49 protein-coding genes, 2 tRNA genes and 1 pseudogene (1 of these 52 running past the window's edge) are annotated in these 57,671 nt (G+C 66.2%); 22 read left to right on the top strand and 30 right to left on the bottom strand.

Features of this window, described 5'->3' with window-relative positions:
- The 8 genes from J9611_RS02005 to J9611_RS01970 form a co-directional block, all read right to left on the bottom strand.
- On the bottom strand, window positions 1–1,439 hold the 5' portion of the coding sequence (locus tag J9611_RS02005; protein WP_211877271.1) for a bifunctional phosphatase PAP2/diacylglycerol kinase family protein. Its footprint begins 64 nt before the window's first position; only the first 1,439 of its 1,503 coding nucleotides appear in the window; it begins with the start codon at window positions 1,437–1,439; its stop codon lies off the left edge, out of view.
- Between the two features lie 65 nt (window positions 1,440–1,504).
- Window positions 1,505–2,701, bottom strand: a complete 1,197-nt coding sequence (locus J9611_RS02000; protein WP_211877262.1) for an MFS transporter — start codon at window positions 2,699–2,701, stop codon at window positions 1,505–1,507.
- A gap of 810 nt (window positions 2,702–3,511) precedes the next feature.
- Window positions 3,512–5,194, bottom strand: a complete 1,683-nt coding sequence (locus J9611_RS01995) for an ABC-F family ATP-binding cassette domain-containing protein (RefSeq protein WP_211877260.1) — start codon at window positions 5,192–5,194, stop codon at window positions 3,512–3,514.
- Window positions 5,195–5,246: 52 nt separating this feature from the next.
- Window positions 5,247–7,262 carry a penicillin-binding transpeptidase domain-containing protein gene (locus tag J9611_RS01990; protein ID WP_211877258.1) on the bottom strand — a complete coding sequence of 672 codons (2,016 nt, stop codon included), beginning with the start codon at window positions 7,260–7,262 and terminating at the stop codon, window positions 5,247–5,249.
- A 55-nt stretch (window positions 7,263–7,317) separates the two neighbouring features.
- Window positions 7,318–8,757: a phytoene desaturase family protein gene (locus J9611_RS01985; protein WP_211877256.1), complete on the bottom strand. Its 1,440-nt coding sequence runs from the start codon at window positions 8,755–8,757 to the stop codon at window positions 7,318–7,320.
- The gene (locus tag J9611_RS01980) at window positions 8,750–10,219 is read right to left on the bottom strand and encodes a glycosyltransferase family 87 protein (protein WP_211877254.1); all 1,470 of its coding nucleotides are present in this window, start codon (window positions 10,217–10,219) and stop codon (window positions 8,750–8,752) included. The genes J9611_RS01985 and J9611_RS01980 overlap by 8 nt, the downstream gene beginning before the upstream one ends.
- 66 nt (window positions 10,220–10,285) lie before the next feature.
- Window positions 10,286–10,870, bottom strand: a complete 585-nt coding sequence (locus J9611_RS01975) for a histidine phosphatase family protein (protein ID WP_211877247.1) — start codon at window positions 10,868–10,870, stop codon at window positions 10,286–10,288.
- On the bottom strand, window positions 10,871–12,400 hold the full coding sequence (locus tag J9611_RS01970; protein WP_211877245.1) for a CCA tRNA nucleotidyltransferase: 1,530 nt from the start codon (window positions 12,398–12,400) through the stop codon (window positions 10,871–10,873).
- A 181-nt stretch (window positions 12,401–12,581) separates the two neighbouring features.
- Between J9611_RS01970 and J9611_RS01965 the strand changes: the two genes are divergently transcribed.
- The 5 genes from J9611_RS01965 to trxA all read left to right on the top strand — a co-directional run bounded on the left by J9611_RS01965 (window position 12,582) and on the right by trxA (window position 18,584).
- Window positions 12,582–13,130, top strand: coding sequence for an NUDIX hydrolase (locus J9611_RS01965; RefSeq protein ID WP_246527249.1), 549 nt, complete (start codon window positions 12,582–12,584; stop codon window positions 13,128–13,130).
- A 73-nt stretch (window positions 13,131–13,203) separates the two neighbouring features.
- The gene (murJ, locus tag J9611_RS01960) at window positions 13,204–15,291 is read left to right on the top strand and encodes a murein biosynthesis integral membrane protein MurJ (RefSeq protein ID WP_211877243.1); all 2,088 of its coding nucleotides are present in this window, start codon (window positions 13,204–13,206) and stop codon (window positions 15,289–15,291) included.
- A 172-nt stretch (window positions 15,292–15,463) separates the two neighbouring features.
- Entirely contained in the window at window positions 15,464–17,086 is a 1,623-nt protein-coding gene (locus J9611_RS01955; protein WP_211877236.1) for an ABC transporter substrate-binding protein, read from the top strand.
- A 177-nt stretch (window positions 17,087–17,263) separates the two neighbouring features.
- Complete coding sequence (gene trxB, locus J9611_RS01950) at window positions 17,264–18,220, top strand: thioredoxin-disulfide reductase (RefSeq protein WP_211877235.1); 957 nt, start codon at window positions 17,264–17,266, stop codon at window positions 18,218–18,220.
- A gap of 37 nt (window positions 18,221–18,257) precedes the next feature.
- Window positions 18,258–18,584: a thioredoxin gene (gene trxA, locus J9611_RS01945; RefSeq protein ID WP_211877234.1), complete on the top strand. Its 327-nt coding sequence runs from the start codon at window positions 18,258–18,260 to the stop codon at window positions 18,582–18,584.
- 2,101 nt (window positions 18,585–20,685) lie between these two features.
- On the opposite strand, the gene J9611_RS01940 is transcribed toward trxA, so the two are convergent.
- Entirely contained in the window at window positions 20,686–20,856 is a 171-nt protein-coding gene (locus tag J9611_RS01940) for a hypothetical protein (RefSeq protein ID WP_211877233.1), read from the bottom strand.
- A 262-nt stretch (window positions 20,857–21,118) separates the two neighbouring features.
- Window positions 21,119–21,676: a GNAT family N-acetyltransferase gene (locus J9611_RS01935; RefSeq protein ID WP_211877232.1), complete on the bottom strand. Its 558-nt coding sequence runs from the start codon at window positions 21,674–21,676 to the stop codon at window positions 21,119–21,121.
- Window positions 21,677–21,849: 173 nt separating this feature from the next.
- Here J9611_RS01935 and J9611_RS01930 point away from each other — a divergent pair, with 173 nt between their 5' ends.
- Complete coding sequence (locus J9611_RS01930) at window positions 21,850–22,863, top strand: alpha/beta hydrolase (protein ID WP_211877231.1); 1,014 nt, start codon at window positions 21,850–21,852, stop codon at window positions 22,861–22,863.
- 1 nt (window position 22,864) lies between these two features.
- Here the strand turns inward: J9611_RS01930 and J9611_RS22670 are convergent.
- From J9611_RS22670 to J9611_RS01890, 8 genes and pseudogenes are all read right to left on the bottom strand, one after another.
- Window positions 22,865–23,368: pseudogene (locus J9611_RS22670) on the bottom strand (MFS transporter); the annotation flags it as partial.
- A gap of 165 nt (window positions 23,369–23,533) precedes the next feature.
- The gene (locus J9611_RS01920) at window positions 23,534–24,430 is read right to left on the bottom strand and encodes a dihydrodipicolinate synthase family protein (protein ID WP_211877424.1); all 897 of its coding nucleotides are present in this window, start codon (window positions 24,428–24,430) and stop codon (window positions 23,534–23,536) included.
- A gap of 192 nt (window positions 24,431–24,622) precedes the next feature.
- Window positions 24,623–25,528 (bottom strand): EamA family transporter, encoded by a 906-nt coding sequence (locus J9611_RS01915; RefSeq protein ID WP_246527247.1) that lies wholly within the window; start codon window positions 25,526–25,528, stop codon window positions 24,623–24,625.
- A gap of 54 nt (window positions 25,529–25,582) precedes the next feature.
- A complete protein-coding gene (locus J9611_RS01910; protein WP_246527246.1) occupies window positions 25,583–26,308 on the bottom strand; it encodes a B3/B4 domain-containing protein in 726 nt (241 codons plus the stop codon).
- Window positions 26,309–26,315: 7 nt separating this feature from the next.
- Window positions 26,316–26,921, bottom strand: a complete 606-nt coding sequence (locus J9611_RS01905) for a helix-turn-helix domain-containing protein (protein WP_211877220.1) — start codon at window positions 26,919–26,921, stop codon at window positions 26,316–26,318.
- A 185-nt stretch (window positions 26,922–27,106) separates the two neighbouring features.
- Window positions 27,107–28,039: an alpha/beta fold hydrolase gene (locus tag J9611_RS01900; protein WP_211877219.1), complete on the bottom strand. Its 933-nt coding sequence runs from the start codon at window positions 28,037–28,039 to the stop codon at window positions 27,107–27,109.
- A gap of 490 nt (window positions 28,040–28,529) precedes the next feature.
- Window positions 28,530–29,180, bottom strand: a complete 651-nt coding sequence (locus J9611_RS01895) for an FMN-binding negative transcriptional regulator (RefSeq protein ID WP_211877217.1) — start codon at window positions 29,178–29,180, stop codon at window positions 28,530–28,532.
- 42 nt (window positions 29,181–29,222) lie between these two features.
- Window positions 29,223–30,164 (bottom strand): DMT family transporter, encoded by a 942-nt coding sequence (locus tag J9611_RS01890; RefSeq protein ID WP_211877216.1) that lies wholly within the window; start codon window positions 30,162–30,164, stop codon window positions 29,223–29,225.
- On the opposite strand from J9611_RS01890, the gene J9611_RS01885 reads away from it, so the two are divergent.
- Window positions 30,163–31,575, top strand: a complete 1,413-nt coding sequence (locus J9611_RS01885; protein WP_211877215.1) for an aminotransferase-like domain-containing protein — start codon at window positions 30,163–30,165, stop codon at window positions 31,573–31,575. The genes J9611_RS01890 and J9611_RS01885 overlap by 2 nt on opposite strands.
- A gap of 198 nt (window positions 31,576–31,773) precedes the next feature.
- Here the strand turns inward: J9611_RS01885 and J9611_RS01880 are convergent, their stop codons facing one another.
- The 8 genes from J9611_RS01880 to rpmH form a co-directional block, all read right to left on the bottom strand.
- Window positions 31,774–33,030 carry a ParB/RepB/Spo0J family partition protein gene (locus tag J9611_RS01880; protein ID WP_211877213.1) on the bottom strand — a complete coding sequence of 419 codons (1,257 nt, stop codon included), beginning with the start codon at window positions 33,028–33,030 and terminating at the stop codon, window positions 31,774–31,776.
- Window positions 33,031–33,099: 69 nt separating this feature from the next.
- A complete protein-coding gene (locus J9611_RS01875; protein ID WP_307856997.1) occupies window positions 33,100–34,167 on the bottom strand; it encodes a ParA family protein in 1,068 nt (355 codons plus the stop codon).
- A gap of 86 nt (window positions 34,168–34,253) precedes the next feature.
- Window positions 34,254–34,904, bottom strand: a complete 651-nt coding sequence (gene rsmG, locus J9611_RS01870) for a 16S rRNA (guanine(527)-N(7))-methyltransferase RsmG (RefSeq protein ID WP_211877211.1) — start codon at window positions 34,902–34,904, stop codon at window positions 34,254–34,256.
- Between the two features lie 17 nt (window positions 34,905–34,921).
- A complete protein-coding gene (locus tag J9611_RS01865) occupies window positions 34,922–35,536 on the bottom strand; it encodes a Jag family protein (RefSeq protein WP_211877209.1) in 615 nt (204 codons plus the stop codon).
- Window positions 35,536–36,522: a membrane protein insertase YidC gene (yidC, locus tag J9611_RS01860; RefSeq protein ID WP_211877208.1), complete on the bottom strand. Its 987-nt coding sequence runs from the start codon at window positions 36,520–36,522 to the stop codon at window positions 35,536–35,538. Before yidC ends, J9611_RS01865 begins: the two co-directional genes overlap by 1 nt.
- A gap of 16 nt (window positions 36,523–36,538) precedes the next feature.
- Complete coding sequence (gene yidD / locus J9611_RS01855; protein ID WP_211877206.1) at window positions 36,539–36,949, bottom strand: membrane protein insertion efficiency factor YidD; 411 nt, start codon at window positions 36,947–36,949, stop codon at window positions 36,539–36,541.
- Window positions 36,942–37,352, bottom strand: a complete 411-nt coding sequence (rnpA, locus tag J9611_RS01850) for a ribonuclease P protein component (RefSeq protein ID WP_211877204.1) — start codon at window positions 37,350–37,352, stop codon at window positions 36,942–36,944. Before rnpA ends, yidD begins: the two co-directional genes overlap by 8 nt.
- Before the next feature lie 40 nt (window positions 37,353–37,392).
- Window positions 37,393–37,530, bottom strand: a complete 138-nt coding sequence (rpmH, locus tag J9611_RS01845; RefSeq protein WP_062008104.1) for a 50S ribosomal protein L34 — start codon at window positions 37,528–37,530, stop codon at window positions 37,393–37,395.
- Window positions 37,531–37,995: 465 nt separating this feature from the next.
- Between rpmH and dnaA the strand changes: the two genes are divergently transcribed.
- From dnaA to J9611_RS01790, 11 genes are all read left to right on the top strand, one after another.
- The gene (dnaA, locus tag J9611_RS01840) at window positions 37,996–39,417 is read left to right on the top strand and encodes a chromosomal replication initiator protein DnaA (protein ID WP_211877202.1); all 1,422 of its coding nucleotides are present in this window, start codon (window positions 37,996–37,998) and stop codon (window positions 39,415–39,417) included.
- Window positions 39,418–40,000: 583 nt separating this feature from the next.
- Entirely contained in the window at window positions 40,001–41,125 is a 1,125-nt protein-coding gene (dnaN, locus tag J9611_RS01835) for a DNA polymerase III subunit beta (RefSeq protein ID WP_211877200.1), read from the top strand.
- A 103-nt stretch (window positions 41,126–41,228) separates the two neighbouring features.
- A complete protein-coding gene (gene gnd / locus J9611_RS01830) occupies window positions 41,229–42,113 on the top strand; it encodes a phosphogluconate dehydrogenase (NAD(+)-dependent, decarboxylating) (RefSeq protein ID WP_211877178.1) in 885 nt (294 codons plus the stop codon).
- Window positions 42,114–42,139: 26 nt separating this feature from the next.
- The gene (gene recF, locus J9611_RS01825) at window positions 42,140–43,360 is read left to right on the top strand and encodes a DNA replication/repair protein RecF (RefSeq protein WP_211877176.1); all 1,221 of its coding nucleotides are present in this window, start codon (window positions 42,140–42,142) and stop codon (window positions 43,358–43,360) included.
- Window positions 43,357–43,920 carry a DciA family protein gene (locus J9611_RS01820; protein ID WP_211877175.1) on the top strand — a complete coding sequence of 188 codons (564 nt, stop codon included), beginning with the start codon at window positions 43,357–43,359 and terminating at the stop codon, window positions 43,918–43,920. Before recF ends, J9611_RS01820 begins: the two co-directional genes overlap by 4 nt.
- A 411-nt stretch (window positions 43,921–44,331) precedes the next feature.
- Window positions 44,332–46,422, top strand: a complete 2,091-nt coding sequence (gene gyrB, locus J9611_RS01815) for a DNA topoisomerase (ATP-hydrolyzing) subunit B (protein ID WP_211877173.1) — start codon at window positions 44,332–44,334, stop codon at window positions 46,420–46,422.
- 61 nt (window positions 46,423–46,483) lie between these two features.
- The gene (gene gyrA / locus J9611_RS01810) at window positions 46,484–49,147 is read left to right on the top strand and encodes a DNA gyrase subunit A (protein WP_211877171.1); all 2,664 of its coding nucleotides are present in this window, start codon (window positions 46,484–46,486) and stop codon (window positions 49,145–49,147) included.
- Window positions 49,144–49,782, top strand: a complete 639-nt coding sequence (locus J9611_RS01805) for a DUF3566 domain-containing protein (RefSeq protein WP_211877170.1) — start codon at window positions 49,144–49,146, stop codon at window positions 49,780–49,782. Before gyrA ends, J9611_RS01805 begins: the two co-directional genes overlap by 4 nt.
- Before the next feature lie 97 nt (window positions 49,783–49,879).
- A tRNA-Ile gene (locus J9611_RS01800) sits at window positions 49,880–49,953 on the top strand.
- A gap of 33 nt (window positions 49,954–49,986) precedes the next feature.
- Window positions 49,987–50,139: a DLW-39 family protein gene (locus J9611_RS01795; protein ID WP_246527244.1), complete on the top strand. Its 153-nt coding sequence runs from the start codon at window positions 49,987–49,989 to the stop codon at window positions 50,137–50,139.
- 71 nt (window positions 50,140–50,210) lie between these two features.
- A tRNA-Ala gene (locus J9611_RS01790) sits at window positions 50,211–50,283 on the top strand.
- Between the two features lie 109 nt (window positions 50,284–50,392).
- Here J9611_RS01790 and J9611_RS01785 read toward each other — a convergent pair.
- A complete protein-coding gene (locus J9611_RS01785) occupies window positions 50,393–50,761 on the bottom strand; it encodes a cupin domain-containing protein (RefSeq protein WP_211877167.1) in 369 nt (122 codons plus the stop codon).
- A gap of 116 nt (window positions 50,762–50,877) precedes the next feature.
- On the opposite strand from J9611_RS01785, the gene J9611_RS01780 reads away from it, so the two are divergent.
- Window positions 50,878–51,792, top strand: coding sequence for a DMT family transporter (locus J9611_RS01780; protein WP_211877165.1), 915 nt, complete (start codon window positions 50,878–50,880; stop codon window positions 51,790–51,792).
- 46 nt (window positions 51,793–51,838) lie between these two features.
- Here the strand turns inward: J9611_RS01780 and J9611_RS01775 are convergent, their stop codons facing one another.
- Both J9611_RS01775 and J9611_RS01770 read right to left on the bottom strand, forming a co-directional pair.
- The gene (locus tag J9611_RS01775) at window positions 51,839–52,714 is read right to left on the bottom strand and encodes a glycosyltransferase family 2 protein (RefSeq protein WP_211877163.1); all 876 of its coding nucleotides are present in this window, start codon (window positions 52,712–52,714) and stop codon (window positions 51,839–51,841) included.
- 193 nt (window positions 52,715–52,907) lie between these two features.
- Entirely contained in the window at window positions 52,908–53,930 is a 1,023-nt protein-coding gene (locus J9611_RS01770) for a hypothetical protein (protein WP_307856996.1), read from the bottom strand.
- 154 nt (window positions 53,931–54,084) lie between these two features.
- On the opposite strand from J9611_RS01770, the gene J9611_RS01765 reads away from it, so the two are divergent.
- Together J9611_RS01765 and J9611_RS01760 are read left to right on the top strand one after the other, a co-directional pair.
- Entirely contained in the window at window positions 54,085–54,630 is a 546-nt protein-coding gene (locus J9611_RS01765; protein WP_211877161.1) for a peptidylprolyl isomerase, read from the top strand.
- A gap of 8 nt (window positions 54,631–54,638) precedes the next feature.
- Window positions 54,639–55,502: a rhomboid family intramembrane serine protease gene (locus tag J9611_RS01760; RefSeq protein WP_211877159.1), complete on the top strand. Its 864-nt coding sequence runs from the start codon at window positions 54,639–54,641 to the stop codon at window positions 55,500–55,502.
- 912 nt (window positions 55,503–56,414) lie between these two features.
- Here J9611_RS01760 and J9611_RS01755 read toward each other — a convergent pair.
- The gene (locus J9611_RS01755; RefSeq protein ID WP_211877419.1) at window positions 56,415–57,020 is read right to left on the bottom strand and encodes a DNA-3-methyladenine glycosylase I; all 606 of its coding nucleotides are present in this window, start codon (window positions 57,018–57,020) and stop codon (window positions 56,415–56,417) included.
- Window positions 57,021–57,144: 124 nt separating this feature from the next.
- Here J9611_RS01755 and J9611_RS01750 point away from each other — a divergent pair, with 124 nt between their 5' ends.
- Window positions 57,145–57,570 carry a cupin domain-containing protein gene (locus tag J9611_RS01750; protein ID WP_211877157.1) on the top strand — a complete coding sequence of 142 codons (426 nt, stop codon included), beginning with the start codon at window positions 57,145–57,147 and terminating at the stop codon, window positions 57,568–57,570.
- The last annotated feature ends 101 nt before the right edge of the window (window positions 57,571–57,671 follow it).

Below are 57,671 nucleotides of genomic sequence, written 5' to 3'. Positions count from 1 at the left end.
CGGACCCCGGGCATGGCTTCGCCATCCACGGCCAGCACCATGGGCGATCCGGCGGTTTCCACCCGGATCCGGCTGGTTTCGCTGAGATGCGTGATTCCGGAGGTGGCGATCGTGCCTGTCAGCACTGACCAGAGCAGCCGCAGCCGGGCAAACGGTTCGTCGGCGGTGATCATCCGCAGGTCCAGGACACCGTCGTCCAGCACCGGACGCATCAGGGGGGCGTGGTCGCGGGGGTAGTAGCGGCCGCGGCCCACATACATGATCCAGAGCTTATGCCGGACGCCGTCCACGATCAGCGTGGTCGGGGTCCCGGCGGCGAAGGTCCGGAACATGGCCACGACCCCGGCCAGCGGCTTGCCCAGCGCAGGCTGGAGCCGTTCCCGCCGTCGTACCAGGTTCGGGTAGAGGCCGATGCCGGCCGTGTTGAGCATGGTCAGCTCCAGTGTTTCGGGACTGTCCGGCCGGCCGCGTTCCACTGCCACGTGACCGACGTCGGCCAGGGCGGCCTGGCCCCGGGAGGCCGCTTCGGCGGCCGCCGTCAAGGTGGGCGTCCCGGCGTCGCGGGCGAAGTGGTTGAGGGTCCCGCCGGGCAGCACGAGCAGCGGGAGCGAGTGTTCGACGGCGGTGGCGGCGGCGGTGCCGACGGTCCCGTCGCCGCCCCAGACGCCCAGGGCCACGATGCCGGGGCGGGCAGCGACGGCGGCGATCCCGGCGGCGACGTCCTCCGCCGGGCCGATTTTCTTTATGTACGCCCTTGGGAATACTTTTTGGAGGGCGGCCGCGGTCTCGTCGGCATAAGAGCCACCGAGGGTGTTAATCGCGATGCCCAACCCCTCCCCCTCGGGAAGTTCCGGGGCACGCGCGCGGGTGCAGCTGCTTGCCGGGAACGGCGGCCGGACGGGCCACCACTTCCGCGTCACCAAGGCTGCGCCGGCCCCGATGGCGGAGCCGAACACTACATCGGAGGGCCAGTGGGCGCCGGTGTGGACCCGGGAATAGGCGACGCCTGCCGCCACGGGAGCCAGCGCTGCACCCAGCCAGGGGCGGATTATTCCGACCCCCAGCGTGAAGGCGACCGCCGAGGCGGAATGGCCGGAGGGCATGGACGAACTCGTGGGCTGCGGATGGACGAAGCGGAAAACGGGCAGATGCTCGGGACGGGGACGCGCCCGGGGCAGGAGGGTCTTGAACCCCAGGTTGGTGACCCCGGAGGCCACCCCCTGGGCCAGGAGGCCATGCAGGGCCGCGCGCCGGGTCTTGCCCGGAAAGAGTGCCAACACACCCGCGATCCCCAGCCACAGCCTGCCGTTGTTGGCCGCCGCCGACAGTCGGCGGAAGAAGTCGTCGTGCCTTCCCGCGGGGAGTGCCGACACCGCCCGCACCAGTTTCCGGTCCAACCGGGACAGGCGCCCCGGCGCCTTTCTCAGCATGCTTCGCATCCGATCACCTTACTGCCGGGGCCGCAGCGCCGGTGCCGGTACCGCCGCTGCGGTGCTGTTGGGCCTCAGCCGGCGCGCAAGGGTTTCGCGGCGCCGGCCAGCAGCAGTGCACCCAGAATCGGAACCCCGATAACCAGCAGCGCCGGCCTGATTCCGGTCACGTCGCCGAGGTAGCCGAGCAGCGGCGGTCCTGCGAGGAACGCGACGTACCCGATCGTGGACACGACGGACACGCGGGCGGCAGCGCGCCTGGGATCGTCCGCGGCGGCGGACATGCCCACCGGGAATGCGAGGGCAGCCCCCAGGCCCCAGAGGGCGGCACCGGCCGTGGCCAGCCAGATGTTCCCCGCCAGCACAAAGAGCCCCAGCCCGGCAGCGGCCGCGGCCATGCTGGCACGAAGCACCGCCACCCGGCCGTAGGCGTCGATGGCCCGGCCGCCGAAAAAGCGCATGGCAGTCATCGCCAGGACGAACGCCGCGAACAGCAGGGCACCGGATGATTGGGAGGCCCCGAGGCCGTCGACGGCGGCCTTCGCAATCCAGTCATTCCCGGCGCCCTCTGTGAGCGTGGCGCCGAGGACAACGGCACCGATCAGCAGGGTGCGTCCGTCAGTCCACGCCGCACCGCCCTTGGCCTCTTTCCCGTCCCCGGCCAGCGGGGCGGCCGCCGGGAGGTGTGGAAGGAAATACCGCGGGGCCAGCATGGTCAGCACGGCCACGACGGCGGCGATGACGAGCAGGTGCGCAGGAAGTCCGACGCCGAGGTTGGACAGGCCCGCGCCGATCAGGGCCCCCAGGAAGGCGCCGCCGCTGAAGGCTGCGTGGAACTGCGGCATGATGGTGCGCCCGAGCCGGTGCTCGACGTCGGCCCCTTCAATGTTCTGCGAGACGTCCCACAAACCGATGCCGATGCCGAAGACAAACAGCGCGATTGCCGTGCCCGGAACGGATTCCGCCAGCAGCGCCAACGCCACCGCGACGCCGGCGGCAGCGGCGGTGAGGCCTGCAGCGCGCACGGTGTTGGCCGTCCCGATCCGGCCGACCACGAGCCCGGCGGTGGGCAGCGCAATAAGGGAGCCGAGGGCCAAGCAGAGCAGAAGGGTGCCCAGCTGCCCGGACGTGACATGCAGCAGGTCGGCGACCGCCGGAATGCGTGCCGCCCAGCTGGCGAACACGAGGCCATTGATGCCGAAAACAAGGAACGTGGCCGCGGCCGCGGCGTTGAGCTGTGCCGTGCGGGCCGCCGGGGGGAGCGCTGTCATGCCCCCAACTCTAGCGGCGTCCCGGAGAGCCTTCTGCGGAGTACGTCCGCCGCGACCGGTCACGCTTGCCCCACGGCTGAAGAGCTGTTCAAGGGCGGCTTGGTCATGGGCGTCAGCTGCGCCCCCGACGGAACCGGGGCGAAGCGCAGGACCTCCAAACAGGCGCCCCTCCCTCATATCCTGCAGGGAAACCCCCAACCCTCCCTCACGTCCTGCAGAAACTCCGCGGTGTCATGTCTCAGGGCGTGTGGTGGAGGGTTTGTCTTTTGGTTCGTCTGCGGGTGGTGGAGTGGCGCAGGTTTTCCGCAGGTGGTGTGTTTGTTTTTTGCGGGTCACGTCCATTTGCGGTCTCCGGCGGGGCTGGCGACTTTCCATCGCCGACGCAGGGTAATCCTTGCGTGGGCCGGTGCGGCTGATGACGCGCAAACCGCCCCACGACGCGCAAATGACCTGTGTCTACCAGAATCCCCTCTCTGTCAGCGGCAGGGCATTTGCGCATCGCCAGGCACGAGGCGCCGCGCGGAAGGCCCGGGCCAGATGGCCACGGCATGACGGATCCTGATATCCGGGTTGGGATTGCTCCTGCGCAGCAGCAAACACTGCCCCCAGGTGTCCACCTGAGACAGGGTGTCTACGAGGCCAGGAGACAGAAGTGTCCATGAAGTCATGAGACTCCACAGCAGGAACCCCGCGGGACGTGAGGGAGCGTGCCCCGGAACCCCGCGGGACGTGAGGGAGCGTGCCCCGAAACCCCGCGGGACGTGAGGGAGCGTGCCCCGAAACCCCGCGGGACGTGAGGGAGCGTCGCTGCTACCGGGCGCGCTCCACCCGCTTCTCGTCCCACACGGGCTCTTCCGACTCGTAGACCTTGCCGTCGGAGCCGAAGACCAGGAACCGGTCGAAGGTGCGCGCGAACCAGCGGTCGTGGGTCACGGCCAGGACGGTACCCTCGAAGTGGTCGATGGCGCGTTCCAGCGCCTCGGCCGAGTGCAGGTCCAGGTTGTCGGTGGGCTCGTCCAGCAGCAGGAGCGTGGCGCCGGAGAGCTGGAGGAGGAGGATCTGGAAGCGTGCCTGCTGCCCGCCGGAGAGCGACTCGTATTTCTGTTCCGACTGTCCGGCCAGGCCGTAGCCGTCCAGGGCGCCGGCCGCGGCTTCGCGGCCCAGGCCGGACCGGTGTTCGTCGCCCCGGTGCAGGATCTCGAGCAGGGTCTTGTCCAGCAGGTCGGGCCGGGCATGTGTCTGGGCGAAGAACCCGGGACGGATGCGGGCGCCGAGTTTCACGGTGCCCTCATGCGGGACCTCGGCGATGTCGACGTCGGACACCGGCAGGTGCTCGCGCTCCGGATCGGTGCCGCCGGTGGCGAGGAGCCGCAGGAAGTGGCTCTTGCCGGAGCCGTTGGACCCCAGGACGCCGACCCTGTCCCCGAACCAGACCTCGGTGGAGAACGGCTTCATCAGCCCGGTCAGTTCCAGCCTCTCGGCCACGATGGCCCGTTTGGCGGTGCGGCCGCCCTTGAGCCGCATCTTCACGTTCTGCTCGATGGGCAGGGCCTCGGGCGGACCCGCCTCCAGGAACTTCGCCAGCCGGGTCTGCGCGGCGTGGTACCGGTTGGCCATGTCGGAGCGGAACGCCGCCTTGTTCTTGTACATGTTGACGAGTTCCTTGAGCTTCACGTGCTCCTCGTCCCAGCGCTTGCGCAGCTCCTCGAAGCGGGCGTTCCGGTCCGCGCGGGCCTCCACATAGGAGCCGAAGCCGCCGCCGTGGACCCACGCCCCGGCGCCGTTGATGCCTGGTTCCAGCGTGACGATCCGGCCCGCGGCGTTGTCGAGCAGCTCGCGGTCGTGGCTGATGAAGAACACGGTCTTCTTCGACTGGTTGAGTTTGGCCTCCAGCCAGCGCTTGCCCGGGACGTCAAGGTAGTTGTCCGGCTCGTCCAGGAGCAACAGCTCGTCCGGGCCGGCGAAAAGCGCCTCGAGCACCAGGCGCTTCTGCTCGCCGCCGGAGAGGCTCGACGCCGGGCGGTGCTGGGCGCGGTCGAAGGGCAGGCCCAGCGCGGCCATGCAGACCTCGTCCCAGACGGTCTCGACGTCGTAACCGCCGGCATCCCCCCAGTCGACGATCGCCTGGGCGTACTGCATCTGGGTGGGTTCATCGTCGAACTCCATCATGGCCAGTTCGGCCTCGTCGACGGCCCGGGCGGCGGCGGCCAGCGCGGGCGGGGCGGCGGAGACCAGGAGGTCGCGGACGGTCGAATCGTCCCTGACCTGGCCGACGAACTGCCGCATGATGCCCATGCTGCCGGAGCGCCCGATCACGCCTTCGTCCGGGACGAGATCCCCGGAGATGATCCGGAACAGCGTCGTCTTGCCGGTTCCGTTGGGACCGATCAGCGCCGTCTTGGTGCCGTCCGGGACCTTGAAGGTCACCTGGTTGAGGAGCTGGGTGCCGTCGGAGAGGAAATAGTCGATGCCGGAAACGTCAATATGAGCCACACAGCAATCTTCCCACGGACGTGCGCCGCGCCCGTGAGAGAAGCCGGTCCACTCAGCCGGCGGCGGTGAGGAACTCCTTGAGCAGCGGCCCGGACACGGTGGCGCCGAGCCCGCCCTCCTCGACGAACACTGCCACGGCGAGGTCGCCATGGACGGCCACGATCCAGGCGTGGGTTTTGGGCGGGTTGTCCTTGCCGAATTCCGCCGTGCCGGTTTTGGCACCCACGGGCGCCCCCGGGACGGAGGCGAGGAAGCCGGCGTGCCCGGAGGTCACCACGGCGCGCATCATGTCGGCCAGCGAGGCGGCTTCCGCCGCGGTCACCGGCGTGCCGGCGGTCTTCGCCGGGGCGGGGGCGGATGACGCCGGCGCGTCGCCCGGCGGCGTGGAGCCCGCCGTTGTGGAGGCCGCCGTCGTCGGAGCTGCGGAAGGGGTGCCGGGCGTCGTGCCGGCGTTCGGATTCAGCACGAGCTGGGCCGAGACCGGGGCTCCCTTCGCGACCGAACCGGCCATGACGGCGGCCGACAGCGGGGACAACAGCACCTTGCCCTGGCCGATCATGGAGGCGGCGTGCTCGGTGCCCTCGGCCGCGCCGGGGACGGAGCCCAGGAACGCCGCGGCCCCCAGCGAAGGCGCTTCGACGGCGACGCCCAGCGAGGTGGCGGCGCTCTCCAACTGGGCCTGGCTGACCTTGTCCCGGGCGTTGATGAAGGCCGTGTTGCAGGAATGGGCGAAGGCGTCGCGCAGGGTCACGGAGCCCAGCGAGGAGGCGGGGTAGCCTTCGGCGTTCTTGAAGGTCCGGCCGTCCACCGTCAGGGTGGCCGGGCAATCGACCGTCGAGTCCGGCGTCATCCCGTTGCGGAACATGGCCAGCGAATCGACCATCTTGAAGATGGAGCCGGGGGCGTACTGGCCCAGCATGGCGGTGTCGTAGCCGTTGCTGCCGGGCCCTGAGGCGGCCGCGAGGACAGCACCGCTTGAGGGGCGCAGTGCCACGATGGCCGACGCCGGGCCGACCTTGCCCAGCACGTCCTCGGCCAACTGCTGGAGCTTCGGATCAAGGGTGGTTTTCAGCGGGGTCCCGGCCTTGATCTCAACCCGGAACAGGACCCGGCGGGGGTCGGGGGAGGCCGCCTTGATTTCCTCGGCCGTGAGGCCGGCCTTCTGCGCCCGGACCACGATGCCGTCGGTGCCGCGCAGCTGCGCGTCGTATTGCTGCTGGAGGCCGCCGGTGCCCGTGGTGTCGCCGGCTTTGAGGACCCCGCCCGACTTTTCGATCTGTTCCGCACTGACCTCCGCGGCTGCGCCCAGCAGAGCCCGCGCGAACGTGCGGGTGGGAGCGAGCGGAAGCATGTCCTTGATGGCCCGGCCGCCCGGAATCGCTGAAATCTGCCCGTCCGTGATGGTCCGGGTGCCGTCTTCGCGCAGGGTGATGGCCGCAACGAACGCCTCGGGACCGGCCGCCGCGACCTGCGTGGCGTACGCGGCGGGGTCCACCCCCACCAACCGGGCGAGCTTCGTGGCGGAGTCCGCGGCGTCGGCACCGCCGAGCTGGGGTTTGTCGATCCCGACGTTGACCACCGGGCGGTAGGTGACCAGGGGGACGTCGCCGGCGCCGAGGATGGCTGCCCGCTGTGGAGTCTCGTTAGAGCTGCTGAGTACTTCGCCGTCCGCCAGCCCGGGCACCAGGACGGCGGGGTTCCACACGGTCAGCCATTTGTCGCCGGACTTCTTCAGCTGGGCCGAAACCGTGTATTTCCACTGTTCCGTGCCGATGTTCCAGCTGTAGTCCAGCGGGACGGTGGCCGTTCCGGAGTCCAGCTTCAGTTCTCCTGCCTGCACCGACGGCTTCGCCGGCGCCAGGGCCTTGAACACCTCTTTGAGCTGGTCGTTGGCAGCGCCGGAGTCCTTGCCCTCGAAGGCGACGGCGCCGACGTCGAGCGCCGAAACCGCGGAGGCGAGCTGCTTGACGGCATCCTGGGCGCCGGCCCGGCCGTCGTCGCACGCCACCAGCGAGGCGCCAAGAATGAGACCGATCAGGACAAGTGAAAGTTTCGATGAGTTCCCCACCGCGCCATTATGCCCGAGTCGCGGACAATTTACGTGTCACATGGTGAACCAGGCCCTAAATCCCCAGCCCAGGAACGGGCAGGCCGAATATGTCCTTGAGGGCATATGTTGCGGCGTGGAAGCCGGGCATGCCGGTCACCCCGGGGCCGGGGGGCGTCGAGGACGAGCACAGGTACACGCCCGGCAGCGGGGTCCGCCACGGCACGGGGCTCAGGACGGGCCGGCGCAGCAGGCCCCGGAGGTCCATCAGGCCGGCGCCGTAGTCGCCGCCCACGTAGTTTTCGTTGTACTCCGCCAGCCCCGCCGCCGTCGTCACCTGATACCGGACCACGAGATCCCGGAATCCCGGGGCGAACCGCTCCAGTTGCGCCGTGACGGCTTCGGCCATGTCCACGTCCGAGCCGGACGGAACATGGCAGTAGCTCCAGAGGATGTGCCTGCCGTCCGGGGCGCGTCCGGCGTCGAACCGTGAGGGCTGGGAGAGCAGGACGTACGGCCGCTCCGGATGCCGCCCCGCGGCCACGAGGTTTTCCGCCTCGGCCATCTCGTCCCGGGTCCCGCCCACGTGGACGGTTCCGGCGTCGGCCAGTCCAGGCGCGGCCCACGGCACCGGCCCGGAGAGAATGAAATCGACCTTGCAGGCGGCATTGCCGAACCGGAACGCTTCAAGCGCCCGCCGGTAGCGCGCCGGGAACCTGCCGCGCGCCAGCCGCAGCAGCGCGGGCGGGGCCACATCCAGCAGGGCGGCCCGGACCGGAGGCAATTCCGCCAGGGAGCCGATCCGCACCCCCGTTTCGACGACGCCGCCGTGTGCTTCGAGGTCCGCGACCAGGGCACGGGAGATCGCCGCGGATCCGCCCTGCGGGATCGGCCAGCCGCCCGCGTGCGCGAGCGTGCCCAGCATGAGGCCCGCTCCGGCGGCCGCGAGCCCCGGCAGCGCCGCGGTGGCATGCGCCGCTGCCCCGGTCAGCAGGGCCGGTGCCAGGTCCTCCCGGAACCTCGCGTTCCACAGCCTCGTGCCTTGTTCGAGCGTCCTGAGGCCGAACACCGCGGCCGCTGCGGGGTCCCGGGGCACCCGCAGCAACTGGTTCAGGGTCAGCCCGGTGATGCCGTCCACGTGCCGCACCAGCGGGGCCATCAGCCGGCGGTACGCGCCGCCGTCGCGCCCCATCCCGGCCGCGGTCCGATCGAGCGAGCGGTAGGCGAGGGCCGCCCGGCCGCCGTCCAGGGGGGAACCGTAGGAGACGTCGGGGACGCTCAGGCGGATCCGCCGGGACAGTTCGAACTGCCGGAAGAAGGGCGACGCGATGGCCATCGGATGCACCGCGGAGCAGACGTCGTGGAGGTGCCCGGGCTCCATCAGCTCGGACGTGCGCAGGCCGCCGCCGGGCGTCGGGGCCGCCTCGTAGACGTGCACCTTAAGCCCGGCCCGGGCCATCGTCACGGCCGCGGCCAGTCCGTTGGGTCCGGAGCCGACGACGGCGACGTCAGGCATCGGCCGGGGCCTTCCGCCAGGGCAGCAGCGAGGCGGAGGGCCGCACCGGGTCCAGCCGCAGCCGGTCCGCGGCGCGGTCGAACGGACCGCCGTGGGGATCATCCATGCCGTGGCGGCGGATGACGTCGTACTGCGGCTCCCAGGCGTCCCACGCCACCCGCACCATCAGGTAGGCGATGGCGAGCATGTGGAAGACCACGGCCAGGACGTAATAGGGCATGTCTATATTGTGCTGGGAGGAGCCGCCGCTGGTCACCTGTCCGAGGTACATCCAGACGGCAGCCCAGTGCAGGCCTTCAATGGCCTGCCAGATGAGGAAGTCCCGCCATTTGGGCCGGGCGAGGGCAAGCAGCGGGATCAGCCACAGGACGAACTGGGGCGAATACACCTTGTTGGTGAGGATGAACGCGGCGACGATCAGGAAGGCCAGCTGCGCGAGCCTGGGCCGCCGCGGAGCCGTGAGGGCCAGCACCGCGATCAGGACGCAGGCCAGGAGGAACAGATTCAGGGCCAGGGCGTTGATGGTGTCGGCCTGCAGCGGTGCCCAGCCGGTGCGCCCGGCCACCAGGTTGTATGCGAACCAGGGCGAGCTGTAGCCGGCCGGCCGTTCCTCCGTGAACTGGTAGAAGTATTTCCAGCCGTCCGGGTTGAGCGCGGCGACCGGGAGGTTGACGGCGAGCCAGGCCGCCGCTGCGGCGCCGGCGGTGACCAGGATGGCCCGGAGCCGGCCGGTGCGCAGGGCCAGCAGCAGGATGGCGCCCAGGATCAGCAGCGGGTACAGCTTGGTTGCCGTTCCCAGGCCGATGCAGATGCCTGCAAGGACCAGTTTGTTCCGGGCGAAGAAGTACATGCCGACGGCCAGCAGCCCGACGGCCCACATGTCCCAGTTGATGGTTCCGGCCAGGACAATGCCGGGGGCGAGGGCCACCATGGCGGCGTCCCAGGGCCGGCGGCGGGTCATCCGGGCCGTGGCCAGCACGGTGACGATCCAGACGGCAGCGATCAGGGTGGCGTTGACGTCAAAGTAGGCCAGGACGCGGGGGGCGCCGGGGCCGCCGCCGGGCACCAGCAGTGCGGTGGCGCCGGCGATGAAACCCATCAGCACGGGGTATTCGAAGAAGCTTCCCTGCGTGATGAACGGGAAGGTGCCTCCGCCAAGTCCCCGGTTCCGGAAGAGCTCCGGGAAGTCCGAGTAGCACGTGGCGTAGAACTGGCCGGGGGTTTCCCAGCCGTTGCTCCGGCAGTAGTTCTTGATAAGGATTCCCGCCAGTGCCGCCAGGACGGTGAGCAGGATGAGGACCCGTTCCACGGTGAAGAAGCCGGGCGAGACGATGCCAGGTGCCGAACGGCTGCCCATCGGACCGCCGATGAGTTCGGTGAAATTCCCCAGCAGCAGATCGCTGCGGCTCGGGATGACCAGTCGGGCCCGTTTGCGCTGCTCCGCCGGCGTTGTCTCCTGCATGACCTTGAGCTTACCGGTGAGACCGGGGCTGCCGGCGGTGGACACCGCGTCCGGACTGAACCGGATTCACAGCCCCCAGCGGACCACGGCCGGCGTTTTCTTGTCCCAGCCCAGGGTGCAGACTTTCGCGGTGCCAAGGACAAAATGGCGGCCCTCGCGGGGATCGAGTCCCAGCCACCTGGCGGTCAGGATCCGGGAGAAATGGCCGTGCGCCACAATGAGGATGTTGTCCAGGCCGGATTCGAGCACCCGGGCCACAATCTTGTCCGCCCGCGCGGCCACGTCATCGAGGGACTCGCCGTTCGGTACGCCGTACGTCCAGATCAGGTAGTCGGGATTGTCCTTGCGGATGAGGTCCGAGCTGATGCCCTCGTAGTCGCCGTAGTCCCATTCCACCGCGAGCGGTTCCAGCTGCGCGTCGGGATAGCCGGCCAGCTCCGCCGTCCGCCGCGCCCGGCGCAGGGGAGAGGTCAGCACGAGGTCAAAGTCGACGGTTTCCAGTACCTTGCGCGCTTCGACGGCCTGCTGCTCGCCCTCCACGGTGAGGGGAAGATCGGTCAGCCCGGTGTACTGCCCGCTCTTGGACCATTCGGTTTCGCCGTGCCGCAGGATCCACAGTTGTGGACGGGGGCTGTTGGACGGTGTGATCACTTAGGGCTCCTCGATGGTGGAAGGTTCGACGGCGGCGGCCACGGCGGCGGGCCCCTCTGGCGTGCCGGCGGGCGGAGAGTCCGCCGGCGGCGCGGCCTCGGGCTGCGCCGCCCACCACTCACGCAGCCTGGCCCCGGCCACGGCGGGATCGAGCGGGCCGTGCTCCATCCGTTCCTCCAGCAGGAACTTGTAGGCGCGGCCCACGACGGGGCCCGGCCTGAGCCCGAGCAGAGCCATGATCTGCCCGCCGTCCAGGTCGGGACGGACCGCCTCGAGGGATTCCTGTTCCCTCAGTGCAGCGATCCGTGACTCGAGATCGTCATAGGCGAAGGAGAGCCGCTCGGCCTTGCGCTGGTTGCGGGTGGTCACGTCGGAGCGGGTGAGCCGGTGCAGCCGTTCCAGGAGGGGCCCGGCGTCGGTGACGTAGCGGCGGACGGCAGAATCACTCCAGCCTGCCTCGCCGTAGCCGTAGAACCGCATGTGCAGCTCCACGAGCCGGGCCACGGCCTTGATGGTGTCGTTGTCGAAGCGGAGGGCCTTCATCCGCTTCGCGCTCAGCTTGGAGCCCACCATGTCGTGGTGCCGGAAGCTCACCGCGCCGCCGGGTTCGAAGCGGCGCGTGGCCGGCTTGCCGACGTCGTGCATCAGGGCGGCGAACCGCAGCACAAAGTCGGGGCCGGGAACCGGCCCGTCCGCCCCCGTTTCCAGGGCGGCCGCCTGCTCCAGGACCTGGAGCGAGTGCTGGTAGACATCCTTGTGGCGGTGGTGCTCGTCGGACTCGAGGCGCAGGGCGGACACTTCGGGCAGCACAAACTCGGCGAGCCCGGTATCCACCAGCAGGTCCACGCCCGGCCGGGGATGGGCCGAGCAGATGAGCTTGACGAGTTCATCGCGCACCCGTTCCGCGGAAATAATGGTGATCCGCTCGGCCATCCGGATCATGGCCTCGCGGACGTCCGCGCGGACGCTCACGCCCAGCTGGGCCGCGAAGCGGGCGGCGCGCATCATGCGCAGCGGGTCATCGGAGAAGGAAATTTCCGGTGCTCCCGGCGTGGCGAGGATGGCGGCATGCAGATCGCGGACGCCGCCGAAGGGGTCCACGAGTTCCAGCGTCGGCAGGCGCAGGGCCATGGCGTTGATCGTGAAATCCCGCCGCAGCAGGTCATCCGTCAGTGAATGTCCGAACGCCACCACGGGTTTGCGGGACTCCGGATCGTAGGCGTCGGCCCGGTAGGTGGTGATCTCGATCTGGAATCCGGCCTTGCGCATCCCGATGGTGCCGAAGGCGCGGCCGATCTCCCAGTAGTTGTCCGCCCACTTCTTGATCAGCGCCACCGTCTGGTCCGGCGTGGCATCCGTGGTGAAGTCCAGGTCGAGGGCTGCGCGGCCCAGGAAGAGGTCGCGGACGGGCCCGCCCACGAGGGACAGTTCATGGCCGGCGTCGACGAACCGCTGCCCAAGCTCCAGAACCACCGGGTCCACCTGGAAGTCGACGGTGTGGGAGTCAATCTTGTGATGTGCGTGCGCCATAGTCTCTTAAGCTTGTCAGAAAACCGCGCGAGCACCACACCGGAACCTTTGGGGAATCCGGGTGCCGGCCGCCTGCTGGCCCGGAAAGCCCGCCGGGGGCGGCAATCCACTTTCCCGGCAGTCCATGTTCCGGCCATGTTTAGGTCATCAACTGCGGGCAAGAGTAGTTAGAGTGGACTTCATGGCCCATCCCGTACCGAGCGCTCCCGGCAGGAGGACGAACCCACCGTTGCCGTCGGCAATCGGTGCCAACGTCGCGCCTGTCCAGCACCTGGGACAGGCCCCGCTGCCCACCGTGGAGGAAATCTCCGCCGGCGGCGTCGTCGTGGACACGTCCGACGCCGAACTCCGGGTTGCGATCATCGCCCGCCTCAACCGCGGGGGGCGCCTGGAATGGTGCCTGCCGAAGGGCCATCCGGAGGGCAAGGAAAGCAACGAGGAAGCGGCCGTGCGGGAAATCGCGGAGGAAACCGGCATTGAGGGCAAAATCCTCGCGCCGCTGGGGAGCATCGACTACTGGTTCACCGTCAGCGGGCACCGGGTCCACAAAACTGTCCACCATTACCTGCTGCAGGCCACGGGCGGGGAACTCACGATCGAGAACGATCCGGACAAGGAAGCCGTGGATGTCGCCTGGGTCCCCATCCACGAACTGGCACGCAAGCTCTCCTTCCCGAACGAGCGCCGCATCGCGGATCTCGCCAAAGAAGTGCTTCCGGGACGCCGCTGAGCGCACCGAAGCCGCTACCGCCCGCGGTAGGGCACAAACGCGGTAGCGCACAAAACGGCGCCCGGGTGAGACGATGAAGACGATGTCACCAGCCAAATCCACCCCCTCATCCTCCGGCGCCGCCAGTTCCCCCGCGGCCCACCCCGGAGAAACCCGGTCCAGCGCCGTCATGGCAGCAGGGACCCTGGTTTCGCGTTTCCTGGGCTTCGCCAAGACCTGGATGCTGGCCGCCGCCCTGGGCCTGGGCTCCACGGTCAACGACACTTTCATCAACGCCAACAACCTCCCCAACCTGATCTTCCTGCTGGTGGCGGGCGGGGTGTTCAACGCTGTTCTGGTGCCGCAGATCATCAAGGCCAGCAAGGCGCCGGACAAGGGCGCGGACTACATCAGCCGGCTCCTGACGCTGGCGGTGCTGGTGCTGCTGGTGCTCACGCTGCTGGTCACGGTGCTGGCGCCTTCGGTTATCCAACTGACTACCCAGGGCTACTCGCCGCAGCAGAAGGCCCTCGCGGTCTCGTTCGCGTTCTGGTGCCTTCCGCAGATTTTCTTCTACGGCCTGTACGCCCTGCTGACCCAGGTCCTCAACGCCCACGGAGCCTTCGGGCCCGCGATGTGGGCGCCGATCATCAACAACATCGTTGCGATCGCCGGCCTGGGCATGTTCATCGGCATCATGGGCGCCAATGCCGCCAATCCCCACACGATCGACAACTGGGGGTCCTTCCAGACCATCCTCGTGGCCGGATTCTCCACCATCGGCGTCGTCACCCAGACCGCCGTCCTGCTCATACCCGTGTTCAGACTCCGGCTGGGGCTGCGCCCGCGCTTCGGCTGGCGCGGCGTCGGGCTGGGCCATGCCGCAAAGCTGAGCGTCTGGACCCTGGCTACCGCCGCCGTGGGACAGCTGGCCTTCCTTTACGTCATGCGCATCGCCACGATCCCGGGCGCGGAACGGCTCCGCCTTCAACAAGCAGGGGACCCTGCGGCGGCCACCATTCCGGGCAACGCAGTGCTGGAAGTGGCCAGCCAGCTGTACCTGCTGCCACACTCCATCATTGCCCTGTCACTGGCCACCGTGCTGTTCAACCGGATGACCCGGGCGTCACAGGACGGCGACCGGGCCGCGCTGCGCAGCGCGCTCTCCCACGGGCTGCGGACCATGGCCGTGGCAACCGTCTTCGGCGCGCTGGCGCTCTTCGCGCTGGCCGGACCACTGGGCATGTTCTTCTCCGGCAACGTGCGCCAGGACGGAGTCATGCTGGCCCAGACCGTCACCATCCTGGCCCTCAGCACCCCCTTCATGAGCGCCAACTTCATGATGTCGCGGGTGTTCTACGCCAATGAGGACGCCCGGACACCGTTCTTCATCCAGCTGGTACTGGCGTTGGTCAACCTGGCGGCCGCGTTCGTGATCCAGTTCCTGCCGTTCGATCAGATCATCTTCGCCATCGCCATCCTCTACACCGGCGGCAACATCCTCTCCGTGATCGTCAGCGCGATCTTCCTGCGCCGGCTCCTGGGCCACCTGGACGGGCCCCGCATCGCCAGTTCCTACATCCGCATGGGGTACGCGGCCCTCGGTTCCGCCCTGGTCGGGGCCGTGGCCTTGTGGCTGCTGGGCAGCTACAACCCGGACGGCTACGCCTGGAGCGACCGGATCGCCGCCCTGGTGACGATCGTCGTCGTCGGACCCGCCATGCTTGCCGTCTACCTGTTCCTGCTCAAGATCTTCCATGTGACCGAACTGCGGGACCTGCTGCAGCCGCTCCTGGGCAGGCTCCGCCGCGGGCCGGCCGCTGGGCCGGGTCCCGGCACCCCCGCGGACGGGGACGCTGCGGAACGCCCGACGCCGGGCCGTGCCACCGTGTCGGTTGATACCGGCCTGATCCCGAGGATCTCCGGCGAGTTCGACGCCGCGTCCTTCCGCGCCGGTCCGGATCTTCGAGGCCGGGACGATTTCCCTGACGGGCGTGCCGACGGGCGTGAAGGCGGGCGTGCCGGCAGGCGGGAAGGCGGCTATCTGCCGACGGAGGACCTGCCGGCCACCGCGCAGGGCAGCCTGGGGCGCGCAGACATCCCGCTGCCGGGACGCAGGACCTACCAGGGGCCGGCCGGGCACAATCCGCATTTCCCGTCTGAACGGAAAAAGAAAAAATAGTGTCCTGCCGGCGTCCCCCCGCCGTGCTCACGTGGCCCGGACCCTGCATCGGCTAGGATCGAAGACTAACAAGGGGAGTTGCAGACCAAGGGTCAACCGGCTTACCGGGGGACCTGCGGACACTGTTGAGGTGGTCGCGGTCGAAAACTCCCGGACAGTCTAGGAGGAGCCCGTGTCCCATCCGATCGATGTCGGATCAGTACTTGGCGGCCGCTACAAGGTCACTGCCACCGTACTGACCTCGCATGACCAGGATCTGGTGCTGGACGGTGTGGACCAGGTACTGAACCGTGACGTGAGCATCCTCGTCGCCGGCCCGGAAAACGCCGATCAGGTGGCCCAGAGCGCGCGCGAGGTGGCCACCGGCGAGCGGCCCGGCCAGATGCAGATCCTGGACCTTGGCGTCAGCGAATCCACCACCTACCTGATCACCAACCACGCTTCGGCAGCTGACCTGCTGGACCTCGTGGTGTCCTCCAACCCGCCCTACGTGGAGCCGTTTTTCACGGACACCCTGGGCAGTGAAATCTTCGGGCAGGCCAGGTCGCAGGAACCCGAAACCTACGACGGCCTCTACGATGACGAGGAAGTCGACGCCGGGTACATCAATTACGGACAAAACCGGCCGCAGCAGCCGGGGCAGCAGGCCGCCGTCCCGCCGGTTCCTCCCTCCCGCGTTCCGCCGGCGGCTGTGGCCGGGCCATCGGTGCCCGCTGCGGGTGGCGGCGCTGCAGTCGGCGCTGCAGCCGCTGGCGCGGCGGGTCTCGGTGCGGGTGCCGCCGCCTCGGCTTCCCCCGATACCGCACCCCAGGAGACCGCACCGCAGCCGACGGCGCCGCACCCGCTCCAGGACGGCGCCGCCTACCGTCCCGCCGGGGCGGCAGCCGCTCCGGTTTCGTCGCCTCCGGCCGAGGAGCCCAAGGTCTCCCTGTGGTCCGGCGACGACTACGACTACGACGCCGCCGGTCAGCCGGCGCACCCGGCCCAGGAGGAATATGTTGCCGGACCGTATGTTGCCGGGCCTCCGGCGACAGCCGGTGCCGGGCGCAACTCCCTGGACCGCGCCCCGGGCAACTTCCCCGCTTCCGCCCGCGACCATGACTCCGCGGCTGACGACGACTACTACGGGAAGGACGACGAGCCCCGCCGCGAGCCGCGGTCCGCGCGTTGGCTTGTCGGTGGCCTGCTGGCCGCGGTACTCGTGGTTGGCATGATCTTCGCCGTCACCAATCTGGGCAGCCTCTTCAAGAGCAGCCCGCCGCCCGCCGCGGGCGGAACTTCCTCTTCCAGCGCCCCGGGCCAGTCCTCGGCGCCGCCGTCGGGCACCGCCAGCCCTGCACCCGTGGCGGGGCCGCCGGCGATCGAAGGCGTCACCCGGCTCGGCAACTTCGATTTCGCGGCCACGTATGACGTCGACCTGGGGAAGACTTTTGATGGAAATGGTGCCAGCTACTGGTCGGACATGGAGTTCGCCTCGGACAACTGGGGCGGCTTCGCCACCGAAGTTCCCCTTGTCATCAAGCTGAAGAGCCCTTCGAAGGTTTCCTCGGTGACGCTGAGCCAGCTGGGCGGCTCGGGCGGAAGCATCAGCGTGTTCACCAACGACCGTCCCGCCCTGGACGGGGCCAAGCAGGTGGGCGTCAACAGCTTCACCTCCCCGGATCTCACCATGCCGTTGCCGGAACCTGTTACGGCCCAGTACGTGATCGTCTCCATCAAGTCCCTCCCCAAGCTGGCAGCACCCAAGACCCGCTTCGGGTACGGGCTCCGCCTGGCCGAAGTCAAGGTGCAGTAGCGCGTCCGTAACCCGGCCGGGTTCCCGCTGGTCTTCGGCGGGAACCCGGTACCCTGAATGGTGGTGTCCTCCGGCGACGCCAAGCCCCACCGGAATATTCAGCACGAAGTATTAGTTGTGCCATGTGGCTGGCCCACGCAGGCGGGCGCATCAACAAGGGAAGAGGTTCACCGTTCAGTGAGCAACGCAGAAAACACCGCGTCCGAAGTACGTGATGTCATCATCGTCGGCTCCGGCCCGGCGGGCTATACCGCCGCGGTGTACACGGCACGCGCCAACCTGAAGCCGCTGCTCCTGGCAGGATCCGTTACCGCCGGCGGCGAACTGATGAATACCACCGACGTCGAGAATTACCCCGGGTTCCCGGACGGGATCATGGGGCCGGACCTGATGGAGAACTTCGAGAAGCAGGCTGCCCGTTTCGGCACTGACATCCAGTTTGAGGACGTCACCGAACTGGACCTCGACGGCGACATCAAGACCGTGACCATCGCCACGGGGGAGACGTTCCGGGCCCGCTCCATCATTCTGTCCACCGGTTCGGCCTACCGCGAGCTTGGCCTGCCGAACGAAAAGCGCCTCTCGGGCCACGGCGTCAGCTGGTGTGCAACCTGCGACGGTTTCTTCTTCAAGGACCAGGACATCGCCGTTATCGGCGGCGGAGACTCCGCCATGGAGGAAGCGCTGTTCCTGACCAAGTTCGCGAAGTCCGTCACCGTGGTGCACCGCCGTGACTCCCTCAGGGCGTCCAAGATCATGGCCGACCGCGCCCGGGACCACGAGAAGATCAACTTCGTCTGGAACACCGGCGTCGAGGACGTCATCGGCCAGGACAAGGTCACCGGCCTGCGGCTGAAAAACCTGGTGGACGGCACCGAGTCTGAACTGCCCGTCACCGGCGTGTTCGTGGCGATCGGCAACGATCCCCGCACCGAACTGGTCAAGGGCAAACTCGACCTCACCCCGGCAGGAACCATCGCCGTCGAGGGAAGGACTTCCAAGACCAGCATCAAGGGCGTCTTCGCGGCGGGCGACGTCATTGACCCGACCTACCGCCAGGCGATCACGGCTTCCGGTTCCGGCTGCGTGGCCGCCCTCGACGTGGAACACTACCTCGCAGACTTCCACGCCTAACCGGCGCGCAGCACCAACCGAAGAGAGAGACAACGTTATGAGCAACGCAAAAGACGTAACAGACGCAAGCTTCAGCACCGATGTGCTGGCTTCCGACAAGCCGGTCATCGTGGATTTCTGGGCCGAATGGTGCGGCCCGTGCCGCAAGCTCGGTCCCATCCTCGACGAAATCTCGGTGGAGTACAGCGAAAAGGTGGACGTCGTCAAGGTCAACGTGGACGACAACCCGGCGATCGCCGCCCAGTACGGCATCACTTCCATCCCGGCGGTTTACCTGTTCCAGGGCGGCGAGGTGAAGAGCACCGTCATCGGCGCCAGGCCCAAGCAGTTCTTCGAGAAGGAATTCGCGGACGTCCTGTCCTGATTCTTTCCGGTCCGTGGACACCACGGGCCGGGTATCGTGGCCCCCACTTCGCGGAAGTGGGGGCCATCGGCTTTTGGGCGGTTCCCTCATGGGTCCTCCCATCTGCCGGCCAGCGGGTCCAACCCCGGGATAGACAAAGTCCCGACGAAGCCGGTGACGTCCGACGTCGGCTGGACACGTCACCGGCCAAGTCGCCGGCCGGGGTGGGAGACTTTTTTGGTCGAATGAAGCCTTCGCCGGTTGTGTATCTTGTTGGTTTTGCCTTGGCGGACCTGGCTTATTCAGGAGTTTCCGGCCTTGCCCGGGGTAGGGGAGAGATGCTCCTCCACCGGGGGAGGCCAGTCGTTCTCCGGATGTTTCACGTGAAACATCCGGGGAACGGGTCATCCGGACGGTGCGCCGGGCCGCCTGGTGAGCTCAACGGCCCGCATCATGGATCCCGGGCCGGCGGTCGTGTTTCACGTGAAACATGAGAACCGGATCCGGGACCTCGGCACTCTTCGGGTCATCCAGTTGTGGCATTCATGGTCCCTTGAGGCATGTCAGGGTCCCGAACATCTTCGGCATGCCGCCGGCAGGGCAACTGAAAATACGTGACAGCGGAAGTCTGCATCGGAGTTCTGACGGGCGGCAGCCCTTGTCCATTGCCGCCCTGGACGCGCGGAGTCCAACTGGCGGCATGGCGAAAATAGGCCGCAAGAGCTTGACCCTTCGTATGCACATCCGCCCCACGCCGCGGTCCCGATGACGGTTTCACGTGAAACGCTGCGGGAAGATTCCGGAACCACGCACTGCGCAGCTGCCCACTCGACTGGGCTTCCGGGGATGAGATCAACAATGACGAATTCATACTTAGCTATCACATAGGGGTGCAGGGATATTAGGCGCCCTGCAGCGGGGGACCGGTAGGGCCCACAGGATATCCCGACCGGCCTGGGAGCGCCCTCACACCCCCGGAAGAGATCCGGGCGATGTGCGGGAGCCGGTGGTATCGAGGTCACCCCGGAGCGTAATTTCTCCGCCTGCCCGGGCCGCACTGTTTCACGTGAAACGTTCGGCCCCCGGGGAGCCCAGGTTCAGTGCGCAGAATTGGCATGGCTGCCCCGTCCGGGCCGGTCCCTCCTGTGGAATCTGAGCTTGCAACGACATTGGCCGACTGCACGCATGACCGCCAAAGCACAGCTTCCTGTCCACGGATACACCAGCACCGGGCTCTTCCACCGCTCCTCCCGCGCGGTCCACCTGCCGCCACGCCGATGCCCTCCCATGAGTTCTCCACAAAAGTTATTCACATCGTTATCCACATCCGCTGAGTTGTTGCTCACAGCTCACGCTGTCACCCAGCCACGGCTCCCCACAGTCCTCCCCAGCCTGGCAGACCGGTAGGATCCAGAATTTGCGGGCGCACGAATTGGGTCTTCCGTGGATCCCCTGCGTGATTCGGGGGAACGGCTGCCCGGGCAGAAAACCCCGAGATGTAGGCGAAAAATGCCGGGTGACAGAGGTCCGGAAGATACGACTACCGGGTTTGTCAAACCATCATCCCCCTCCCGGCCCAGCCAATGTTTCACGTGAAACGCAGAACGGCCCCGAAGGGGAAAGGTCTCCGTCCACATATCTGCCCCGTCGCATGCCGCGGCGGCGATCGCGGCGTGACGAATTAATCCACACGGTTATCCACAGGCAATCGGCGAGAATATTCGCCCCCGCAAGTACGCGGTCATGGCAGGGCACCCCATGGCCTGGGAAAGTTCCGCTTCGTCTGGGTGACGGCGATAGAGGGTGGCGCCGATACCCTCCCATCCAAACCGGATGGGAATCGGAGCCGCCATCCGGTGCGACGCCAGGAGCAAAACGTCCGACGGGTGTGGCCGGGCAAGGGTGATTCCCACCTGGCACCCTCAAAGTCGTCACGGGTCCTGAATGGTGACTCGCTGTCTGGATACGGAACAGCCGCCGAGATGCAGGAGCCGGCAATGTGGACCGGATTAAACAGGCCACGTCCCGTTCGTTGACTGCTGCTCCTGCCGGTCCCACCGCGTTGTGTCGTGGTCCTGAGAAGGAGTGGCGAAGCCGGTGCCCGGGGGAGTCGTAGCGTCACTCAACCACCGGGACTGCCAACGGCGCCGCACAGTTCACACAAAGGTACGTGCCCGCCGCCCCGATCCAGGCGGAGGCCCACGACGGTGATGGCCCCGCCCACCATGCCGCCGACGCCGACGTGTTCCAGGGACGACGCGATATAGGTGAGGGCCGCCAGTAGGCCCTCCATGTTCTGCCCCACCTGGGAAGGCGCACCCTGGCCAGGGACCATTGGGGTCCGGGCGCAGAGATACCGGTGCGGTGACGCTGGCCCTCGGTCGGCACAGGCTCAGCACTACGACGGGCAACAGGGAAGCACGGGGAGGGTCTTGCGCGGCGGCAGGTCGCCCTGCCGTCCGAGCCCCGGCGGACCGCCGCGGCTCGCATCGCCGGTGAAGTGCTGGCGGACGTTGTGCGCTGCCCACCGCGTGATTGTTAGCTGACGATGGCGGTTAATTCGCAGGATAAGTTGGCGGTTCGGGCTCCGGAAGGCGGAAGTCCTGTGTGGCGCCTAGCTGCATTCCGAGCACAGTGCGGACGGCGATCGCGCCGCCGTGGTGGTCCTCGAGGGGCTGCATGCCGATCTTTTCTGCCACCCGACGCGAAGAAGCGTTGTCCGGGTGGATGATTGCGATGAGCTGCTGTGCGTGCAGTTCATCCCGTGCAAAGTTCCTGCAGGCTGCAGCGGCTTCGGTGGCGTATCCGCGGCCCTGGAATTCGCCGCGGATGTGGTAGCCAACCTCCAGCTCGGAGCGGCCGTTGACTTCCTGCCAGGTAAGGCCGCAGTCACCCAGAAACTCGCCGTCGTGCGTCTCCACAATCCACAGCCCGTATCCGTGCTCGGAGTAGTTGGCTTCATTCCACGCTATCCACTGTGCAGCTTCGTCCCTGGACTTGGGAGCGGCGTAATAGGACATGACGCCCGGATCACCGAGTAGCGCGCTCATGTAGTCGAGGTCCGCTGAAGTCATCTGACGCAATCGGAGTCGAGCAGTCTCGTTGGGAAGCACCCACAAAGCTTACAGACAGCCGCACGTCACTGACCGTGAGATCTGGGGCGGTGGCGTTCAGTTTGCCGGGCGATCGTGAATCACTCGCGGCATGATTCGGGGATCGATGGGGCCGCGCAGCCGACCAGGGTCACTGTGTAGGCGATGGGCATTCACCAGGAGATCATTGACAAGTGAATGAGATTCTCGCCGATGACGAGCTGGCGCGGTGGATGTCTGACATCCGGTCGCAGTCAGCGGAAGCCCCGCCCCTGGACGTGAACCGGCTGCGCGCCGCACGCGTGCGGCCGAAAGGGCCAAGCTTGCCCGTGGTCCTGGACCTTTCGGTGCCCGCCGACAATCCGATTGGGATTCGTTTGTATCGGCCTGCCGGACAGCCGCTGCCGCTCATCGTCTACGTTCATGGCGGAGCTTTCATTTTCGGGGACCTCGATTCCCATGACCGGACGTGTCGCCGTTTGGCCGTGGAAGCCAACGCTGCGGTACTGGCGGTCCACTATCGACGTGCGCCGGAGAATCCGGCACCGGCGGCGATCGAAGACGTCGTCGCCGCACTGAAATGGGCTGTCAGGCCGGCGGCAATCCTTGGACCAATCGTTGGCTCTCCAGCCCTGGCTGGAGACAGCGCCGGCGGCCTGATCGCCCTCCTGGCGGCTCAGCAGCTGGTTGCGGCGGGTGTCGGCCTCAGTGCACTCCTACTGGTTTGTCCCAACGCCGATCTGACGCTGTCGCAGCCAAGCGTGCAGCAAAAAGGGTCGGGATGGGGCCTGGACGCAGAGGCCTTGGCGTGGTCGCTGCAGCAGTGGGTACCGGACCTCGACGCTGAAAGACTCGTGACATGGAGCCCACTGCACGCCATGTTCAGCGGACTGCCACCGACTGTAATAGCAACGGCGGAACACGACCCGCTTCGTGATGAGGGCGCGGCTCTGGCCCAAAAGCTGAATGCTGCAGGAACAGAGGTCCATCACATCCGTCATCCGGGACTCGTTCACGGATTCCTCAGTCTCGATACTGTGTCGCCAACGGCGTTGGAAGCCGGCAACAATCTCATGCGCAAATTTGGATCCGTCATTCGCGGGGAAGACGACTCGTTACTCGCATCGCCGCTCCCGTCACCTGCCCTCGTGGACGGACAAGACGCTCACCCATCCACAACGAAGCAATCAGAGCCTCCAACCCCGTGAACTACGCTGCGGACAGTAGCTGGAGGACGACTCCTGCCAGGCAGAAGGCAATGAGGGAGGTGGGGAGTGTCGGGGTAAGCATCACCAGTAGCAGCGTCGCCGCGACGAGTGCGGCGAGGGAGCTCATGAGAGGGTCTGCGTCGCGGCGAAGCGGCCGGACCATGAGTCCTGCCGATCCGAGAAGATTCCCTATCCCGTAGGCCGCGACCAGTGTTCCGGCGGCTGCGGCGCCGCCGAACGCAGGAGCTGTTGCAACGGCGTAGATCGGTAACGCGGCGACAGAGAATGCGACGGCCATGGTGAGCCCGAGTGTGCGGCGAAGCGGCCCATGTTCCCATATGAGGCTCAGCGTTCGACCGGGCGATGGCACGTCAACTGCCTTATCGGGTGGCTCTTGCCTGGGGAGTGCGAGGACGGCTCCCGCACCAACCACGGCGGCTCCGGCCAGAACGAGTGTCGCGGTGAGTTCGTCGGATGCTGCCGCGATCCATGCGACTGCTGCGGGGCCGAGGGTGCCGCTGAGCCCGTAGCTTGCGACGTCCCAGCTTTGTGCTCTCCGTTGGCGACCACTGCGCCCCCGTCTGCGCTACGAACCAATTTCGCGGCGAAGACGTAGCGCGCCAGCGCCCCGACCCGACGTTCCTTCCTGCGTGGAACGCCGAGGCCAGCGCTATGGGTTGAGCCCGAGCTCATCGACAATCCTGCCAACATGGGCACGCTGGTTCTCGGTCAATCCTTGGAGGGGAAGCGGCAGGCTCGATTTTGAAGCGAGTCCCAACTGTTCTGCTATTGCCGCAACGACCCGGATACTCCCGCCAAACTCGACAAACAACTGCCACAACGGTGCAAGCCGTTCGGACTCGGCCATCGCCTCGGAGACCCGTCCTTCCAGGGCGGCCCGGGTGATCCGCATCGCAAGGGCGGGTAAAGTGCCGCCGATGACTGAGTACCAGGCATCACATCCGGCGGCCAGTCCAGCGACGGCCCTGGCGTCACCGGAAACTCCGATGGTCACGTGCGCGGGGACAGCCGCCCGGATTTCCTGAACCCGCGCTTGTGCCTGTTCCGGATCGGCCGGTACGCCGGGAATCTTGATGGAAGCGATACCGGGCAGTTCCGCGATGCGTCCGTAGAGCTCGGTCGTGAAGGTGAAGTGGGTGGTGCCGGGGTTGTCGTAGACGATGACGGGCAGCGATGAGTTCACAGTGACGGTTCGGAAAAGTTCGAACACATCATCGTCAGTGAGGGGCTGATACGTCATCGGAGCGAGCAGAACACCCGAAGCTCCTGCCTGCTCTGCGTTCTCAGCGTTCGCGAGGACGTGGGAGGTCCGCAGCGCCCCGATGCCAATGAACACGGGTGTTTCGCCGGCGCGCCCGACTGCCAGGCGGGCGACGCGGCTTCGCTCCTCGCTGCCCAGGTAGGCGTAGGAGCCGGTGGATCCGAGCGCGGTAATGGAGTCAACCTTCGCCTCCGCGAGCCGTTCTATCAGGCGAACGAAAGCAGTCTCGTCAACCCCATCATTGGCCAGCGGGGTCAGGGGGAAAGCACTCAAACCGGTGAACATCGTTCTGACTCCTTTGTTTGAATCATGGTGGAAGCAAAGTGTGCGCACGTGCCATTGCCCGGGCAGGGGCAGGGGCAGGGTGGATGCAGAGAAGAATGTGGAGTTTGCCGCTGCAGCACATGCGGCGAAGCCCACTGAGCTGCGGGTGCAGCAGGACGTGGCCGGGATGGATGCCTGTCGGCTGCTGCGACCTTAGCGGATGAGGTCGAGATCCGCGTGGCTGCCGGTCTGCTCGGGGGACCGTGGGCGGCGTCGGCCACCGCATTGTGCGGCGGCGCCGGCGAGAACAACGAGCAGGATGCCGACAAGCTGGGTGGCCGAGGGTTGCTGGTGCAGCACGAGCAGTCCCAGGAGAACACCGAGGGCGGGTTCAAGGGCCATCAGGGTCCCGAACGCGGTCGGCGTCATCCTGCGCAAGGCGAGCATCTCGAACGCGAACGGCAGGACCGGCAGCAGGACGGCCAGCCCGGCCGCGGCGGCCAGGACCCCGAGCGTGAGGTGGCCGGCGGCCTGCGGTATGCCGATTATCGCTGCCGTAACGGCAGCGATTGGCACGGTGAGAGAGAGTGTTCCGATGCCGGTGAAGCGGTCGCCGATCCGTTGGGTGAGCATGACGTAGGCGGCCCACGCGACGGCCGCAAGCCCGGCGAACCCCACGCCGGCCGGATCGAACCCGCTCTGCCATGGCTGGGTGAGCAGAACGACCCCGAGCAGCGCCACGGCGGGACAGATGAGCGCCCGGGCACTGTGACTGCGCACGGCGGCAACGGTCAACGGGCCGAGGAACTCGATCGCGACGGCGGTCCCGAGAGGGATGTGCTCGATCGCAGCCAGGAACGCGACGGACATCAGACCGGTCGCGATGCCCAGAGCGAGCAGCGTCGGAACGTCCCGACGGCGGACAGCGCGCAGCGGGGGGCGGGCCAACGCCAAAAGGATGAGGGCCCCCAGGCTGAGCCTGAGCCATGCGGTTCCGGCCGGACCCACGGCCTCAATCAGATCCACCGACAAGGCGGAGCCCAGCTGAACCGACAGCATCGCCGCCACGGCCAGACCCCACGGCGGCACCGGGACTTTGTAGGAGGCGCGACTTGTCATGGCCGGTCCCCAGGGCAGTCACCGATCACAGCATCGAACGGGTGTAAAAACATCTCAGTCTCCTTCTTCGAACGTCGTTTCGGCGGCCATCAGACGGCGGACAACCCTGACATCGGGGCCGAGCCGGGCCAGGTGAGCGGACAGGTTCTCAGCGGCAGCGCTGAGTGCCTCGTCCGTCATAGGTTCGAGCGCGTCGAGGATGAACAACGCTGCGGTGGTGTCTTCGCGGAGTTGCGTGCGGCGTCCCTGGCGCCAGTTCCAGCGCCGGCAGGTCACGCCGGCATCGTCGCACCAGACCACCTCGCCAGGATCGGGGTGTTCGATCACGGCGGCGCCACCGGCGGCGGTGTCAAAGGGCTCCGTGCCGGTGGCGCGGACCAGTCGCGGCGCTCCGGCGTAGCTGGACAGGTCCTCTCCACCCAGCGGAACCTGGTGCAGCACCGAGATGGCGTTGTAGATGTCGGTGAGCCGGTTTACCCGGGGCAGGCTGGACGCCGTACGGCGCAGCAGCGCCTCCAGGCTGTTGCGTGAGCGCTGCGGTTTGGCTCCGAACGACGTGTAAGCCTCGCGCCACGCAGCCACGTGGGGCAGGTCCTCCACCGGCCGGCCGTTCAGTGCTTCGCGGGCTGAGGCCTCCGCCGCCTGCAGCAGCATGTCACTGGCATGATCGCTTGGGCCCGGGACGAGCCCGTCGACGGCCAGCAGGACTGCGCGGTAGTCGGGCCGCAGCGAGAAGACCTCTGCGTCTACCCGGCCGCCGTCGAGGAATTCCTGAAGCATACCCGGATCACGCATCGGTCACCGCCGGACGGTGTCCTGACCCGACGCCCGGCTCGAAGACCGCAAGGGAGAACCTTGCCGGTTCCGTGCCCGGATTGGCGTAAGAGTGTGCCACGTCGCCCGGGAAAGTGAGCGCGTCGCCGGCATCAAGGATGACAGATTGGTCCGCGACCACAACCGTGATCGTTCCCTGCTGGACCTGCAAGAGTTCCTTCGTGCCCGGCGAGTGGGCCTCGCTCACGTGATGGTCCCCAGGACCCAGGGTCCAGTCCCAGAGTTCAACCACATCCGGTGATTCCGTACCGGCCACCAGCACCCCGCGGCCACCGGACTCCCCGTTCCACAAGGCCGCACCCTCACCACGCCGGGTGACCTTCACCGGCTTGGGCTGAGGCGACTCGACCAATGCCGGCAGCCCGACGCCGAGCGCGTCGCTGATCCTTAACAGGGTCCCCACGCTCGGATTCGCAGCGCCCTGCTCGACGTTGACCACCATCCGTCGGCTCACCCCGGCAGCCTCCGACAGCTGATCAAGGGTCCATCCCCGTGACTGCCGCTCCTGCCGCACCCGCCCACCGATCGCCATCGCCAATATAGTTGTACTCTGATCCATAAGTGCATCATACTGCACTTGAAGTGCACTTTGAATTGCCGACTTCGCCCGCATGAAAGCAGAAGGCCCGAGTGTCTGAGAAGTACGGTGGTCGGCACCGGTCGCCAGATCGGCGGTGTTGGTTCATGAACGACCCTTGGCGACGTGCGTCGGAGCGCCGTCCTGCAGGTGCAGGCTCAGGTTACTCACCGCCGGCGGACACCGCACGGGGACCGCAGGTCATCGAGCAGCCGTTGCACTTGTTCCGGCCGCTCGATGTTGGCGAAGTGGCCGCAATGCGGCATCGTCACCATCTGGACGTGCGGGACCATCCCGGCCAACCGGACCAGGTCAGACGGAGGCGTGAACACATCGTGGTCCCCGCGGGTGGCCAGCACAGGGCAGCGGATACTACGCCACTGGCCAAAATCGTAGCGCGCCGCGGCCCGCGCAGCCGCGCAGAAGGAGGCCGGCCGGGCGTCATCGGCGAGCCCTCGGATGACGCCCGTGGAAATGGCTGCGGGATCTGCGAAGAACGGGGACATCAGTGTCCCCATCACAGGTGTGGCACCGATGGCACGGACCAGTGCCGGCCCCGCCGGACCGAGCGCCGCCATGGAGCGCATGGCCAGCAGCATGCCGGCAAACGCCGGGAACCCGGACAGTCCACGCAGTGGCCCCCGGGCCGCCTCGGCCACGCCGAAGGTGGTGGCCGAAATGGTGGCTACGCTGGCGGTCCGCTCCGGCCATGCCGCGGCAATGTGCAATGCCAGGAAGCCTCCCATGGAGTGGCCCACCAGGTTCCACCGCCGGTAGCCCAGCGCATCCAGTACCCCGGTGACAGCGCGTGCCATCGCCTCTATGCTGAAATGTTCCAGCCGGGCACCCTTCGTGGATTCGCCCCAGCCCGGCAGGTCAATCAGCACCCGGGCATGGGCCGGCGCCCCGGAAAGCAACGGCCGGAAGGTGGTCCAGGATCCCGCGGCACCGTGAAGGTAGACAACCGGCGTGCCCGACGCCGGACACCGGCCGCCGCTGCCCTGCTGCACACGCACCGTGCAGGGACCCAGCTCCGTGGGAACGATCTGCCGCCGCAGCGAGGCCGCTCCCGCGGGCGCGGCTTCCTGCTGAACACTCATGGTCACCTTCTGCTCTTGGTCTCTGAAACTGATTCGGAGCCGCAGGGGTACCGGACCGGACCCGTGGGCTCCAGTCCGGAACCCAGGACGGCCGGCGGACTTCCGGCCGCAGATCGACACCAACGTGCTCGGCCCGATAATTATCGTCCCGTACGGGGCTGCCCGTGTTGCGCCGCACCGCTCGGCATCAGCGCGATGGTCGCCGAACGCGCCCCGGCGACGGTCATTGCCTGGAAGGACACTCGCGGGGGAGCGCCAGAGCCGGGATCTGCGTAGGGCCTCCCGGCTTCCCGGCTCCCATGCTCACCAGGACGATGATTCTCGGAGCCTGCATCCCGGGGTGCAGGCGGTTTCACGTGAAACACGGCAGGGCGGGCACGCGCGTGCGATCCCGGAATCTTCACAACACCTGATTGTTCCGGTCAGTTGATCTGGCGTCCACGGGCCTGCTTCGCCAGTTCCAAAAGCATCACGGTGCCGAGCCGGCGCCCTACGCGCGGCCGGATTTCAGATCCATATGTCCCCGTCTTGCCCGAGCGACGTCGGCGGCACTCTCAGCTTGCCCTCGGGCAGTCAGTCCTGCCACGACGCCGTCGACGTCGGTGTCGGGTCGGTTCTGGCTCAGTTTGGTCTTCGCTTCTATCCTGGTGATGAGCAGTTCGATGCCGACGATGGCGCGTAACTGGCCGGCGATATAGTGCCCGGGGGCATCGTCCACGGTCCAGGGGTGATCTGATCCGGCTTCGTGGAGGTCGGTCAGCCGCCTGACATGGCTGCCGAGCCAGGCCGGGTCCTCGTGGATGACGAGCTTGCCGTAGACGTGGGCGGTGGAGTAGTTCCAGGTCGGGACGACGCGTCCGTGTTCAGCTTTCGCTGCGTACCAGGACGGAGAAATGTAGGCATCCGCACCCTGGATGATGACAAGCGATTCGCCGAGCGTGGGTTCAGACCACTGGGTGTTGTTGCGGGCAAGATGACCGTGCAGCGCGCCGTGCTCACCTGTCGAAGGTTCGTAGATGAAGGGCAGCAGGGTGGCGAGCAGGCCCCGCGGGGTCATAGTTACCAGATTGGCTGCGGCTGGCCGGGTGAGGAGGTCGTGGACTGCGCCGGGGCCGGCTGCGAAGTGCGCTGGGATGTACATGGGGCGTCCTTTGGTTGAAGGATTTTCGAGGACTGTAACCCGTCAGGGACTCGGGGTCGCGGGCAGCGGGACGCGCCGGACGCGGACCGCGATACCGGCGCAGAGGATGACGGCCAGGCCGCCGAGGATGGTGGTCCAGCTCAGGTTCTCGCCCAGCAGGAGTCCGGCCCAGCAGATGCTCAGCACGGGCTGGATGAGTTGAACCTGACTGACCTGGGCCATGGGGCCAATGGCGAGGCCACGGTACCAGGCGAAGAAGCCGAGGAACATGCTCACGACGCCAAGGTAGGCAAAAGCGGCCCACTGGACCGGCGTGCCCGACGGCGGCTGCTGGGTCATCGAGAGCGCTGTCAGGAACACCATGAGGGGAGATGCGAGGACGAGTGCCCAGGATACCGTCTGCCACGCGCCGAGTTCGCGTGCGAGCAGGCCACCTTCGGCGTATCCGATGGCCGCGGCCACGACAGCGCCGAGGAGCAGCAGGTCCGCCCAGTGCGGCTGTCCGAAGCCACCGGACTGCGCGAAGCCGAACACTATGGCCGCCATGGACCCCACGGCCGTGACCACCCAGAAGGCTGCCGGCGGACGCTCGCGCCCCCGGAGAACTGCTGCCGTTGCCGTCGCGGCCGGGAGCAGGGCGATGACGACGGCACCGTGACTGGCGGGAGACGTGGTGAGCGCGAACGAGGCGAGCAGCGGGAAGCCGACAACGATCCCGCCGGCGACCACCGCGAGCCGGACCCACTGCACACCGCGGGGAAGGCACTGCCGGGTCAGAGCGAGGGCGAAGGCGGCCAGAACCGCGGCTACGACCGCACGGGCTGACCCGATGAACAACGGGGCGAGTCCAGCAACAGCAACCCGGGTGAACGGAACGGTGAACGAGAAAGCCGCTATTCCAAGGAGGCCCCACCAGAGGCCGTGGGGCTGTCTTGGCGGTATCACTGGGCGAATAAGCGTAGTAGCGCTACTATTGTCTCTCATGAACAACGATAGCAGTTCCCGGATTGCGGCGCGACTAAGGGAATGGATCGCCGGGGCTTCGCCGGGATCCCGGCTGCCGTCCACACGGTCGCTCGTTGCCGAGTACCAGGCCAGCCCCGTGACGGTGCAGAAGGCCCTGCAGACCCTCACGGCGCAGGGGCTGATCGAGAGCCGGCCCGGCGTCGGGACCTTCGTGCGGTCCGTACGGACCGCCCGCCCGTCGGACTACGGCTGGCAGAGTGCGGCCCTGCGTTCACCTCAGAGTCCTCTTCCCAAAGCCTCCACCACGATGCGCAGCGCATCCAACGATGCCATTGCCTTCCACTCCGGCTACCCGGACCGGGAACTCCTGCCGGAGCGCCTGGTGCGCGCGGCACTGACCCGTGCGGCCCGGGGCGATGCGGCCCTGTCCCGTCCACCGGTAGCGGGGCTTCCCGAATTGCAGTCCTGGTTCGCGCACGAACTCGGCGCCTCGACCCCGGTTGGGATCACCCCGCCAACACCGAGCGATGTCATCGTGCTGCCGGGAAGCCAGAGCGGACTCAGCTCCATCTTCACGGCACTGGTCGGCCCCGGGCAGCCATTGCTCATGGAGTCGCCGACCTACTGGGGTGCCATCCTGGCTGCCGCGCAGGCCGGTGTCCACGTCGTCCCGGTGCCCAGCGGACCCGAGGGTCCCGACCCGGAGGAGCTGGCCCGGGCATTTGAGGAAACCGGCGCCCGCCTTTTCTATGCACAACCTAACTACGCGAACCCCACAGGTGCGCAATGGGCCCCCGGACGGGGCGAAAAGGTCCTGGGTATCGTGCGCGAGAAAGGCGCGTTCCTCGTTGAGGACGACTGGGCGCACGACTTCGGCATCACCACTGACCCCGTGCCCGTTGCCGCCCGGGACGACTCCGGCCATGTTATATACCTGCGATCTCTGACTAAGAGCGTCTCTCCAGCCATTCGCATCGCCGCCGTCATCGCCCGCGGCCCCGCACGTGAACGCATCCTCGCGGACCGGGGAGCCGAGTCGATGTATGTCAGCGGCCTCCTCCAGGCCGCAGCACTCGATGTCGTCACACAGCCTGCCTGGCAGACGCATCTGCGCAGCCTCCGCCACCAGCTCCACTCGCGCCGCGACCTGCTGGTCACCAGCATGCGCGAGCATGCCCCGCAGGCCCACATCGAGCGCGTTCCAAAGGGAGGGCTGAACCTCTGGGCGCGCCTGCCCGATGGGACCGACGTCGAACAGCTGAGCCGCGACTGCGAGGCCGCCGGGGTCTTCATCGCCGCCGGCAGTGAATGGTTCCCGGCCGAACCAGCGGGCCCGTTCATCCGGCTCAACTACGCGGGACCGAACCCCGGCGCGTTCCCGGAAGGCGCCCGCATCCTCGGCCAGGCAATCGAAAGCAAAAGGTCCTAGAAAGCAGACCGGGACGCGGAAGGGCCTTGTCCGGATTACGCGGCAGTGATCCGCTCTCGAGTGCAGCAGCCGGAGGAGAGGCCGCCGCAGCACAGCCGGACCCGTGCCGACAACGGGTTCCGGACGCGACCGATCCCAGCTACGCCGAAGGCCTGTTTCACGTGAAACGTAAAACAGGCCTTAGCAGGAACTCGGGTGCTAGTCCGACGGCCCAGGGGTCAGCACGTCCATGATCCGGTTGAGATCCTCGACACTGGCAAATTCAATGCTGACGCGGCCTTTTCTCGCACCCAGCGAGATCTTGACGTTGGTATCCAGCCGATCGGATAACGACGACGCCAGGTAATCAAGCCGCTCATGGCGCGCACCGGGACGCGGAATGTTGTTCTTGGTGGGGGAAGCCGGACTCTGATACAACGTCACGGCCTCTTCGGTGGCACGGACGGACATGCCCTCGGCAACAATTTTCTGCGCCAGGCGTTCCATGGCCGCCGCGTCGGGCAGGGCAAGGAGCGTCCGGGCGTGGCCGGCGGAAATGATGCCGGCGGCAACCCGGCGCTGGACCAGCGGCGGGAGTTTCAGCAGGCGGAGCGTGTTGGACACCTGGGGGCGCGAGCGGCCGATGCGGTCGGCCAGCTGCTCGTGGGTGGTTCCGAAGTCCTCCAGCAGCTGCTGGTAGGCGGCGGCCTCCTCGAGCGGATTCAGCTGGCTGCGGTGCAGGTTCTCCAGCAAGGCATCACGCAGGAGGTCATCATCGGTCGTGTCACGGATAATTGCCGGGATCGTTTCCAGCCCTGCCGCCTGTACAGCCCGCCAGCGGCGCTCACCCATGACGAGTTCATAAGGTTCGCCACCTGTTTCCGTTGAGGTACGGACGACAATTGGCTGGAGGACGCCGATTTCCCTGACCGAGTGGACCAGTTCCGCCATGTCGTCCTCATCGAAGACCGAACGCGGCTGTTTGCGGTTGGGGTGGATGTCCGTGACGGGAATTTCGGCGAAACGCACCCCGGGAACTTCGATCAGTTCCACGCCCCTGCCGTCGTCAGGCTCAGGGCCCGAATCCCGGACCGCCTGGCCGGCTGCCTGATCCACCGCCTGATCGCCGGCCTTCGAGGCCGCTGACTTGGAGGCGGCCGGCCTCCGGGCGGGGGCTTTCCTGGGTGCAGGAGTTCCAGCCGGAGCGGCATCCGGAGCGTCTCCCTCATCCGGAGTCTCAGCGGTGGCGGCCTTCAGGGAAAACAGCTGCGGCGCCGCTGAGTCCTGCTTCGTTCCGGCCGGGGCCGTGTGCCCGGGCACCGGAGCATTGTCGACGAGAGTCGTTTTCCGGGACTCGGGAAAGAAGAGATCCACCGGTCGGGAAGGGGCAGCACCGTTTCCGGAGGCGTTAGCCGCGGCGGAACTTGGAATGAGTGCGCCAAGTCCGCGGCCGAGGCCGCGTCGCTTATCGCTCATGGATAAATCCCTCCAGTGGAAGAGCCGGGCATGACCTTGGCTCTGGCTAGTGCAGTTTTTGAAAAGATTCTAACGTTCAGCGATTTCCGCTGCGGCTTCCAGATAGGACAGGGCGCCGCTGGACGAGGGGTCATAGGTCATGACGGTCTGCTGGTAGCTGGGAGCTTCGGAAATACGCACGGAGCGGGGAACCACAGCGCCGAGGACTTGTTTCGGGAAATGTTCGCGGACCTCTGCTGCCACCTGGGCGGCAAGGTTGGTGCGGCCGTCGTACATTGTCAGCAGGATGGTGGAAACAACCAGATCAGCATTCAGATGCTTCTGGATCATTTCGATGTTCTTCAGCAGCTGGCTCAGCCCCTCCAGCGCGTAGTACTCGCACTGAATCGGGATGAGCACCTCGTTGGCGGCACAGAAGGCGTTGACCGTCAGCAGTCCCAGGCTGGGAGGGCAATCGATGAAGATGTAGTCCAGCCGCTCTTCACCGTTCGCGGCGCGTTCCTTGGAGTAGACCTCGATCGCCCGCCGCAGCCGCTGTTCGCGGGCCACGAGGCTGACGAGCTCGATCTCTGCGCCGGCCAGGTGAATGGTCGCCGGTGCACAGATCAGCTTGCCGATGTCCGGGCACGGAGCCACGACGTCCTTCAGCGGCATGTCGTTGATCAGGACATCGTAGATGCTGTCGACGTCGGCGTGGTGTTCGATCCCCAGCGCCGTCGAGGCGTTCCCCTGCGGGTCAATATCAATCACGAGGACATTGAGGCCTGCGGCGGCAAGGGCGGCGGCGATGTTGACCGTCGTGGTGGTCTTGCCTACACCGCCCTTCTGGTTGGAGACGGTGAAGATCCGGGTCTTCTCCGGCTTGGGCAGATTCCGGCCCAGCAATCGTTCCCGGCGCTTGTTCTCGTGCGCGAGTTCCCGGGCAATGGGACTGGAATCGTCGATCGAGTCCAGGACGTTGCGGCTTGCGACAACCGATGTTTCACGTGAAACAATCGCCATGCCGGCACCTCTGGCAACCGAAGCCGTGTGATTTCCGGAGTAATCATGAGCGACTGCGGGCGCGGCGAACGCCCTTGCTGACCCCAGGGACACAAACGGGGGGATCCGCTGTGTGGAGGCTTCGCTACTGGTCACTGTGACACACTCACTCTCGTCCGGCTGTTTCTGCCGGTTACTAGCCTAACCTCTACCCCTTGGACTCCGCGGGCACCGGGCTGGTGCTAGGTAATCTTTTGAGGCTTCTTCACGACGATCCGGACCACGGTCGTGGGTTCTTCAAGCAGACCCTCGCCCACCACCACCACGGATGTCTCGATCCCGCCCAGCTTCCGGATCACCTTGGCTGCTTTTTCTATTTCCTCGCCGGCACTGCGCCCTTTGATGGCGATGACCTCACCTTTGCCGGAAAGCAGCGGAATGGTCAGCCCGGCAAGGTTCGACAGCGCAGACACGGCGCGCGCCGTGACCACATCGGCGTCGACCATGCCGACGGCGAGTTCAGCCCGGCTGCGCATGATCGTGACATTTTCCAGGCCCAGATCATCCACTACTTCCTGCAGCCAGATGACACGCCGTTCCAGGGGTTCGATGAGCGTCAGCTCCAGGTCCGGCCGCGCAATGGCAAGGCACAGACCCGGCAATCCGGCTCCGCTGCCGACGTCGGCCACGTGGCTGCCGTGGGCAATCTGGCTCTCGATGACCGCGCAGTTCAGCACATGGCGGCTCCACAGCCGGGGAACCTCCCGCGGGCCGATCAGGCCCCGTTCGGTCCCCGAGGTGGCCAGGTGCTCCACATAGCGCTGCGCGAGGCCCAGCCGGTCACCGAAAATCGATTGTGCCGCCTGCAGTTCGGCCGCGGTGATTTCAACCATCAAGCTACTCAACGGATTCAGTCTGTGGAGACGACGATGTGCCGGTCGGCACCTTCGCCTTCGGACTCACTGACGAACCCCAGCTCGGCGACTGCGTCGTGCACGATCTTCCGCTCATAGGCGCTCATCGGCGCCAGGGCCACGGCGTCGCCGGACTCCTTGACGGCGGCGACGGCGTCCTCGGCGATCTTCTGCAGGTCGCCCGCACGTTCGGCGCGGTAGCCGTTGATGTCCAGCACGAGGCGGGACCGGTTCTCCGTCGCGGACAGGACGGCAAGGCGCGTCAATTCCTGGAGGGCTTCGAGGACTTCGCCGTCGCGGCCCACCAGGTTTTCGAGACCGGCCGACTCTTCCTCGGCAACGATCGAGATGTAGGTGCGGCCGTTGCGGACCTCGATGTCAATGTCCCCGTCGATGTCGGCGATGTCCAGGAGTTCCTCGAGATAGTCGGCCGCAACGTCGCCTTCCTCTTCCAGGCGGCTGGCGGTCACGCCCTTGTCGAGGCCGTCCCCGGACTCCGGGCCTGTGTTCTGCGTCGCGGTCTGCGCTTCGTCCCCTGACCCGTTCGGGGTCCCGTCCTGGTCGTCGATGACCTCGGTGGAAAAAGTCTGTTCGGTGCTCTCGGCGGACATTACTTCCTCTTCCTGTTTTTACGTTGCGGCTGGACGCGCTGGCTCCTGGCCTCGACGGCGGCGGCCGCGGAAGCGGAAGCGGAAGCCGCTGCCTCGGCGTCGGCTTTTTTCGCACCCAGCAGGGGAAGGGCCGGCAGGCCCTTGGCGGCCCGGCGCTCGGCGAGGGCCTTGGCGGCCGGGGATCCCGGCGTCGGCATGCGGCGGATCACGAAGAACTGCTGCGCCATGGTCCAGAGGTTGGTGGTGGTCCAGTAGATCAGGACGCCGATGGGGAAGTTGATGCCGCCCACGCCGAAGACGATCGGCAGGATATACAGCATCATCTTCTGCTGCTTCATGAACGGGCTGGCCATGGCCTCTTCGGACATGTTCTTGGCCATGATCTGCTTCTGCGTGATGAACTGCGAGGCCGTCATGGCCAGGATCATCACGATCGACAGGATCCACACGGCAACCTCGCCGCCTGCGGTGCTGCCATGAAGCAGCGATGCCGACAGCGGGGCGCCGAAGATGCTGGACTCGTCGAACTGCTTGACCTGCTCAAGGCTCATGGCGCCGATGCCCTGGCCGCCCGCCTTGGCGGTGCTGATGCCGGAGAGGACCTGGAAGAGGGCGAAGAAGAACGGCATCTGGATCAGCATCGGCAGGCAGGCCGAGAACGGGTTGGTGCCGTGCTTCTTGTACAGGGCCATCTGCTCCTGCGCCATGGCCTGGCGGGAGAGCTGGTCGGTCTTGCCCTTGTACTTGTCCTGCATCTTCTTCAGGTCAGGCTGCAGCAGCTGCATGCCGCGCTGGGCCTTGATCTGCTTGACGAAGACCGGAATCAGGGCGGCACGGATGACCAGCACCAGCCCGATGATGGACAGCGTCCAGGTCCAGCCGTTGGCCGCCGGCAGGCCGATGGTGCTCAGTCCGTCATGGAATCCGACCATGATGGCCGAGACCAGCCACTTGAACGGAAACATGATTGTTCCAAAGAAATCCATACGATATCCCTATTCGTCAGGCCGCAAAACGGCCTTCTCCATCAGACTGAGCAGCCAGGTACTTGTCCGGGTTGTTCATCACAACAATTGTGGGGGTGCGGTCTTCGGGCCACTCCCGGTGCCCGGCGGGGACATGGTCCACTCCACCGGCATTCCAAGGATGGCAGCGCGACAGGCGCCTGGCAGCGAGCCAGCTTCCCTTGACCGCGCCGTGGACCGTGATCGCCTCAAGGGCGTAGGCCGAGCAGCTGGGGAAGAAGCGGCATACCTGGCCGTACAGCGGTGAGATCACCTTGCGGTAGGCCATCAGCAGCACGATGAGGATATTGCGAGGCAGCTGCCAGAGGGCGGTGCCCAGCCAGCACAGTGCCGATACCAGTGCTGCTGGTTTCACATGAGGGACGACGGCGGCAGCTGGGTTACGCACGCGGGGTCCCTTCCTGTGTTGTCTCGTCAGAAACTGAGGAAGCAGCCCGGGGAAGGCGGCTGCCCAGCCGTTTCATGGTCGTCTCCAAAGCGGCGTCATAGTCGACAAGCAGCTGGTCCCAGCTGGCCTCCGCCGCGGCGGGCAGGGCCCGGACCACGATGGCGAACCCGCTGCCGTATTTCTGCAACGACAAAGCGCCGGCTTCCCTTAGTCTCCTCTTAACGAGGTTCCTGACGACAGCGTTCCCGACACTCTTGGAAACGATGAATCCGATCCGGCTTGGTTCATCGGCAGCGAGGGCTGCCGTATATAACACTACGTTCCGGCGTCCATTGCGGACACCGGAACGTACAGTTGTTGAAAAATCGGTTGATGTCCTCAGACGGTTGCGGGTGGCCAGCACCGTTAAACTCGCACAGGGAGGTGGACCGACGAGTCAGTATTTAGGCCGACAGTTCGATGCGGCCCTTGCCACGACGGGCTGCCAGGATGGCACGGCCGGCACGGGTACGCATACGAAGGCGGAAGCCGTGCTTCTTGGCTCGACGGCGGTTATTCGGCTGAAAAGTCCGCTTGCTCACGTTAGTTACTCCAGTGGATCAAAGGTGCGCCCACCCGATCAAGGGGAAGAACTGGCCGACGCTAAGTTTTGTATGTGCCGCTGCCCTTGACTCGCAAGACGCGGGGCGTCGGGGAGAGATTCAAAATGAAGTCGGAAAGCGGACACAAAGGACTTCACAACGTTAGGTCAAAATCGCACCCGGAGTCAAACCGGGGGTCGCTTGGCGCGCTATCCCCAGCTGTGGCTAACTTCCGTCCGGGCCTGTGGATGAAGCGGGTCAAAGACACCGATTCCGAACTACACGAGTGTAATTATCCACAGGAGCCGGCCAGCTATCTTCTAGGCTTTTGATCCCCTAGAGTGGCTCAGTAGCCGATTATCCACGGGCTGTGCATAACCCTGTGGATTAATCCGGGGCCAGGGCACTGGTTCGGGACTTGTGGCTGCAGTTAATGCAGGCAAGCAAGTTTGAGGAAACCGATTGATGACAGTAGACGAAGCCGACCAAGCCAACACTGTCGGAAGTTCCTGGCGGCGGGTAGTGAGCCTGCTGGAGAACGACCACCGTGTCTCACCCCGGCAGCGCGGCTTTGTCATCCTCGCCCAGGCGCAGGGACTGATCGGCTCCACCCTTCTCGTGGCAGTACCGAACGAACTCACCCGGGAAGTTCTGCAGACCCAGGTCAAGGAAGCCCTCGACGAGGCACTCCGGAATGTCTTCTCCGATGAAATCCGCTGCGCGATCGACGTCGACACCGATCTGGTGCCGCTGCACACCGAGCCGGACCCCGCCGTCGAACTCTCCCTCGTGGCGGACCCCGCGGCGGAACTCAAGCCGCAGCCCATGCTGCCGAGCACGTCCCATGAATTCGGCCGCCTCAATCCGAAGTACGTCTTCGACACCTTCGTGATCGGCTCTTCCAACCGTTTCGCCCATGCGGCGGCCGTCGCGGTGGCCGAGGCGCCGGCGAAGGCATACAACCCGCTGTTCATCTACGGTGACTCCGGACTGGGCAAGACCCACCTGCTGCACGCGATCGGGCACTACGCCCGGCGGCTCTACAGCGGTATCCGGGTCAGGTACGTGAACTCCGAGGAATTCACCAATGACTTCATCAACTCCATCCGCGACGACGAAGGCACCAGCTTCAAGACCACGTACCGCAACGTGGACGTCCTGCTCATCGATGACATCCAGTTCCTGGCCGGCAAGGACCGGACGGTGGAGGAGTTCTTCCACACCTTCAATGCCTTGCACAACAACAACAAGCAGGTCGTCATCACCTCCGACCAGCCGCCCAAGCTGCTTGCCGGTTTCGAGGACCGGATGAAGTCGCGCTTCGAGTGGGGCCTGCTGACCGATATCCAGCCGCCGGAGCTGGAAACCCGGATCGCGATTCTGCGGAAGAAGGCGCTGAGCGACTCTCTCTCCGCCCCCGATGACGCGCTGGAATACATCGCCTCCAAGATTTCGAGCAATATCCGCGAACTCGAGGGCGCCCTGATCCGTGTCACCGCCTTCGCGAGCCTGAACCGCCAGCCCGTCGACGTGGCCCTGGCCGAAATGGTCCTCAAGGACCTCATCACCGATGACGGGGCCCAGGAGATCACCTCCGGGCTGATCCTGACGCAGACCGCGGACTACTTCAAGCTCAGCATGGAGGAGCTCTGCAGCAAATCCCGTACCCGCACCCTGGTGACCGCCCGGCAGATCGCCATGTACCTGTGCCGCGAGCTCACCGACATGTCGCTGCCCAAGATCGGGCAGGAGCTGGGCGGCCGCGACCACACCACGGTGATCCACGCGGACCGCAAGATCCGCGAACTGATGGCCGAACGCCGCGTGATCTACAACCAGGTGACCGAGCTGACCAACAGGATCAAGCAGCAGCAGCGCAATTCCTGAGCCGTCCGGCCGCGCACTCCCTACCTTATTAACAGGCACCTGTGGACAACCCTGTGGATAGTTAAGGGGACAACCGCGGTTAATGGGCTTAAAACCCTTAAGGCGCCTGTGGATCAGCGATCCGGGCAAAAACGTTATCCCCATCCACACCCTGTTTAAAACCTGCTGGACCCACAGTCCATGAACAGGGCTTAACCGCGGAATCGCACCGCGAAACGGAGTTATCCACAGTTTCCACAGCAGTTATTAACACTACTAATCCCAAGAAAATGAAATTCCCTCAAATAACAGTCTCGTTCCGCCCCCTCACAGCCGCCACGCACCGGCAGGGCAAAACGGTCGGCCGGACGGAACAACCGGCCCGGCGGAACGACAGCGGTGTAACCCCGGGGATGGGAGAACCCACCTCGTGGGGCTAAGCTGTCTGCAGTGTGTCCGTTCCGGAATAATTTGTAGTTCACAACTGCCATGACGCCCCGGCCGGCGGCACATCCCCTCGGTGACGTGCGCCGGCACCCCTGCCGGTCCACGTAGTTCGGCGTGTTTTAGCGATGACAGCAGCAATGAAAGGCGGCACCCTTCCGTGAAGTTCAGAGTCGAGCGGGACGTCCTGGCAGAAGCCGTGACCTGGACCGCCCGGTCGTTGTCTCCGCGGCCGCCGGTACCAGTGCTTTCCGGCCTGCTGCTCAAGGCCGAGGCCGGCACTGTCAGCCTCTCGAGCTTCGACTACGAGACCTCCGCCAGGCTCGAAATCCCGGCTGACATCAGCACCGAAGGCACCATTCTGGTGTCCGGACGCCTGCTCGCCGACATCTGCCGCAGCCTGCCGTCAGCACCCGTCGAGGTCGAGACCGACGGCAACAAGGTCACCCTCACCTGCCGCCGGAGCAGCTTCCACCTGGCCACCATGCCGGAAGCCGAATACCCGCCGCTGCCCGCCCTGCCCCCGATCAGCGGCACCGTGCCCGGCGATACCTTCGCCCAGGCCGTCTCCCAGGTGATCATCGCGGCCAGCAAGGACGACACCCTGCCCATCCTCACCGGCGTCCGGATGGAGATCGAGGACGACCTCATCACCCTCCTGGCCACCGACCGCTACCGGCTGGCCATGCGCGAACTGCCCTGGAAGCCCGTCACGCCGGGGATTTCCACCAGTGCCCTGGTCAAAGCCAAGACGCTCAACGAAGTGGCGAAAACCCTCGGAAACAGCGGCGACATCAACCTTGCCCTCGCCGACGACGACAGCCGGCTTATCGGCTTCGAGAGCGGCGGCCGCACCACGACGTCGCTCCTGGTCGACGGCGACTACCCCAAGATCCGCTCGCTCTTCCCGGAATCCACCCCGATCCACGCCACGGTCCAGACCCAGGCACTGGTCGAGGCGGTGCGCCGCGTGTCCCTCGTGGCCGAACGCAACACCCCCGTCCGGCTGGCTTTCACGCAGGGGCAGCTGCACCTGGACGCCGGCACCGGTGAAGATGCGCAGGCCTCCGAAGAGCTCGAGGCACAGCTGACCGGCGATGACATCACGGTGGCCTTCAACCCGCACTACCTGGTCGAGGGCCTGAGCGTCATCGAGACCAAGTTCGTGCGCTTCTCCTTCACGACAGCCCCCAAGCCGGCCATGATCACGGCACAACAGGACGCCGACGGCGAGGACCAGGGCGATTACCGCTACCTGGTCATGCCGGTCCGCCTGCCCAACTAGCTCGCAATTGTTGCCGTTCCGGGCCGCCAGAACGACAACTAATGCGAGTCAGTTGGGTGGGGTTTCCACCCGAAGTACCCCAGCGCAGAAAAGAGTTCACACCGTGCACATCGGACTGATCGGCCTTGGAAAAATGGGTTTCAACATGCGCGAACGGCTGCGCAAGGGGGGAATCGAGGTCACCGGCTTTGACCGCAACCCGGACGTCGCCGACGTCGCCAGCGTCGAGGAGCTCATCGCCGCCGTTCCGGCGCCGCGCCTGATCTGGGTGATGGTTCCGTCCGGGGACATCACCGATGCCGTCATCACCGAACTCGGCAGCAAACTCGATGCCGGCGACCTCGTGATCGACGGCGGCAACTCCCGGTTCACCGAGGACCAGAAGCACGGCGCGGCGCTGGCCGAAAAAGGCATCCGCTTCGCCGACTGCGGCGTATCCGGCGGTGTCTGGGGCCTGGCGAACGGCTACGGACTGATGGCCGGCGGGGATGCCGCGGACATCGAACGCGCCCTGCCGGTTTTCGACGCCCTTCGTCCGGACGGTGAACGGGCCGACAGCTTCGTCCACGTGGGAGCCGTCGGCGCCGGCCATTACGCCAAGATGGTCCACAACGGAATCGAATACGGCCTGATGCAGGCCTACGCGGAAGGCTACGAACTCCTGGCCGCGAAGGACATCGTCGCCGATCTTCCCGGCACCTTCCGCGCCTGGCAGAAAGGCACCGTCGTCCGGTCCTGGCTGCTGGACCTCATGGTCAAGGCACTGGATGAGGACCCGGGCCTGGAATCCATTGACGACTATGTCGAGGATTCCGGCGAGGGCCGCTGGACCGTGGAGGAAGCCATCGCCAATGCGGTGCCGGCACCGGCGATCACGGCCGCGCTCTTTGCCCGCTTCTCCTCCCGCGAGGACAACTCGCCGGCCATGAAGATGGTGTCCGCGCTGCGTCACCAGTTCGGCGGGCACGCCACCCGCCCGGCCAAATAGCTCCGCCCTGGAATCCTGAACCCGGCGTGTACCTTGAAAAACTCTCCCTGACTGATTTCCGCAGTTACGCCCAGGTGGACCTGAGCCTGGAACCAGGCGTCACGGTCCTCGTGGGGGCCAACGGGATCGGCAAAACCAACCTCATGGAAGCGATCGGCTACCTGGCCACGCTCAGCTCGCACCGGGTCAGCTCCGATGCGCCGCTGCTGCGTTTCGGCACGGACCGGGCCATGGTGCGGGCCAAACTGGTCCGCGGCGGGCAGTCCACGGTCCTGGAACTCGAAATCAACGCCGGCCGCGCCAACCGTGCACGCATCAACCGCAGCAACCCGGTCCGGGCCCGGGACATCCTCGGAATCTGCCAGACCGTGCTCTTTGCCCCGGAAGACCTGGCGCTGGTCAAGGGGGACCCGTCCAACCGCCGGCGCTTCCTCGACGAGCTGCTGGTCAGCCTGATTCCGCGCCATGCAGCCACCCGCAGCGACTACGACCGGGTGCTCAAGCAGCGCAACGCGCTGCTCAAATCGGGCCGGGCCGGCAAATTCACCTCCGCCCATGAGGCCACGCTCGATGTCTGGGACCAGCACATGGCCAGAGCCGGAGCCGAACTGCTGCACGCGCGGCTCGACCTGGTGGAGCGGCTCCGTCCGCACCTGAACAGCGCCTACGCGCAGCTCACCGACGGATCCAAGGAAGCCGGTGCCAGCTACCGCTCCACGCTGCAGCATGTGAGCGAGGACGACGGCGCCGCGCCGCCGTCCCGCGCGGCGGCCGGTGAGACAGCCGTTGAGCCAACCGGGCAGGCCGAGGATCTCCGCCTGCTCACCGTCGACGAACTCACGGACCGCTATGTCCAGGCCTTCGCCGCTTCCCGCCGCCGGGAACTGGAGCGGGGCATCTCCCTGGTCGGCCCGCACCGCGATGAACTCGACCTTGCCCTGGGCATGGCGCCGGCCAAGGGCTATGCCTCCCACGGGGAAACCTGGTCCATGTGCTTGTCGCTGCGCCTGGCCTCGTACTACGTGATGATGGACGACGCCAGGACCGGCGGTTCCGCGCCGATCCTGATCCTCGATGATGTTTTTGCCGAGCTGGATGTCCAGCGGCGGCGTAAACTGGCGGCAATAGTATCCGGTGCCGAGCAGGTGTTGGTGACCGCCGCCGTCGAGGACGACATCCCGGCGGAACTGGCCGGACGCCGGGTGAAGGTCATCCCGGGAGGAATTGATGAGCGGGACTGTCGATGAATAAGGATACCGACGGCGGCCTGCAACCGGGCCGCGACCCTGATGACATCGATGCTGCCCAGGCGGCCCTGAACCGGATGCGTGACGCGGCCGCGTCCCGGGGGGAAATCCGGCGCAAGGCCCCGCCGCGGCCGGGCTCGGGTCCACAGAAACCCGCCCGCAGCACCGGCGGGACGCGGGGCTTCAAGCAGTTCCACGGCACCGGCCGGGACCCGCTGGGGCTGGGAAAAGTCGTGGGACGCCTCGTCGCGGAACGCGGCTGGAGCTCCCCGGTGGCGGTCGGATCGGTGATGGCCCAGTGGGGAACCTTGGTGGGACCGGAGATTTCGGCCCACTGCACCCCCGAGAGTTTCGAGAACACGACCCTGCATGTGCGCTGTGATTCCACGGCCTGGGCCACCCAGCTTCGCCTGCTGAGCATGAGCCTGCTGGAGAAGTTCCGCACCGAACTCGGCGACGGCGTCGTGACCAGCATCCAGGTCCTCGGACCCGCCGCGCCGAGCTGGCGGAAGGGCATCCGGACGGTCAACGGCCGCGGCCCCCGGGACACCTACGGGTAGGTCCGCCGCACCGGGGCCCGCGGGTGTGAAGCAGTCCTTGCAAGAATCCTTGAAAATTCAGGAAACGGCGTGTGGGGCGCTTTAACGCCCCGGAGTCGTATAGGCACCCTAGGGCGGGACCCCTAAAGCCTTGCAGGGGGAGCCACTGGCCTCCCAGCGGCATCTTCCGGCGCGTTTGAGGCCCTGGAATGCGGGTTTGCGCTCCCTCGCACGGTAGAATCATGGTAGATAACTGGGCGCCGGTGAAACGTTGACTGAGTCCGTTTCCGGCGCGCTGTCAGTGTGCGGCAGACGGTTCCTCGGGCCAGCGGACCAGCCGGCGCCATCAGCGACGTGCCTGTTGGCAGAAGCCTTTCCCCCGGGAAGCGGCAACGCCGGCCTTCAACGAATACAGAGGAGTCGAAAGCGCCTGTGGCTAACCACAATGCAGATATCCCGACAGTGGAAACAGCAGCGGAGGACGCCTTCACGGCTGACGCGCCGCCGGAGGCCGATACGCGACACGGGTACGGTGCCAGCGACATTACCGTGCTGGAGGGTTTGGAAGCCGTCCGGAAACGTCCGGGCATGTACATCGGGTCCACCGGTCCGCGCGGGCTGCACCACCTGGTCTACGAAGTGGTGGACAACTCGGTTGACGAAGCGCTGGCCGGCTACTGCACCCACATCGAAATCGTTCTCCAGGCGGACGGCGGGGTCAAGGTGGTTGACGACGGCCGCGGCATCCCCGTCGACATGCACCCGACGGAGCACAAGCCCACGGTTGAAGTCGTCATGACCATCCTGCACGCGGGCGGCAAGTTCGGCGGCGGGGGTTATGCCGTTTCCGGCGGACTGCATGGCGTCGGCATTTCGGTGGTCAACGCCCTGTCCAGCCGCGTGGACACGGAGGTCCGGCGGCAGGGCCACGTCTGGCGGATGACCTTCGTCGACGGCGGCAAGCCGCAGGGCGGACTGGTCAAGGGCGGGGAAACCACCGAAACCGGCACGACGCAGACGTTCTACCCGGATGCCGGCATCTTTGAGAGCACGGAATTCGACTTCGAGACGCTGCGCGCCCGGTTCCAGCAGATGGCCTTCCTGAACAAGGGCCTGCGCATCACGTTGACCGACGAACGCAGCCTCGCGGCGGAACCCTCCGAGGATGACGACCTGGACCTCGACACCGTCCCCCTCGAAGGCGAAGTACCCGCCGAGCACCACACCGTGGTCTACCAGTACGACGACGGCCTGCTGGACTACGTCAAGCACCTGAACTCCGGAAAGAAAGTCGATGTGGTCCACGAGGACGTCATCTCCTTCGAAACCGAGGACACGGAACGCCACATCGCCCTGGAAATGGCGATGCAGTGGACCACCGCGTATTCCGAGAGCGTGCACACGTACGCCAACACCATCAACACCCATGAGGGCGGCACCCACGAGGAGGGTTTCCGCGCCGCGATGACGTCGCTGATCAACCGTTACGCGCGGGAGAAAAGCATCATTAAGGAAAAGGACGACAACCTCACGGGGGACGACATCCGTGAGGGCCTGACCGCCGTCATCTCCGTCAAGCTGGCCGAGCCCCAGTTTGAGGGGCAGACCAAGACCAAGCTTGGCAACTCCGAGGTCAAGGGCTTCGTCCAGCGGGTCGTAACCGACGGGCTTGGCGACTGGCTGGAGCGCAATCCCGGTCCGGCCCGGGACGTCATCCGCAAGGCGATTTCCGCAGCCCAAGCCCGGATGGCCGCCCGCAAGGCCCGCGACAACGCGCGCCGCAAGAGCCCGCTGGAGTCCTTCGGCATGCCCGGCAAGCTCTCCGACTGCTCCTCCAAGGATCCCTCGAAGTGCGAGGTCTACATCGTGGAGGGCGATTCCGCCGGCGGTTCCGCCAAGCGCGGCCGCAACCCGGAAACCCAGGCCATCCTGCCGCTGCGCGGCAAGATCCTGAATGTGGAGCGGGCCCGGCTGGACAAGGCCCTGGGCAACGCCGAGGTCCAGTCCATGATCACGGCCTTCGGCACGGGCATCGGCGAGGACTTCGAGCTGACCAAGCTGCGCTATCACAAGATCGTCCTCATGGCCGATGCCGACGTCGACGGCCAGCACATCACCACACTGCTGATGACGCTGCTGTTCCGGTACATGCGCCCGCTGATCGAAAACGGCTACGTCTACCTCGCCCAGCCGCCGCTGTACCGGATCAAGTGGTCCAACGCCCCGCACGACTACGTCTACAGCGACCGCGAACGCGACGCCAAGCTGGTGTCCGGCCAGGCCGCCGGCCGCCGGATCCCCAAGGACAACGGTATCCAGCGTTACAAGGGCCTCGGCGAAATGGACTACACCGAGCTCTGGGACACCACCATGGATCCTGACCACCGCACGCTGCTGCAGGTCACCATGGATGATGCCCTGGCGGCGGACCAGACCTTCTCCGTACTGATGGGCGAGGACGTGGAATCCCGCCGGAACTTCATTCAGCAGAACGCCAAGGACGTTCGGTTCCTCGATATCTAGAGGCCATCACCACCTCGAATATTCCTGGACCGATATATACCTGAAACGGAAAATATAGATTATGAGTGACGAAACACCCGAGGTTCCGGCTGAATCCGCCGGTGACGCCGAGGCCGTCCTGGTGGGCGATGTCCTGACCGACCGGATCGAGCAGGTGGACCTGCAGACCGAAATGCAGCGCTCCTATCTCGACTACGCCATGGCCGTGATCGTCGGGCGTGCCCTGCCGGACGTCCGCGACGGTCTCAAGCCCGTCCACCGCCGTGTGCTGTACGCGATGTTCGACGGCGGCTACCGCCCGGAGAGATCCTTCAACAAGTGCGCCCGCGTCGTCGGTGAGGTCATGGGCCAGTACCACCCGCACGGCGACACCGCCATCTACGATGCGCTGGTCCGCCTGATCCAGGACTGGACCATGCGTTACCCGCTGGCGCTGGGCCAGGGCAACTTCGGTTCGCCCGGCAACGACGGCGCGGCCGCCCCCCGGTACACCGAAACCAAGATGGCGCCGCTGGCCATGGAGATGGTCCGCGACATCGACGAGGAAACCGTCGACTTCCAGGACAACTACGACGGCAAGAACCAGGAACCCACGATCCTGCCGGCGCGGTTCCCGAACCTGCTGGTCAACGGCTCCTCGGGCATCGCCGTGGGCATGGCCACGAACATCCCGCCGCACAACCTCCGCGAGGTTGCCGACGGCGTCCAGTGGTACCTGGCGAACCCGACGGCCACCCGCGAGGAACTGCTCGAAGAGCTGATGCTGCGCATCAAGGGACCCGATTTCCCGACCGGCGCCACGATCCTGGGCCACAAGGGGATCGAGGACGCCTACCGCACGGGCCGCGGCTCGATCACCATGCGTGCCGTGGTCAACGTCGAGGAGCTCCAGGGCCGCACCTGCCTTGTGGTGACCGAACTGCCCTATCAGGCCAACCCGGACAACCTGGCGATCAGGATCGCCGAACTCGTCAAGGACGGCAAGATTTCGGGCATCGCCGACCTCCGCGATGAAACCTCCGGCCGCACCGGCCAGCGCCTCGTGATCGTGCTCAAGCGCGACGCCGTCGCCAAGGTGGTGCTGAACAACCTCTACAAGCACACCCAGCTGCAGGACAACTTCGCCGCCAACATGCTCGCGATTGTGGACGGGGTGCCCCGCACCCTGAGCCTTGATGCGTTCATCCGCCACTGGGTCACGCACCAGCTGGACGTCATCGCCCGCCGGACGCGCTACCGGCTCCGCAAGGCCGAGGAGGAAGCGCACATCCTGCGCGCCCTGCTCAAGGCGCTGGACATGCTCGATGAGGTCATCGCCCTGATTCGTGCCTCCAACACCACCGAGGCCGCCCGCGACGGCCTGATGGAACTGCTGGACATTGACGAACTCCAGGCCCGCGCCATCCTGGACATGCAGCTCCGCCGCCTCGCAGCCCTGGAACGCCAGAAGATCCAGGCCCGGCACGCCGAACTCGAAGCCCTGATCGCCGAATACAGCGCGATCCTGGCTTCCGAGGTGCGCCAGCGGGAGATCATCAGCACCGAGCTCGCCGAAATCGTTGCCAAGCACGGCGACGACCGCCGCACCAAGGTCCTGCTGGGCTTCGACGGCGACATGTCCATGGAAGACCTGATCCCCGAAGAGGAAATGGTCGTCACCATCACCCGCGGCGGCTACGTCAAGCGCACCCGCAGCGACAACTACCGCTCGCAGCAGCGCGGCGGCAAGGGCATCAAGGGCGCCCAGCTGCGCGGGGACGACGTCGTGGAGCACTTCTTCGTCACCACGACGCACCACTGGCTGCTGTTCTTCACCAACCTGGGACGCGTGTACCGGGCCAAGGCCTACGAACTCGCGGAAGCGGGACGTGATGCCAAAGGCCAGCACGTGGCCAACCTGCTGGCATTCCAGCCGGATGAGACCATCGCCCAGGTGCTGGACCTGCGGGACTACCAGCACTCGCCGTATCTGGTGCTGGCCACCAAGCGCGGCCTGGTCAAGAAGACCCGGCTGGAGGACTACGACACCAACCGCTCCGCTGGCGTCATCGCGATCAACCTGCGGGACGGGGATGAGCTCGTGTCCGCCCAGCTGGTCTCGGAAACCGATGACCTGATGCTGGTGTCCCGGATGGGCCAGTCCATCCGGTTCACCGCCACCGACGACGCCCTGCGTCCCATGGGCCGGGCGACCTCCGGCGTTACCGGGATGAAGTTCCGCGAGGACGACGAACTGCTGGCGGCCGACGTCGTCAAGGACGGTTCGTTCGTCTTCATCGTCACGGAGGGCGGCTACGCCAAGCGGACCGCGGTGGAGGAATACCGGCTCCAGGGCCGCGGCGGACTCGGCATCAAGGTCGGCAAGTACCAGGAGGAGCGCGGACACCTCGTGGGCGCCCTGATCGTCCAGGAAGAGGACGAAGTCCTGGTGGTCATGGAGGGCGGCAAGGTGGTCCGTTCCTCGGTGGCCGGCGTTCCCGCCAAGGGCCGCGACACCATGGGCGTCATCTTCGCCAAGCCGGACAAGAATGACCGCATCATCGAGGTTGCACGCAACAGCGAACGCGGGCTGGACGGCGATGAATCGGCCGATGACGTAACGTTGGCTGAAGAAACCGGATCACATGAGGGGTCCGCAGAGGCAGAATCAGTACCGGCCCCGGAGTCAGATGAGTCATCAGGCCACGCCGAGCTGGACGAAGACAACACCGGAGGTAACGAGTGAGTAATTCCGACTCATATCCCAAGCCGAGCACCGGCGTTCCCAGCGGAACGCGGCCGCCCGCAGCCGCGCCGCGCGTGAGCGCCCCGACCCGTCCGCAGCAGCGCCCGGGCGTACCCGGGGCAGCCGCCGGTTCAGACCAGCGTCCGCCGGTCCCCGGACAGCGGCCCATGCAGGGCCAGCGTCCTGCCGCGCCGGGCCAGCGTCCGGACGCCTACGGGCAGCATTCCGGCCAGAACACGGCGGGCCTGATCAAGCCGGCTCCCAAGGCGAAGGTCCGCCGTGCCCGCCTGCTGGTCAGCAAGGTGGAGCCATGGTCCGTCCTGAAGATGGCTTTCCTGCTCTCGGTGGCCCTGGGCATCGTCACAGTCGTGGCAGCGATCGTGCTCTGGACGGTGCTGGACCTGACCGGGATCTTTGACCAGGTGGACAGCCTGCTCGGAACCCTCGCCGGCTCGGAAGGCGGCGGCTTCGAGCTCAAGAAGGTCGCCTCGCTCGGCCAGGTGGCGTCCTTCGCCACCATCATTGCCGTGATCAATGTCGTGCTGCTGACCGCGCTCTCCATGCTGTCGGCGGTGCTGTACAACATCTCCGCAACGCTGGTGGGCGGCATCGGCGTCACCCTCACGGACGATTAGACCCGTATTTTTCCCGGAAATTCTCCGGCGAAATGCCTCGATTTGAGATCGGGCCGGGATGTGCTGTACAGTCATATCTCGGCCCGATGAGGCATCGGGGCGTATAGCTCAGGCGGTTAGAGCGCTTCGCTGATAACGAAGAGGTCCCAGGTTCAAGTCCTGGTACGCCCACGGAACCTGTGCAGGTTCTAGTAGAGGTTGGTGATGGTCCGGAGTTATTTGGACCGGAACGGGGTGCAGGTGAAGAAGTTGCTGGTTGTTGCAGCTACGATCGCGGGCGTCCTGCTCTACAGGAAAGTACAGGAGTCTGAGGCCCGGAAAACCATCTGGAGCGAGTCGACCGATACGGTCGATTAGCCCGGAGTCCCGGTACGGAAGCAGGAAATCTGTTTCCGGAACCAGGGTATGATTGTCGGGTTGCTTCTTACGGGGGCATGGCGCAATTGGTAGCGCACCTGCTTTGCAAGCAGGGGGTTCGGGGTTCGAGTCCCCGTGCCTCCACCGTAAGAAAGGCCCCGGACCGCGGAAACGCGGTCCGGGGCCTTTTGCATGTCCTGCGCAGCTGATTCCCGCGGCTGGCCTGCTGTCTCGGACACTTACTCTGGCAGTCTCAGCCCTTGGGCTTTGCGTAGTCCGCCATGCCCTGCCAGTCGATAAACACGTAAGGCTCGTCGCCCAGCACCCAGGCGTCGTGCCCGGGCGGGATGATTCCGAAGTCGCCGGGACCGAATTCGGTTTCCTCGCCGTCGTCCATGACGACCTTCAGGCGCCCCGAGATCGTGTAGCCGACGTGGCTCGCCATGCAGCTGTCAGTTCCCGCGATGGGCTTGACGTGCTGGGACCACTTCCACCCCGGCAGGAATGTGGCGCGCCCCACCGCGCCGGCATCGAGATTGACGAGGTCCACCTGGCCCATCCCGTCTTTCACAGGACGTGATTCCTCCGGACTTTCAAAGCTCCTGCGGATGATTGAAGACATGATCGTCACCTTCTTGGATGATGTGAAACCGGAATTCAAGACTGGCACCGGCCCACGCCGGGGTCAAGGATTCCCGGAGCGGCACCGGCAGCACCGCCCCCCACTACTGTAGGAGCGTGAATTTCTTCCTTGCCGCCCTGGGGGTCCTGGGCGTGGCTTCCTCCGGCCCGCTCATCGCCGCCACCCTGGGGGCAACATCCGTCAGTGCCCTGGCCATCGCGTTCTGGCGCAATGCGATCGCAGCTGCCGTCATGGCCGGGCCCGTCCTGGTCAGGGAGCCCCGCCAGTTCGCGCGCGTCACAGCCCGGGAGTTCCGCTGGTCACTGGCAGCCGCCGTTGCGCTGGCGCTGCACTTCGCCTGCTTCATCAGCTCCCTGCAGCTGACCTCCGTAGCCGCAGCCACGGCGCTGGTCTGCCTGCAGTCCGGCTGGATCGCCATCTTCCAGCTGTTCCGGGGAGTCAGGCACCCTTGGCCCGTGCTGGCCGGCCTCGGCCTCGCCTTCGGCGGCGTCGTGGCCATCACGGGATTCGAGCTGGGCACCTCGCCGGATGCCTTGCTCGGAGACCTTCTCGCCCTGGCCGGAGGCGCCCTGGCCGGCGTCTACACCCTCGCCGGCGGCAAGGCCCGGCAAACGATGGGCACCGGCGTTTACACCACCCTCTGCTACGGCATGTGCGCCGCCGTGGTCGCCGTCCTGGCCCTGGCCTCCCGCCAGCCGCTTGCCGGATTCGACGCCGCCGGCTGGCTGGGCATCCTGGCCATCACCGTGTGCGCGCAACTGGTGGGCCATACCGCCTTCAACCACCTGCTGGCCACGATGAGCCCGCTGCTGGTATCCATGATCATCCTGCTGGAGATCCCGGGGGCTGCGCTGCTCGCTGCCGCGTTCCTGGCGGAAACACTGCCTGCCGGGATGTATGCGGGACTGGGGATGATCCTGGTGGGGCTCGCCGTCGTGGTCCTGGGGCAGCGCGGCTCGCGGTCGGTCCGGGGCAAGGCCGCGGTGCTGGCGGAACTGGGCACCGACTGACGCCGGCTGGCGCCCCGCGCAGCGTGGTGGCTATCGGCCGTGGTGGCTATTGGCCGCCGCGGCGGGCCGGCTGGGCGGTGTTGACCGTGTGGATGGCACGCAGCAGCTTCGCCGGGAAGTACACGGAGAAGAAGACGACCATGGGTGCCTTGAGCGCCATTTTCTTGACGTTGTGTGCCTTGTACGTGCGGTCAAAGCGCGTCACATAGTAGCGGTAGTCGCGGGGCGAGTCTTCCAGCCTTCTGGCGGACATTCCCGAAACCATCTTCGGCCAGTACTGGATCCGCAGCTCATGGTCGGCCAGATGCAGGGAAAGATCGATGTCTTCATGCATCTCGTCCTTTTCATCCAGGCACGTTTCGGTGCGGATGATCTCCCAGGCGGACCGGCGCAGGGCCATATTGGACCCGAAAAGGAAGTGGTACTGATGTTTGGCGAGTTTGAGCATCAGCTGGCGCATCTTGTCGTCGGCCTTGAGGCCGAAGCGGCGCATCGGCATGTCGTAGTAGACCACCGGTCCCGTGGCGGCGTGGACGGACTCGTCCGCGAAGGCTTTCTGGACTTGTTCGACCCAGTCGGGTTCCAGCACCGAATCGGCGTCGATGCGGCCAAGGATGTCGCCGGTGGCGTGGTCCAGGCCGAAGTTCCGGGTCGGGATGAGCCCCTGGGTCTGGTCCTGGCTGAGCAGGATGATGCGGCTTTCCGGGTACTCCAGCTGCATCTGCCGGACGATGTCGGCTGTGCGGTCCTTGGACATGTTGTCCACCACGATGATCTCGTGGGCGGGGACGGACTGGTACACGGCAGCGATGAGGCACTGCCGGATGACACTTTCCTCGTTGTAGGCCGGGATCACAACAGACACGTCCGGCGGCGTCACGGCAACGTTCAAGTCATCCTCGAAGGATTTATCGGGTGGCATCTCCTCAAATCTAGCATCAACGCCGCCGTTTCAAGCGGGCGCCGTGCGCTGCCCGGCGAGTGAATAGACAAACAAAGGACCGGGGAACAATCAAGGACCGGGCAACAAGAAAGGGAGGGATCCCGTCCAAGACGGAATCCCTCCCTTTCTGCCGGCTGCCAGCGGCAGCCTGCGTCTTGAAGCTACACGGAGGCTACTTGGACGTGCCGTCCTCTTTACCGTTCAGGCTCGCGGCCTTGGCGGTGGACTCCGTGCCTTCCTCGGCGGCGCCCGTGGCTCCTTCTGCCGCACCGGCTGCGGTCCCCGCGGTGTCCTCGTCCGTGGACCCGGCTGCGGACCCGGCCACGGAACCGGCAGTGTCAGCGGAGGTGCCTGCGGAAGTGTCGGCGGCGGTGCCGGCTGCGCCAACAGCGGGGGAACCGGCCTTGTCAGCGTTTTCCCCGCCCTGGACCGTGGCGGCCGGGACCTCGCTGACCGTGGGGACCGGTACGGCCGGGACGGGTGCGGGCGTCACCGGCGTCGGGGTCTTCCACGGATCCTCGACCGGCTTGGACGCCTTCCAGGCGGCGACACCCGCGGCGGCGGCAGCGGCGATGACGCCGAGGATCAGCAGCCCGCGGTGCTTGGGCTTCGTCGGCCTGGACAGTTTCCCGTTCGCGGCCTTGCTGGCCTGCTTGGCCACAGCCTTAAGCTGGGCAGGCTTGAGCTGCCGGCCCGCGGTCTGTGCCTGCTCCTGGACGGCGTGGATGATCCCCGCATCGCCGAGCTTCCGGGCGACGGCGTCGACGTGGGCCGGCGCGCCTTCCAGCGTGCGGTGCACGGCCCCGGAGGCGGCACCGATCTGGTCCGAAAGCCTGGGCAGGTAGTCGACGACGACCCTGTCGCGGGCCTGGGCGATCACCGGCGCCGCCTTGTCCAGGGCCTCGTGCAGCCGTGGGGTGGCGACTTCGACGGCGTCGTGGATCTTCGGTGCAAGCTGGGCCAGGCCGTCCTGGAGGCGCGGCGTGACGGTGGCGACGCCGTCGGCCAGGTTGTGGGCTGCCGATTTGAGCCCCTCCTGGATCTTGGGGGAAGCGTTATCGATGCCCTGCTGCAGGCGCGGAACGGCCCAGTTGACGGCTGCCTCGACCCGCGGGGCCGCCCAGTCCATGGCGGTCTCTACTCCGGTGCTGACTGACTGCTCCAGCTCACGGGCAATACGATCCGTTTTCTTCACAACTACCTCCCGATTAATGTGACGGTTCTGGAGTCAGCCTACGTGTCCGGGACCGCACCGGCTATTATCCGGGCCGATTTCAGGGCGATTTCACCCAGCGCGGAACTGGCTGGTCAGCCCGGTGCACTTGGGCCCGTCATGGAAGAATGGGCCCATGACTGCCATCGCAACTGCAAAAGCAACCATCCACACGAGCCTCGGCGACATCGTCGTCAACCTCTTCGGCAACCACGCTCCCAAGACCGTGGAGAACTTCGTCGGGCTGGCCACCGGCGAGAAGGCCTGGACGCACCCCGAATCGGGCGAGGACAAGACGGGGACGCCGCTGTACAACGGCACCATCTTCCACCGCATCATCAAGGACTTCATGGTCCAGGCCGGCGACCCGCTGGGCCGTGGCGTGGGCGGCCCGGGCTACAAGTTCGACGACGAAATCCACCCGGAACTGACCTTCAACGAGCCCTACAAGCTGGCCATGGCAAACGCGGGCGTACAGATGGGCCGCGGCACCAACGGATCCCAGTTCTTCATCACCACCATCCCCACCGGCTGGCTGCAGGGCAAGCACAGCATCTTCGGCGAGGTCGCTGACGAGGAATCCAAGAAGGTGGTCGACGCCATCGAGGGTGTCCGCACCGGCATGGGCGACCGTCCGGTCGAGGACGTCGTCATCAACAGCATTGATGTAGAAAAGCTCTAGTCCAGCCCATGAGCTACGGAATTCCGGCGGCCGAGCCGTCCGCGCAGATCCCGGTGTGCCCCCGGCACCCGGACCGTCCCGCCTATGTGCGCTGCCAGCGTTGCGGGCGCCCTGCGTGCCCCGACTGCCAGCGGGCGGCCGCCGTCGGATTCCAGTGCGTTGACTGCGTCAACGAAACAAAACGTACGACGCCGGCCGTCAAGACCGTCTACGGCGGGGCCGTGGCCACCGGCAGGCCCCTCGTCACGTTCCTTATCATCGGGCTGTGCGCCCTGGTCTATGTGCTGCAATGGCTGGTCCCCAACGACGGGATCTACCAGGAGCTCGCCTACGCCCCCGCTTTCACGGACACCGAGCCCTGGCGGATGCTCACCTCGGCCTTCCTGCATTCGCAGGGCTTCATCCTGCACATTGTCCTGAACATGTACACGCTGTGGATCTTCGGCCAGGCGCTGGAACCGCTGCTGGGCCGGATCCGTTTCCTTGCGGTCTATCTGTTGTCCGCCATCGGCGGCTCGGTCGGCTTCCTGCTGCTGACGCCGGTTTATCCCGTGGGCGGTCCGGTGGGCGTGGTGGGAGCCTCCGGCGCGATCTTCGGCCTCTTCGGCGCCATGCTGGTGGTGCAACGCCACCGCGGCGGTGACACGAGGCAGCTCTGGGTGCTGATCGCCATCAACGGCGTCGTCGGCTTCATGGTCCCCCAGATTGCCTGGCAGGCCCACCTGGGCGGCGCGGTCACGGGAGCCCTGTGCGCCGCCATCATCGCCTACTCGCCCCGCGGCCGCCGGCAAGGCCTGCTGCAGGTCGGTGGACTGGTCCTGGTCCTCGCCCTGCTGATCGCCGCCTCGGCCTTCCGGATGGCCACCGCGTAAGTCCCCCTGAGAAGGGCACGGGACTTGGTGCTCGCGCTGCCAGTGCGCTGCCCGGGCAGCCCAGCGGGGGGACTTTGACGCGGACTCGCCGCATTCTGCCGCGGAATCGCCGGTTTCGGGGTCCAGAGTAGCCCCGGACCGTCCGCAGCAGGGATTCAGCGTGCGGTCCGCCGGTAATGGCCCCGAAAGTTATCCACAGGAGTTATCCACACTGTTGGTAACTTACACGGTTGTAGTTTAGGGGCGGCGCCCGATCCCACCGCGCCAGCTGGTGATTTTTTAAACGCGCGGCTCCCTTCTCCACAATTGTGGATAACTCCTGTGGGTTGTCCTGTGGTTAAGTGGACAACTTGAGCCCGAGCCAGTGCCGCCGCTGGCTGCCCCGCCCGGAATTCCCGGGCTCCGCTGGGGATAGCGGGCCGGACGCCTTCCCTCCGCCCCCTGGATGCCTGTTTTCAACAGCGTTATTCACAGTGTTAATAACTCGATCCTTCGAGAGCCCGGGCAGAAATCCGCTCTTTCCCGCACCTTGGCGGGGTCTGAGGGGGCTGCGGTTCCGGGTTATCCCCAGCTGTGGATAAGTTGTGGGTAGAGCCCTGTTGCTGTGTGGATAACTTCGCTCGCCTCAGGGCAAGTTGTTGCCGCTGCAACGCGGGAGCCGACCGCCGGGGCAGTCCGGCGCGATGTCGGTCCGGTCAGGGCTTTCGTGCTGTTTATCCACAGGAAATCCACAGTGTTAATAACTTGCGCTCGTGTATTTCGTGCGCGCGGCGGGAAGGCTTTCTACGCTCCCGGGGCCATGGGGCGGCGCGCCGGCCTTGTGCGCCCTTGATTCTGCACGGAAGTTATCAACATTGGGGATAACGTTGCCCACAGCTGTGCCGAGAAGTTTCGCCGGGGAAGCCCGGTTCCTCAGCACGGCCAGACGCCGGAACTCCCGCGCCGGTGGCTGTCGAGCAGGTGCGTGTCCACCATGCCGATGGCTTCCATGAGGGCATACATGGTGGTGGGGCCGACAAACGCGAACCCGCGCTTCCGCAGTGCCTTCGACAGTGCGATGGACTCGGCCGAGGTGGTCGGGATGTGGTCGGGGGCCCTGGGCTCGGGAGTGGTGTCCGGCTTGAAATGCCACACGAAATCCACCAGGCCGCCGTCGGGCCGGAGCGCGATGGTGGCCTGGGCGTTGGTGATGGCGGCCCGGATCTTGAGCCGGTTCCGCACGATCCCGGCATCCAGCAGCAGCCGCTGGACATCCGCGTCGGTGTACGCGGCGACGATGTCGGGCTGGAAGTCGTGGAATGCCGCGCGGAAGGCCTGCCGCTTCCGGAGGATGGTGGCCCAGGAGAGTCCGGCCTGGAAGGCCTCGAGGCTGATGCGCTCGTACAGGCCCTGCTCGTCGCGGACGGGCAGGCCCCATTCGGTGTCGTAGTACTCGCGCAGCATCGGGTCGGCCGCGGCCCACGCGGGCCGCGCCAGCCCGTCGTCGCCGATCAGGATGCCGTTGGTGCCGGGAATCATGGTCTTCCTGGTCTCCGCGCGGTAGTGGTCAGATCTGTACGATTCACACATGGGAATCTACACGGCCGGAACCGGATGGAAAGGCTTATTGCCCGGAATTCCTTCCACGTGCTGTAGTTGAAGAATGCGGGACAGGACCGTTTCCATAGCTGACGACGCCGCCGACGGGGCTCCGGTCCGCTTTGCCGTGCGCAGCAGCACCCCCGAAGAGGCCTCGGAAGCAGGCGGACGCGTCTACTATCCCCACCGGCTGGACATCGGCCGCTCAGCTGCCGATTTTCAGATGCGTCTCAAGGCCATAAATCTGGGGGGCGTGACCATAGGCCTCCTCGAATACGGCACCCCGGTAAGGATCACGACCGGGGAACTCGAAAGCGCCTACCAAGTCAATTTTCCCCTTTTCGGCAGGCTCAGGTTTTCGCAGGGAAACAGCGTGGTTCTGGGCGCCCCCGGCACAGCCGCCATCCACGGACCGGTTCAGGGGACCGGGATCCAGGGCTGGTCCGAGCCCACGCAGATGCTCGGGCTAAAGGCAATACCGTTCAGTTAATAATTAGGATGTGTACTTGAGGATTTTGGGTGGGTTGCGGATGCTGGGCATGGTGCGCGCGTTTGGCGGCCCATTTGATGACCTTGCGTTTGACTACCCGG

The sequence above is a fragment of the Pseudarthrobacter albicanus genome, assembly GCF_018224015.1.
GTDB classification, from domain to species: Bacteria; Actinomycetota; Actinomycetes; order Actinomycetales; family Micrococcaceae; genus Arthrobacter; species Arthrobacter albicanus.
Note: the sequence above shows the minus strand (reverse complement) of the source record. Positions and strands in the feature narration are given on the sequence as shown.

Bases quoted from the DNA above. Each gene is read 5' to 3' on its own strand.
- J9611_RS01895 (WP_211877217.1), bottom strand. From the start codon at position 29,180: ATGTACATCCCAGCGCACTTCGCAGCCGGCCCCGGCGCAGTCCACGAC.
- J9611_RS02000 (WP_211877262.1), bottom strand. From the start codon at position 2,701: ATGACAGCGCTCCCCCCGGCGGCCCGCACGGCACAGCTCAACGCCGCG.
- J9611_RS01900 (WP_211877219.1), bottom strand. From the start codon at position 28,039: ATGAGTGTTCAGCAGGAAGCCGCGCCCGCGGGAGCGGCCTCGCTGCGG.
- J9611_RS01865 (WP_211877209.1), bottom strand. From the start codon at position 35,536: ATGTCCGCCGAGAGCACCGAACAGACTTTTTCCACCGAGGTCATCGAC.
- J9611_RS01985 (WP_211877256.1), bottom strand. From the start codon at position 8,757: ATGCCTGACGTCGCCGTCGTCGGCTCCGGACCCAACGGACTGGCCGCG.
- rsmG (WP_211877211.1), bottom strand. From the start codon at position 34,904: ATGGTTGAAATCACCGCGGCCGAACTGCAGGCGGCACAATCGATTTTC.
- J9611_RS01970 (WP_211877245.1), bottom strand. From the start codon at position 12,400: ATGGCGCACGCACATCACAAGATTGACTCCCACACCGTCGACTTCCAG.
- J9611_RS01755 (WP_211877419.1), bottom strand. From the start codon at position 57,020: ATGATTCCCGGCACCAACGGCATCCTGATCGGCGACGACGGGCTGGCG.
- J9611_RS01795 (WP_246527244.1), top strand. From the start codon at position 49,987: ATGGTCCGGAGTTATTTGGACCGGAACGGGGTGCAGGTGAAGAAGTTG.
- J9611_RS01885 (WP_211877215.1), top strand. From the start codon at position 30,163: ATGAACAACGATAGCAGTTCCCGGATTGCGGCGCGACTAAGGGAATGG.
- J9611_RS01880 (WP_211877213.1), bottom strand. From the start codon at position 33,030: ATGAGCGATAAGCGACGCGGCCTCGGCCGCGGACTTGGCGCACTCATT.
- J9611_RS01910 (WP_246527246.1), bottom strand. From the start codon at position 26,308: ATGCTTCAGGAATTCCTCGACGGCGGCCGGGTAGACGCAGAGGTCTTC.
- dnaA (WP_211877202.1), top strand. From the start codon at position 37,996: ATGACAGTAGACGAAGCCGACCAAGCCAACACTGTCGGAAGTTCCTGG.
- trxA (WP_211877234.1), top strand. From the start codon at position 18,258: ATGAGCAACGCAAAAGACGTAACAGACGCAAGCTTCAGCACCGATGTG.
- J9611_RS01775 (WP_211877163.1), bottom strand. From the start codon at position 52,714: ATGCCACCCGATAAATCCTTCGAGGATGACTTGAACGTTGCCGTGACG.
- J9611_RS01820 (WP_211877175.1), top strand. From the start codon at position 43,357: ATGAATAAGGATACCGACGGCGGCCTGCAACCGGGCCGCGACCCTGAT.
- J9611_RS01940 (WP_211877233.1), bottom strand. From the start codon at position 20,856: ATGGAGGGCCTACTGGCGGCCCTCACCTATATCGCGTCGTCCCTGGAA.
- J9611_RS01760 (WP_211877159.1), top strand. From the start codon at position 54,639: ATGAGCTACGGAATTCCGGCGGCCGAGCCGTCCGCGCAGATCCCGGTG.
- yidC (WP_211877208.1), bottom strand. From the start codon at position 36,522: ATGGATTTCTTTGGAACAATCATGTTTCCGTTCAAGTGGCTGGTCTCG.
- J9611_RS01980 (WP_211877254.1), bottom strand. From the start codon at position 10,219: ATGCAGGAGACAACGCCGGCGGAGCAGCGCAAACGGGCCCGACTGGTC.
- J9611_RS01765 (WP_211877161.1), top strand. From the start codon at position 54,085: ATGACTGCCATCGCAACTGCAAAAGCAACCATCCACACGAGCCTCGGC.
- gyrA (WP_211877171.1), top strand. From the start codon at position 46,484: ATGAGTGACGAAACACCCGAGGTTCCGGCTGAATCCGCCGGTGACGCC.
- J9611_RS01915 (WP_246527247.1), bottom strand. From the start codon at position 25,528: ATGACAAGTCGCGCCTCCTACAAAGTCCCGGTGCCGCCGTGGGGTCTG.
- J9611_RS01785 (WP_211877167.1), bottom strand. From the start codon at position 50,761: ATGTCTTCAATCATCCGCAGGAGCTTTGAAAGTCCGGAGGAATCACGT.
- J9611_RS01890 (WP_211877216.1), bottom strand. From the start codon at position 30,164: ATGAGAGACAATAGTAGCGCTACTACGCTTATTCGCCCAGTGATACCG.
- J9611_RS01965 (WP_246527249.1), top strand. From the start codon at position 12,582: ATGGCCCATCCCGTACCGAGCGCTCCCGGCAGGAGGACGAACCCACCG.
- J9611_RS01920 (WP_211877424.1), bottom strand. From the start codon at position 24,430: ATGTTCACCGGTTTGAGTGCTTTCCCCCTGACCCCGCTGGCCAATGAT.
- J9611_RS01905 (WP_211877220.1), bottom strand. From the start codon at position 26,921: ATGGATCAGAGTACAACTATATTGGCGATGGCGATCGGTGGGCGGGTG.
- murJ (WP_211877243.1), top strand. From the start codon at position 13,204: ATGAAGACGATGTCACCAGCCAAATCCACCCCCTCATCCTCCGGCGCC.
- J9611_RS01750 (WP_211877157.1), top strand. From the start codon at position 57,145: ATGCGGGACAGGACCGTTTCCATAGCTGACGACGCCGCCGACGGGGCT.